Origin of the sequence: Aquimixticola soesokkakensis, assembly GCF_900172375.1 — a bacterium.
Taxonomy (GTDB): Bacteria; Pseudomonadota; Alphaproteobacteria; order Rhodobacterales; family Rhodobacteraceae; genus Aquimixticola; species Aquimixticola soesokkakensis.
In genome coordinates this window covers 1-56,865 of record NZ_FWFS01000008.1, presented here as the reverse complement: position 1 = coordinate 56,865, position 56,865 = coordinate 1, and the positions used below count along the sequence as shown (strand labels likewise).

General features: G+C 60.3%; 52 protein-coding genes and 1 pseudogene (1 of these 53 only partly in view). 10 read left to right on the top strand and 43 right to left on the bottom strand.

The features are described from left to right. The 28 genes from AQS8620_RS11020 to AQS8620_RS10885 form a co-directional block, all read right to left on the bottom strand. Positions 1-133, bottom strand: the 5' end (the start) of a protein-coding gene (locus tag AQS8620_RS11020) for an amino acid ABC transporter ATP-binding protein (protein ID WP_085836962.1). It extends 653 nt beyond the left edge of the window; the window shows 133 of its 786 coding nt (coding positions 1-133); it begins with the start codon at positions 131-133; the stop codon falls past the left edge of the window. 15 nt (positions 134-148) lie between these two features. Beyond that, complete coding sequence (locus AQS8620_RS11015) at positions 149-1,450, bottom strand: amino acid ABC transporter permease (RefSeq protein WP_085836961.1); 1,302 nt, start codon at positions 1,448-1,450, stop codon at positions 149-151. A 1-nt stretch (position 1,451) separates the two neighbouring features. Further along, positions 1,452-2,672: an amino acid ABC transporter permease gene (locus AQS8620_RS11010; RefSeq protein WP_085836960.1), complete on the bottom strand. Its 1,221-nt coding sequence runs from the start codon at positions 2,670-2,672 to the stop codon at positions 1,452-1,454. Between the two features lie 144 nt (positions 2,673-2,816). Beyond that, on the bottom strand, positions 2,817-3,833 hold the full coding sequence (locus AQS8620_RS11005; protein WP_085836959.1) for an amino acid ABC transporter substrate-binding protein: 1,017 nt from the start codon (positions 3,831-3,833) through the stop codon (positions 2,817-2,819). A gap of 235 nt (positions 3,834-4,068) precedes the next feature. Further along, positions 4,069-4,776 (bottom strand): ATP12 family chaperone protein, encoded by a 708-nt coding sequence (locus AQS8620_RS11000; RefSeq protein WP_085836958.1) that lies wholly within the window; start codon positions 4,774-4,776, stop codon positions 4,069-4,071. Further along, positions 4,773-5,450, bottom strand: a complete 678-nt coding sequence (locus tag AQS8620_RS10995; protein WP_085836957.1) for an HAD-IA family hydrolase — start codon at positions 5,448-5,450, stop codon at positions 4,773-4,775. The genes AQS8620_RS11000 and AQS8620_RS10995 overlap by 4 nt, the downstream gene beginning before the upstream one ends. Then, positions 5,447-6,487, bottom strand: a complete 1,041-nt coding sequence (locus AQS8620_RS10990) for an RluA family pseudouridine synthase (protein WP_085836956.1) — start codon at positions 6,485-6,487, stop codon at positions 5,447-5,449. Before AQS8620_RS10990 ends, AQS8620_RS10995 begins: the two co-directional genes overlap by 4 nt. Continuing rightward, complete coding sequence (gene crcB / locus AQS8620_RS10985) at positions 6,484-6,861, bottom strand: fluoride efflux transporter CrcB (protein WP_085837111.1); 378 nt, start codon at positions 6,859-6,861, stop codon at positions 6,484-6,486. The genes AQS8620_RS10990 and crcB overlap by 4 nt, the downstream gene beginning before the upstream one ends. Before the next feature lie 44 nt (positions 6,862-6,905). After that, entirely contained in the window at positions 6,906-8,222 is a 1,317-nt protein-coding gene (locus AQS8620_RS10980; RefSeq protein ID WP_085836955.1) for a replication-associated recombination protein A, read from the bottom strand. Positions 8,223-8,357: 135 nt separating this feature from the next. Beyond that, on the bottom strand, positions 8,358-8,945 hold the full coding sequence (locus AQS8620_RS10975) for an acyl-homoserine-lactone synthase (RefSeq protein ID WP_085836954.1): 588 nt from the start codon (positions 8,943-8,945) through the stop codon (positions 8,358-8,360). A gap of 51 nt (positions 8,946-8,996) precedes the next feature. Further along, the gene (locus AQS8620_RS10970) at positions 8,997-9,608 is read right to left on the bottom strand and encodes an autoinducer binding domain-containing protein (protein ID WP_085837110.1); all 612 of its coding nucleotides are present in this window, start codon (positions 9,606-9,608) and stop codon (positions 8,997-8,999) included. A 334-nt stretch (positions 9,609-9,942) separates the two neighbouring features. Further along, entirely contained in the window at positions 9,943-10,365 is a 423-nt protein-coding gene (gene rplQ / locus AQS8620_RS10965; RefSeq protein WP_085836953.1) for a 50S ribosomal protein L17, read from the bottom strand. A gap of 153 nt (positions 10,366-10,518) precedes the next feature. Further along, positions 10,519-11,535: a DNA-directed RNA polymerase subunit alpha gene (locus AQS8620_RS10960; protein WP_085836952.1), complete on the bottom strand. Its 1,017-nt coding sequence runs from the start codon at positions 11,533-11,535 to the stop codon at positions 10,519-10,521. Positions 11,536-11,652: 117 nt separating this feature from the next. Next, a complete protein-coding gene (gene rpsK, locus AQS8620_RS10955) occupies positions 11,653-12,045 on the bottom strand; it encodes a 30S ribosomal protein S11 (RefSeq protein WP_085836951.1) in 393 nt (130 codons plus the stop codon). A gap of 15 nt (positions 12,046-12,060) precedes the next feature. After that, on the bottom strand, positions 12,061-12,429 hold the full coding sequence (gene rpsM / locus AQS8620_RS10950) for a 30S ribosomal protein S13 (protein ID WP_085836950.1): 369 nt from the start codon (positions 12,427-12,429) through the stop codon (positions 12,061-12,063). Positions 12,430-12,706: 277 nt separating this feature from the next. Beyond that, positions 12,707-13,351, bottom strand: a complete 645-nt coding sequence (locus AQS8620_RS10945; RefSeq protein ID WP_085836949.1) for an adenylate kinase — start codon at positions 13,349-13,351, stop codon at positions 12,707-12,709. Next, a complete protein-coding gene (gene secY, locus AQS8620_RS10940) occupies positions 13,348-14,706 on the bottom strand; it encodes a preprotein translocase subunit SecY (protein ID WP_085836948.1) in 1,359 nt (452 codons plus the stop codon). The genes AQS8620_RS10945 and secY overlap by 4 nt, the downstream gene beginning before the upstream one ends. Positions 14,707-14,809: 103 nt before the next feature. Further along, entirely contained in the window at positions 14,810-15,286 is a 477-nt protein-coding gene (gene rplO / locus AQS8620_RS10935; RefSeq protein WP_085836947.1) for a 50S ribosomal protein L15, read from the bottom strand. A 149-nt stretch (positions 15,287-15,435) separates the two neighbouring features. Next, positions 15,436-16,371 carry a 3,5-dioxohexanoate:acetyl-CoA acetone transferase gene (gene kce, locus AQS8620_RS10930; protein WP_085836946.1) on the bottom strand — a complete coding sequence of 312 codons (936 nt, stop codon included), beginning with the start codon at positions 16,369-16,371 and terminating at the stop codon, positions 15,436-15,438. A 10-nt stretch (positions 16,372-16,381) separates the two neighbouring features. Next, the gene (locus AQS8620_RS10925; RefSeq protein ID WP_085837109.1) at positions 16,382-17,395 is read right to left on the bottom strand and encodes a branched-chain amino acid ABC transporter permease; all 1,014 of its coding nucleotides are present in this window, start codon (positions 17,393-17,395) and stop codon (positions 16,382-16,384) included. A gap of 13 nt (positions 17,396-17,408) precedes the next feature. Next, on the bottom strand, positions 17,409-18,269 hold the full coding sequence (locus AQS8620_RS10920) for a branched-chain amino acid ABC transporter permease (protein WP_085836945.1): 861 nt from the start codon (positions 18,267-18,269) through the stop codon (positions 17,409-17,411). 2 nt (positions 18,270-18,271) lie between these two features. Then, the gene (locus AQS8620_RS10915; protein ID WP_085836944.1) at positions 18,272-19,012 is read right to left on the bottom strand and encodes an ABC transporter ATP-binding protein; all 741 of its coding nucleotides are present in this window, start codon (positions 19,010-19,012) and stop codon (positions 18,272-18,274) included. Continuing rightward, complete coding sequence (locus AQS8620_RS10910) at positions 19,005-19,736, bottom strand: ABC transporter ATP-binding protein (protein WP_085836943.1); 732 nt, start codon at positions 19,734-19,736, stop codon at positions 19,005-19,007. Before AQS8620_RS10910 ends, AQS8620_RS10915 begins: the two co-directional genes overlap by 8 nt. A 54-nt stretch (positions 19,737-19,790) precedes the next feature. Further along, positions 19,791-21,068: an ABC transporter substrate-binding protein gene (locus AQS8620_RS10905; RefSeq protein ID WP_085836942.1), complete on the bottom strand. Its 1,278-nt coding sequence runs from the start codon at positions 21,066-21,068 to the stop codon at positions 19,791-19,793. Between the two features lie 85 nt (positions 21,069-21,153). Further along, a complete protein-coding gene (locus tag AQS8620_RS10900) occupies positions 21,154-22,080 on the bottom strand; it encodes a 3-hydroxyacyl-CoA dehydrogenase family protein (protein WP_085836941.1) in 927 nt (308 codons plus the stop codon). 3 nt (positions 22,081-22,083) lie between these two features. Further along, positions 22,084-22,878 (bottom strand): SDR family NAD(P)-dependent oxidoreductase, encoded by a 795-nt coding sequence (locus tag AQS8620_RS10895; protein WP_085836940.1) that lies wholly within the window; start codon positions 22,876-22,878, stop codon positions 22,084-22,086. Beyond that, positions 22,875-23,225, bottom strand: coding sequence for a cupin domain-containing protein (locus tag AQS8620_RS10890; protein ID WP_085836939.1), 351 nt, complete (start codon positions 23,223-23,225; stop codon positions 22,875-22,877). The genes AQS8620_RS10895 and AQS8620_RS10890 overlap by 4 nt, the downstream gene beginning before the upstream one ends. Positions 23,226-23,330: 105 nt before the next feature. Continuing rightward, positions 23,331-24,170, bottom strand: a complete 840-nt coding sequence (locus AQS8620_RS10885) for a cyclase family protein (protein WP_085837108.1) — start codon at positions 24,168-24,170, stop codon at positions 23,331-23,333. Positions 24,171-24,424: 254 nt separating this feature from the next. Here AQS8620_RS10885 and AQS8620_RS10880 point away from each other — a divergent pair, with 254 nt between their 5' ends. Next, positions 24,425-25,174, top strand: a complete 750-nt coding sequence (locus AQS8620_RS10880) for an IclR family transcriptional regulator (RefSeq protein ID WP_085836938.1) — start codon at positions 24,425-24,427, stop codon at positions 25,172-25,174. 118 nt (positions 25,175-25,292) lie between these two features. Here the strand turns inward: AQS8620_RS10880 and AQS8620_RS10875 are convergent, their stop codons facing one another. The 5 genes from AQS8620_RS10875 to AQS8620_RS10855 form a co-directional block, all read right to left on the bottom strand. Continuing rightward, complete coding sequence (locus AQS8620_RS10875; protein WP_085836937.1) at positions 25,293-26,225, bottom strand: alpha/beta hydrolase; 933 nt, start codon at positions 26,223-26,225, stop codon at positions 25,293-25,295. A 28-nt stretch (positions 26,226-26,253) separates the two neighbouring features. Then, a complete protein-coding gene (locus AQS8620_RS10870) occupies positions 26,254-27,213 on the bottom strand; it encodes an amidohydrolase family protein (protein ID WP_085836936.1) in 960 nt (319 codons plus the stop codon). A gap of 20 nt (positions 27,214-27,233) precedes the next feature. After that, positions 27,234-28,535 (bottom strand): TRAP transporter large permease, encoded by a 1,302-nt coding sequence (locus AQS8620_RS10865; RefSeq protein ID WP_085836935.1) that lies wholly within the window; start codon positions 28,533-28,535, stop codon positions 27,234-27,236. Next, positions 28,532-29,041, bottom strand: coding sequence for a TRAP transporter small permease (locus tag AQS8620_RS10860; RefSeq protein ID WP_159453233.1), 510 nt, complete (start codon positions 29,039-29,041; stop codon positions 28,532-28,534). Before AQS8620_RS10860 ends, AQS8620_RS10865 begins: the two co-directional genes overlap by 4 nt. 86 nt (positions 29,042-29,127) lie before the next feature. Next, positions 29,128-30,129, bottom strand: a complete 1,002-nt coding sequence (locus AQS8620_RS10855; RefSeq protein WP_085836933.1) for a TRAP transporter substrate-binding protein — start codon at positions 30,127-30,129, stop codon at positions 29,128-29,130. A 341-nt stretch (positions 30,130-30,470) separates the two neighbouring features. On the opposite strand from AQS8620_RS10855, the gene AQS8620_RS10850 reads away from it, so the two are divergent. The 5 genes from AQS8620_RS10850 to AQS8620_RS10830 all read left to right on the top strand — a co-directional run bounded on the left by AQS8620_RS10850 (position 30,471) and on the right by AQS8620_RS10830 (position 38,025). Further along, complete coding sequence (locus AQS8620_RS10850; RefSeq protein WP_085836932.1) at positions 30,471-32,054, top strand: alpha-glucosidase; 1,584 nt, start codon at positions 30,471-30,473, stop codon at positions 32,052-32,054. Between the two features lie 574 nt (positions 32,055-32,628). After that, positions 32,629-35,073, top strand: a complete 2,445-nt coding sequence (gene nirB, locus AQS8620_RS10845; RefSeq protein WP_085836931.1) for a nitrite reductase large subunit NirB — start codon at positions 32,629-32,631, stop codon at positions 35,071-35,073. Continuing rightward, the gene (gene nirD, locus AQS8620_RS10840; RefSeq protein WP_085836930.1) at positions 35,070-35,393 is read left to right on the top strand and encodes a nitrite reductase small subunit NirD; all 324 of its coding nucleotides are present in this window, start codon (positions 35,070-35,072) and stop codon (positions 35,391-35,393) included. Before nirB ends, nirD begins: the two co-directional genes overlap by 4 nt. Before the next feature lie 25 nt (positions 35,394-35,418). Further along, positions 35,419-36,261: a formate/nitrite transporter family protein gene (locus AQS8620_RS10835; protein ID WP_085836929.1), complete on the top strand. Its 843-nt coding sequence runs from the start codon at positions 35,419-35,421 to the stop codon at positions 36,259-36,261. Positions 36,262-36,327: 66 nt separating this feature from the next. Then, positions 36,328-38,025 carry a bifunctional protein-serine/threonine kinase/phosphatase gene (locus AQS8620_RS10830; RefSeq protein WP_085836928.1) on the top strand — a complete coding sequence of 566 codons (1,698 nt, stop codon included), beginning with the start codon at positions 36,328-36,330 and terminating at the stop codon, positions 38,023-38,025. A gap of 134 nt (positions 38,026-38,159) precedes the next feature. Here AQS8620_RS10830 and AQS8620_RS10825 read toward each other — a convergent pair whose 3' ends face one another. The 6 genes from AQS8620_RS10825 to AQS8620_RS10800 form a co-directional block, all read right to left on the bottom strand. Further along, the gene (locus AQS8620_RS10825) at positions 38,160-38,843 is read right to left on the bottom strand and encodes a sugar transferase (RefSeq protein WP_085836927.1); all 684 of its coding nucleotides are present in this window, start codon (positions 38,841-38,843) and stop codon (positions 38,160-38,162) included. A gap of 360 nt (positions 38,844-39,203) precedes the next feature. Continuing rightward, positions 39,204-40,214: an oligopeptide/dipeptide ABC transporter ATP-binding protein gene (locus AQS8620_RS10820; protein ID WP_085836926.1), complete on the bottom strand. Its 1,011-nt coding sequence runs from the start codon at positions 40,212-40,214 to the stop codon at positions 39,204-39,206. After that, positions 40,211-41,197: an oligopeptide/dipeptide ABC transporter ATP-binding protein gene (locus AQS8620_RS10815; protein ID WP_085836925.1), complete on the bottom strand. Its 987-nt coding sequence runs from the start codon at positions 41,195-41,197 to the stop codon at positions 40,211-40,213. Before AQS8620_RS10815 ends, AQS8620_RS10820 begins: the two co-directional genes overlap by 4 nt. A gap of 1 nt (position 41,198) precedes the next feature. After that, complete coding sequence (locus AQS8620_RS10810; RefSeq protein WP_085836924.1) at positions 41,199-42,125, bottom strand: ABC transporter permease subunit; 927 nt, start codon at positions 42,123-42,125, stop codon at positions 41,199-41,201. 1 nt (position 42,126) lies between these two features. Beyond that, positions 42,127-43,050 (bottom strand): oligopeptide ABC transporter permease OppB, encoded by a 924-nt coding sequence (gene oppB, locus AQS8620_RS10805; RefSeq protein WP_085836923.1) that lies wholly within the window; start codon positions 43,048-43,050, stop codon positions 42,127-42,129. A gap of 81 nt (positions 43,051-43,131) precedes the next feature. Continuing rightward, the gene (locus AQS8620_RS10800; RefSeq protein ID WP_085836922.1) at positions 43,132-44,757 is read right to left on the bottom strand and encodes a peptide ABC transporter substrate-binding protein; all 1,626 of its coding nucleotides are present in this window, start codon (positions 44,755-44,757) and stop codon (positions 43,132-43,134) included. A gap of 235 nt (positions 44,758-44,992) precedes the next feature. Between AQS8620_RS10800 and fdhD the strand changes: the two genes are divergently transcribed. Next, positions 44,993-45,793 (top strand): formate dehydrogenase accessory sulfurtransferase FdhD, encoded by an 801-nt coding sequence (gene fdhD, locus AQS8620_RS10795; protein WP_234990455.1) that lies wholly within the window; start codon positions 44,993-44,995, stop codon positions 45,791-45,793. Between the two features lie 78 nt (positions 45,794-45,871). On the opposite strand, the gene AQS8620_RS10790 is transcribed toward fdhD, so the two are convergent. Genes AQS8620_RS10790 through AQS8620_RS10780 form a run of 3 tightly spaced genes read right to left on the bottom strand, consistent with a single transcriptional unit; the run spans position 45,872 to position 49,400 of the window. Beyond that, complete coding sequence (locus AQS8620_RS10790) at positions 45,872-46,642, bottom strand: LamB/YcsF family protein (protein ID WP_085836920.1); 771 nt, start codon at positions 46,640-46,642, stop codon at positions 45,872-45,874. A 4-nt stretch (positions 46,643-46,646) separates the two neighbouring features. Further along, on the bottom strand, positions 46,647-47,081 hold the full coding sequence (gene aroQ / locus AQS8620_RS10785; protein WP_085836919.1) for a type II 3-dehydroquinate dehydratase: 435 nt from the start codon (positions 47,079-47,081) through the stop codon (positions 46,647-46,649). 12 nt (positions 47,082-47,093) lie between these two features. Beyond that, complete coding sequence (locus AQS8620_RS10780; protein ID WP_085836918.1) at positions 47,094-49,400, bottom strand: arginine/lysine/ornithine decarboxylase; 2,307 nt, start codon at positions 49,398-49,400, stop codon at positions 47,094-47,096. Between the two features lie 194 nt (positions 49,401-49,594). On the opposite strand from AQS8620_RS10780, the gene AQS8620_RS10775 reads away from it, so the two are divergent. Both AQS8620_RS10775 and AQS8620_RS10770 read left to right on the top strand, forming a co-directional pair. Beyond that, complete coding sequence (locus AQS8620_RS10775) at positions 49,595-50,491, top strand: LysR family transcriptional regulator (protein ID WP_085836917.1); 897 nt, start codon at positions 49,595-49,597, stop codon at positions 50,489-50,491. A gap of 175 nt (positions 50,492-50,666) precedes the next feature. Continuing rightward, positions 50,667-51,713: an NAD(P)-dependent alcohol dehydrogenase gene (locus tag AQS8620_RS10770; RefSeq protein WP_085836916.1), complete on the top strand. Its 1,047-nt coding sequence runs from the start codon at positions 50,667-50,669 to the stop codon at positions 51,711-51,713. A gap of 50 nt (positions 51,714-51,763) precedes the next feature. Here AQS8620_RS10770 and fucP read toward each other — a convergent pair whose 3' ends face one another. Beyond that, a complete protein-coding gene (gene fucP / locus AQS8620_RS10765; RefSeq protein WP_085836915.1) occupies positions 51,764-53,053 on the bottom strand; it encodes an L-fucose:H+ symporter permease in 1,290 nt (429 codons plus the stop codon). 363 nt (positions 53,054-53,416) lie between these two features. Between fucP and AQS8620_RS10760 the strand changes: the two are divergent. Then, positions 53,417-56,865, top strand: a pseudogene (locus AQS8620_RS10760) (hypothetical protein); the annotation flags it as partial.

The following is a 56,865-nucleotide window of genomic DNA, read 5'->3' as shown; positions in this document are numbered from 1 at the left end:
GACGCACGGTCAGGTCGATGTCGCGCAGCACGTGAAAGGTGCCGTACCACTTGTTCATGTTGATGATTTCCACCGCGATTTCGTCGGAGGCGGATTTGGCGGAGGTCGGTTTTGCTTCGGTGACGACGGTCATATGCGTGTCTCCTGATTAATGGTGGTCGGTGCGGAGCTTGCGCTCCAGCCATTGCGAATATTGAGACATGCCAAAACAGCAGACCCAGAACACGAGGCCGATAAAGATGTAAAGTTCCCAGTAGATACCGATCCAGGCGGTGTTGGCGCGGATCGCCTTCGCCAGACCCAACATGTCGAAAATACCGATGAACATGACGAGCGAGGTATCCATGAACAGACCGATGAAGCTGTTCACAATGCCCGGGATCGAGATCTTCAGCGCTTGTGGCATGATGATCAGCCGCTGCGCCTGCCAGTAGGACAGACCCAAAGCGTCCGCTGCCTCATATTGCCCCTTGGGCAATGCGGCCAGACCGCCACGGATCACCTCGGCCAGATAGGCAGAGGAGAACAGCGTGACCATCACGATCACCCGCAACACGAGGTCGAATGTGACCTTGGGCGGCAGGAAGTAGTTCAACAGCAAGGAGGCCACGAAGAGCAAGGTGATCAGCGGCACGCCGCGAATGAACTCGATAAAGCCCACACAGATCATTTTCACCAACGGCAGGTTCGAAATCCGCCCCAGCGCCAGAATGATGCCGATGGGCAGCGATAGCGCGATGCCCGAGACCCCGATGATCAGGCAGATCAAAAAGCCGCCCAGTTCGCGCGAGCCAACGGAGGGCAATCCAAAGGGCAGGATGCTTTGCAAACCGCCCGCCACAGGGCCGCGCAAGAAAAGCCACCAGACCACCGCAACGGCAAGGCCGACAAGAAGCGGGATCAGGCCCTCAAGTTTGCGATCTGCAAATTTGAACGCAACGTAGCCAAGGCCAAAGCCCGCAGCGACCGACAGAACGCCCCAGATCGAGCCGCCCCAGATCAGCCAGACCATCGCGAAAGGATAGATCGCCGTCGCGATCAGCAATTTGCGCGGCAGGTTGTCGAACATGATCGGCGCAGCCGCCACGGCCAGCCAGATGAACATCAGGATCGGACGCCAGTATTCGGTCTGCGGGTAGAAACCGAACAAAAGCTGTTTCCAGCGTTCGCTCAGCACCGCGAAACAGCCCCCCGTGCGGCCATCGAGAATCTCGCGGCACTCGCGCAGGCTGTCAGCGTTCCAGACGCCGTTCACGAACCACGGAATCATCGGCACGAAGAAATGCCAGATGAACCAGATCGCCAGCAGCGTCATGATCACGTTGAACCAACTGGAAAACAGGTTTTCGCGCATCCATTTTACGGCGCCCGTTTCACGGCCCGGAGGCGCGGAGGGCGGTATCATGGTTTCACGGACGAATTGGACGGTTTCTGCGTCAAGGTTGCTCATATCAGCGCTCCTTCAGCTTCACGGACGCGTTGTAGAGGTTCATCGCGCTGGAAATGATCAACGAAATGACGAGGTAAATCGCCATCATCAGGATCACGCATTCCAATTCGCGCCCCGTCACGTTCATCGTGGTGCCCCCGATGGTGCCGCGCAAATCGACATAGCCGATGGCCAGCGCCAGAGAGGAGTTCTTGGTCAGGTTGAGGAACTGCGAAATGATCGGGGGAATGATCACGCGCAGGGCCTGCGGCAGAATCACAAGGTTCATGGTCTTGGACGGGCGCATGCCAAGGGCAAAGGCCGCTTCGGTCTGTCCTTTTGAGACCGACAAAATCCCGCCACGCACAATTTCCGCAATGAAGGCACCGGTAAACAGCGACAGGGCGAACCAGAGCGCCAGGAAGGGGTTGTTGATCTGCAAACCGCCCTGAAAGTTGAATCCGGTCAGCGCGGGCAGGCTCCAGCTGACGGGCATGCCCATCACCAAAAACACCAGCGCCGTGACACCGAACACAATTGCCAGCGCGATCCAGAAGTTGGGCAGGGTCTTGCCCGTCTCAAGAAAACGTTTTTTCGACCAGCGCACAAAGAAAATCGCGCCGATGATCGAAAGCACAAAGGCAATTGCGACCAGCCCCATGCCGGGTTCGAAAATCGGACGCGGAATATAGGTGCCGCGGTTCGTAATCGCCACCGTGTCCCAAAGTTTCATCGTCGACGTCGGATCGTCGCCGCGAAAGGCCGAGGGCGCAGGGGTCGCTTCGGTCAGCAGCGCAAAGACTGCGATGATCCACAAAAGGATCGGGATGTTGCGAAAGGCTTCGACGTAGACCGTCATCAGTTTCGCGACGATCCAGTTATTGGACAGGCGCAAGACGCCTGCTGTGATCCCGATGATCAGCGCCAGAATACAACCCAGAAAGGCCACCAACAGCGTATTCAGCAGACCGACAAAGGTCGCGCGCAGGTTGGTATCTGTCGAGGAAAACGGGATGAGAGATTCGGTGATGTCGTAATTGGCCGGATTGAGTAGAAACCCGAAGCTTACGTCCTTGCCACGGGCGGCGAGGTTGCTCATCAGGTTGCCGATCAATTCCCAAGCCATCCATCCGACGGCCAGCACAGTGAGCACCTGAATGGTGATCGCCCGGTAGCGCGTGTCGTAAATGAGCTGGCTCAGCTTGAAACCGGAGCTGTCGTCCGGATCGGTTGCAGCAGTCATAAATGTCCCCTTAGTCGTTCCCCCGATACGATCCGACCGGTCACGGGGCACGTGCCACATGTTGTTCGGGGGTTCACGGTGTCGAAAAATTGGGTCGCAGAAAGCAAAAGGGCGCGACCGGGGCCGCGCCCTTCTTAACTGGACTTAGCGGAAGGGCGGTGCGTAGAGCAGGCCGCCATCTTTCCACTGTGCGTTCAGGCCGCGCGACAGGCCGATGGGTGTATCTTCACCCACGTTGCGCTCGAACGATTCGCCGTAGTTGCCGACTTGGGTCAGGATCTGCACAACCCAGTCATTGGGCAAGCCGATCATGTCACCCAGACCGCCTTCAACACCGAGCATGCGGTTGATCTCGGGGTTGTCGGTGCCAGCCGCCATTTCGCCGACGTTTGCGGAGGTGATGCCGAGTTCTTCAGCCGCGATCATCGCGTTGAGGGTCCAGCGGGCCACATCGCCCCAAGCACCGTCATCCTGGCGCACAAGCGGGCCAAGCGGCTCTTTGGAGATGATTTCGGGCAGAACGACATAGTCGGAGGGCGTTGCAAAAGCCGAACGGGCTGCCGCAAGCGCCGAAGCGTCGGTGGTGTAAACGTCACAGGCACCGGCGAGGAATTGCGACTGCGCTTCCTCGAAAGTGGCAACGGGAACCGCCTGATAGGACATCGAGTTCGCACGGAAATAATCCGCGAGGTTCAACTCGGTGGTGGTGCCGGTTTCGATACAGACAGTCGCACCGTCAAGCTCTTTGGCCGAGGACACGCCAAGCGCCTTGGGCACGATGAAACCTTGGCCATCGTAGTAGTTCACGCCGACGAACTCGTTCTTGAGGTCAACGTCGCGCACGAAAGTCCAGGTGGTGTTACGCGCGAGCAGGTCGATCTCGCCGGTCGACAGCGAGGTGAAGCGCTGCGAGCTGTCGAGCGGGACATATTCAACCTTGGTCGCATCGCCAAACACAGCAGCGGCAACAGCGCGGCAAATGTCGACGTCAAAACCTTGATAGACACCATTGGCATCGGGAGCTGCGAAACCGGGGGTCCCGGGGTTCACGCCACACTTGAGCACACCGGCAGCTTTCACGTCATCCAGCGTCGCCGCTGCAGCAGCACCCGCGGAAAGAGCAGCAACTGTCAGAGCGCCAAGGAATACGGATTTGTTCATGTTTACCTCTTCCTGATGGTCCGCCTCAGGCCCCTTAGGCATCCTGAGCGGATTTTTTTGCCGACCCGATTTTCAGGGCCGGAACGATCGTGTGCAAATTTCTCATTCACACCGTGAGGTAAGTTTGGGCGAATTCATTCCATATCGTCAAGAGGACGATCACGATTCTGCATACATCCTGAGCAAATGCCCACGCGCTGGACGTCGCCGCCCAAGATTTGAGCAAGTGGTCAAATCAGCTCGCCATGTGGTAGAATCGATGGGCTGCGACAAAGGCCGCGCGCTTGATTTCAACGAGTTCTGCCGCTTCTTCGTCGTGGCCCCACTGTTCGATCTGGTACTCTTCATCAAGCCGCGACAGGGCCCAAAGCACCTCGATCGGGCGCGCATCTTCCGTTGCGGCAAGTCCGAGGATCAGCGATCCCGAAAGCGCCACGAGGTCATGGAACCCCGCCATTTGAAACGGGGTAAGCGCGTGAACACGCGCGCTCAGACGCGCGAGCGCCTGCGAATCCTGTGCCTGGTGCATCACGCCAGTGCGCGGATGGAGGCGCGCCTGAAAGGTCTCATGCGCCCAATCCAGCAGCGGGTCCCATGCCTCGGCCTGACGCATGACCAGTTCTTGCGGTTGCGCTGCGCGATAACACAGCAGGTCGCTGTCGCCGTAAGCGGCAAGGTTCTGCGCCACCTCTGCGTGCTGAATCGCCACTTTATCAAGCGCTGCATTGGCCCCGCGCGTGACCGGCATCGTGTTGGGATCGACGGTCTCGCCCTGTGCGTCCCATTCCTGCGCGATCGCCTCGGCCAAAGCGCGCGTGGGGACGATCAACGCGGCCTTGGCGGGGGTTTTGACCGCCCGCCCGTCCAGAAAAACAGTAAAACCGTCCGCAGCGTCTTGCACAGTTGCGGCCTTCCAAAACCGCTTGGCAGCCCAATTGCTCATGCCGAATCTCCAAAAATATCGTCGATTGCGGGTATCAACTCCGCAAACTGGCTGATCACTTTGCTCGCCTGCGTTTCGCGCAGCGCCCCCGCACCATGATAGCCCCAGCTCACGCCGATAGAGGCGACATTCGCCGCGCGCGCCATTTCGATGTCAAAGGTCGTATCCCCCACCACCAGCGCATCTTTTGCCGCGATACCAGTGTCGAGAAGACATTCCAGAACCATCGCGGGATGCGGTTTGGAGGGGTGATCATCAGCGGTTTGCGTGCTGACAAAGGCGGCAGAAAATTCCCATGCCTCCAGTAAAGCCGACAATCCCCGCCGGCTTTTGCCCGTGGCAATCGCGAGCACGATATCCTCACGCGCCATCAAGGCGTGGATTGCCGCTTGTGCGCCATCGTAAAGAGGCGAGGCCGCCGCGCCTTCCAACATCCGCACACGATAGAATTCTGCCTTATAGGCCTCGATCATGCGTGACAACGTGGCCGCATCCGCCTCTGGCGCGAGCTGCGCCATCGCGATGGGCAAGGACAGGCCGACAATCGACAACAATGTGTCGCGCGGCGGCACCGACAGCCCTGCCGCGTCGAAAGCTGCGCCAAGCGAGGTGACGATATGCGCCTGGCTGTCGATCAGCGTGCCATCGACGTCGAAAATGACAAGTTTGGTCATTTCAGCTCCGCAAAAGGATCCTCAGCCGCGAGGTCTTCGGACCAGTCGAACGTGTCCCAGCTGTGTTTCATATGTTCGGGCAAAGGGGCCGTCACTGTCAGGATTTTTTTGGTCACGGGATGTTCAAAGGTGATTGAGCGCGCATGAAGATGCAGTTTTTTGGAAATGATTCCACCAAGTTGCGCGCCCCAACCATCCCCGAGGTTTTCCTGACCCGAGCCGCCATATTTCCCGTCGCCAATAATCGGATGCCCGATCTCCGCCATATGCGCGCGCAACTGGTGCGTGCGCCCCGTGACCGGTTCCATCGCCACCCAAGAGGCCCGCGATCCAACGCGGTAGAGCGTTGCATAAAGCGTATGCGCGCGTTTCGCGCCCTCGGTGGCGTCAATGTCGCGCGGGTGAACGGCGATCATTTTTTCGCCCTCACCGCCCTTGCCACGACCGGCGGCCTTGACCAGCCCGTATTTGATTTCGCCCAGATAGGGGACGGGCACACCGGCCACCAAGGCCCAGTAGATCTTGCGGGTGTCGCGGTGACGGAAAGCGGCCGTCAATTTGGTCGCCATCGCGCCGGTGCGCGCCAGAACCAGCACGCCGGAGGTATCCTTGTCGAGGCGGTGGACAAGGCGCGGCTTGTCCTCACGATCATACATCAGCGCCGCCGCCAGCCCGTCAACGTGGCGAATCTGCCCCGATCCCCCCTGCGTCGGCAGGCCTGCGGGCTTATTGATGACGATAATATGGTCGTCTTTGAACAGCACCGTGTCCTGCATCATCCGCGTGTCGGCCTGCGAAATGCGGGTCATCACGGGCTTGGGCTTGTCGCTATCGGGCAACGGCGGCACGCGCACTGTGGCACCGGGGGCAATGCGCGAATTGGCTTTCACCCGCCCGCCATCGACGCGAATTTCGCCCTTGCGGCAGAATTTTTCGATCTGGATCTGACTGACCTGCGGAAAGCGTTTTTTGAACCAGCGGTCGAGGCGCTGCTCGGCCTCGTCTTGGCCGACGGTAACGGTCTGAACGGCGCTCATGCGAATACTCCCCGCGTGACGAAAAGCCCAAGCGCGATGCCGCCCAGAGCCAGAAAAAGAGTGCCCGCCACGTAGAGCGCGGCAAGGCCGGTGTGCCCGCGTTCAAACAACGTGATCGCATCGAGCGAGAAGGATGAATAGGTCGTAAAACCGCCCAACATGCCAGTCATCAGCAAGGGCGCAAAGCGGTTGCCGCCCTTTTCGGCCAGAACAACCACCAGCACGCCCATCAGGAACGAGCCCAGGAAGTTGACGGCGACAGTGCCCAAGGGAAAGCCCTTGCCAAAAAGGCGGGTCACGCCGAGCACGGTCACGTAGCGAAAACTTGCGCCGACTGCGCCGCCGAGGGCCACTTGGATCAAAGGTGATATCATGGGCGTTTCCTGTGGTCGCGCGCGCAGCTTGTCAACACCATCGCTCACTCCTCCTGCCGCTTGGCGCGCAGTTTGGCAAAATACTCGACCCTTTTGCCCAGATCGCGCTCGAAGCCACGCGCAACGGGCTGGTAAAACTGCGGACGTTTCATTGTATCGGGGAAATAATCCTGTCCCGAAAACCCGTCCTCGGCGTCGTGGTCATAGGCATAGCCCGCCCCAAATCCCTGTTCGGACATCAGTTTGGTGGGCGCATTCAGGATGTGCATTGGCGGCGGCTCCGAGCCGGATTTGCGCGCCGTTTCGCGGGCCGCTTTGTAGGCCACATAGCCTGCGTTGGATTTGGGCGCGAGGGCGAGGTAAATAACCGCCTGCGCCAGCGCAAGCTCCCCCTCGGGCGAACCGAGCCGCTCGAAGGTTTCCCATGCATGCAGGCAAATCGTCTGGGCCTGCGGGTCAGCGAGCGCGATATCCTCGACCGCCATGCGCAGCAAGCGACGCGCGAGATAGCGCGGGTCCTCGCCGCCCTCCAGCATCCGGCTGTACCAGTACAAGGCGGCGTCAGGGTCAGAGCCGCGCACCGATTTATGCAGCGCGGAGATGAGGTTATAATGTTCTTCACCCGACTTGTCGTATTTTGCCGCCCGCCGCATCAGGCGCTTGGTCAGCGCCTCTGTGTCGAGATCACCGCTGACCTTCCAGGCGGTAATCTGTTCGATGAGGTTGAGCAGCGTGCGCCCGTCGCCATCGGCCATTTCGAACAGGCTGGCGCGGGCCTGCACCGTCAAGGGCAAGCGACGTTCCAATTCGGCCTCGGCACGCGCCGCAAGCTTTTCAAGGTCCCCAACGTCCAGCCGCGTCAGCACCAGCACCTGCGCGCGCGACAGCACAGCGGCGTTCAATTCGAAGGAGGGGTTTTCGGTGGTCGCCCCCACCAGCAGAATTGTGCCATCCTCCATATGCGGCAGGAAACTGTCCTGCTGCGCCTTGTTGAAGCGGTGGATTTCGTCAACGAACAGCAGTGTCCCCTGCCCGTTCGTCGCCCGCAACCGCGCCGCCTCGAACACTTTGCGCAACTCCGGCACACCGGAAAAAATGGCCGAAATCTGGACGAAATGCAGGTCGGTTTCATTGGCCAGCAATCGGGCGATCGTGGTCTTGCCCACGCCCGGAGGCCCCCAGAACACCAGCGATGACAAAGACCCCGAGGCCAGCATCACCCCCAAGGGTGCGTCCTCGCCCAAAACCTGTTGCTGACCAATGACTTGCCCAAGCGTCTGGGGCCGCAAACGGTCCGCAAGCGGGCGATGCGCGGTCGTGGCAGCAGCGGGTTTGGTGTCGTCGGAAAACAGATCAGCCATGGGTCTCAACTTAGGTGAAACAGGGCTGATTTGAAAGGGATATGCGCGAGCCACGCTCCAGCGCGCCCCCTGAAAAAGGGGAGGGTTCGGGGCCAAAATGGCGCGTCTTGGCCCCGATCAGATCAACATGCTGGACTAGTGCAGTTTGTTCGACAGATTGATCCGAATGCAGGCATTTTTCGAACCGCCAATATCCATCACAGGACCAACAACGTCGATATCAAGCCCGACACGACGCCCCCAACGCGGGCCGTTTTCGGGGATCAGCCCCAGCACAGCCGTCGCCCCGAGTTCACGGGCGGAAATCGTCATCTCGTTGATCAGGTTCATCTGTACCCGCATCCGCAGGTTCGACGGCACGCGGTGGCTGACAAAAATCCGGCTCGATTCCCAGATGTGCTCGGCCACCGGAGCTTCTTCGAACAACAGGTTGGACGGAATCGAGTCGAGAAGCCCGCGCTGGGCATCGCGAATCATATAGGTGTAAATGCCGCATTTGGTCGTGGTCGGCGTCAGGCGAATGCCCGCAAGCACCTCGCCAAACTCGTGCACGGCAATCCAGCGCGAGGCGGGCGTGTCGTATTGATCGTATTCCATGCCATCAGCCTGAGGGAGATCCCATTTCGCCTGCTGGATGAAAGTTTCGTGCCTTGCGCGAAGCATGTTGGCAAAAAGATCGCCATGGTTGTGCAAGTTGGTAAAAGAAAGTGTTGTCGTTTGCATGATCGTCTCCGGAGTTTACGGGGGATTAGTCCGCACTACCGACGGCGATCGTCACAACAGCCGGATCTCCTTGGCTTTTTGAATGGCCTCTGAGGTCGTCCGCGCCATCAATCGCTCGCGGGCGGACACGAGACGCGCCTTGAGCGCGCTCTCCGAAATCCCGAGCTTGGCCGCGGCGGCTGCATGACGATCACCGCCTGCAATGCACCGGAGGGCCTGAATCTGTGCCGTCGTCAGTTCCGTTTTCGGTTCAGCGATCTCATGCAGCGTGCGCACAATTTGCAACAACCGCTCGATCTCGGCATCACTGAACTCTCGATCGACGCGCGCAGCGCCGACGATCGTTCGCGATTGAACCGGTCCACAGGAAAGGGCAACACCGTACTTCAGGCCGAATTCGGCGGCCTGCCTCAGAATATTAAATGGATCGGGGAGTTCTAATTCGCTCCACCTTATTGACCCCTCGCAGCTCAACCCCCAGGCGATCAGCGGATCGCGCAGAGCGTAAGCATTGGCCGTATAGTGGCCAAGCCATTGCGGTGAATATGTCGATTCCGACACCAGAGGCGCGGCAAAACGGATGTGCAGACCAGCGGAATATCCGCCGGGTGACTGCGTCCGCAGCGCAGAGAACAATCTGGTGAGTTCGGTTGTGTTCGACATGTCCATAACAACAGGTTTGCAAGGGAGCACAACAACCTTAGGGTGTGTGCTAGATAAAGTGGTAAACCATCGGTTTCAAATTGAAAACCTTAGATCGTCATCTCCTCGAAAAACTCGGTGCGCTTGCGCCTAAAAAACGTGCCCAACTCTTTGACTTTCTGGGAGCGGCCACACTTAGCGACGCGCAGGCGCGCGACATTACCGAGAGTTTAGTCGCATCACTCGCCTTAAAGGAACATTTTTCCCGTAAGAAGGGCGACTAATTCCTTAAGAATGTAACAAAAAATCCCCGCCATTGCTGACGGGGATTTTTATCTGATCAAGAGACTGTCTCTTATTCTTCCGAGAAGTCGGCTTCGGCAGCAACACGGGCTTTGTCGCCAGCGCCTTTGGCGTTCACATCGCGCTCGACGAACTCGATGATTGCCATGGGGGCCATGTCGCCGTAGCGGAAGCCGGCCTTCATGATGCGCACGTAGCCACCCTGACGGTCCTTGTAGCGCGGGCCGAGGATTTCAAACAGTTTCGCAACATATTTGTCTTGTTTGAGCTGCGCACCAGCCTGACGGCGGGCATGCAGGTCACCACGTTTGCCCAAGGTGATCAGCTTTTCGATGATCGGGCGAAGTTCTTTCGCTTTGGGAACGGTGGTTTTGATTTGTTCGTGTTCAATCAACGAACCCGCCATGTTTGCAAACAGGGCTTTACGGTGTTCATGGGTCCGGTTGAGACGGCGGTAACCGCGAGCGTGACGCATTGTGATTCTCCTAAATAGCGTTTTTGCTTTGTCTGGCAGCCGATGCGTGTCAGCCACTCTCCTTGGGGCATGTGCCCGAATAAACCCCGCTCTTGCGGGAATTGAGGGGCCATCTATCCGACAGCCCCCTAACCTGTCAATCGGCGAACCGGCTTAGAACTGGTCTTCGAATTTCTTGGCCAGATCTTCGATGTTCTCGGGCGGCCATTCTTCGACGTCCATCCCGAGGTGCAAGCCCATGCCCGAAAGCACTTCCTTGATCTCGTTGAGGGATTTGCGGCCAAAGTTCGGCGTGCGCAGCATCTCTGCTTCGGTTTTCTGGATAAGATCCCCGATGTAGACGATGTTGTCGTTCTTGAGGCAGTTGGCCGAACGCACCGAAAGCTCCAGCTCGTCGACTTTCTTGAGCAACAGCGGGTTGAATTCGAGACCGTCGTCTTCGGCTTCGCGCGATGCCGATTCGGGCTCGTCGAAATTCACGAAGATACCGAGTTGATCCTGAAGAATGCGCGCCGCAAAGGCCACAGCATCGTCGGGACGCACGGAGCCGTCGGTTTCGATTTTCAGCGTCAGCTTGTCATAGTCGAGCACCTGACCTTCGCGGGTCGGCTGCACGTCGTAGGACACTTTTTTGACGGGCGAGTAGATGGCGTCGATCGGAATCAAACCGATGGGCGCATCTTCGGGCTTGTTCTTGTCGGCAGCGACGTAGCCTTTGCCTGTGTTGACGACCAGTTCGACAAACAGATCGGCACCGTCATCGAGGTGGCAGATCACATGCTCTTTGTTGAGCACTTCGATGCCGCTCGACTCGGAAATATCACCGGCGGTGACGACTTTCGGGCCTTTGGCGGAAATCGACAGGCGCTTGGGGCCTTCGACATCCATGCGCAGGGAGACGCCTTTGAGGTTCAGGATGATGTCGGTGACATCCTCGCGAACACCGGCGACGGAGGAAAACTCGTGAAGAACGTTGTCGATCTGCACAGAGGTGATGGCAGCGCCTTGCAGCGACGACATCAGAACGCGCCGCAGCGCGTTGCCGAGCGTGAGGCCAAAGCCGCGCTCCAGCGGTTCTGCAACCACAGTTGCCTGGCGCTGGGGGTCATTGCCCGGCTTCACGTCCAGTTGCTGCGGCTTAATGAGCTCAGCCCAATTCTTGTGGATCATGCTTGTGCCTCCATACCTGTTCCCTACCCATGTCCGTGGCGGGGAACGCCCGAGGTTTCAGATAAACGCAGAAACGGGCCGCGTGAATCCACGCAGCCCGAAAATCAGTAAAAAAGCTTAGACGCGACGGCGCTTGGGCGGACGGCAGCCGTTGTGTGCCATCGGAGTCACGTCGCGGATCGACGTGATGTTGAAGCCGGCAGCAGCAAGTGCGCGCAGGGCGGACTCACGACCCGAACCGGGGCCTTGCACTTCGACTTCGAGGGTTTTAACGCCATGGTCTTGCGCTTTTTTGCCAGCATCCTCAGCAGCCATCTGGGCCGCATAGGGTGTGGATTTGCGCGAGCCCTTGAACCCCATGGTGCCAGCAGACGACCAGGAGATCGCGTTGCCCTGCACGTCGGAGATCAGGATTTTGGTGTTGTTGAAGGTCGAGTTCACATGAGCAACGCCAGCGGCGATGTTCTTGGAGACCTTTTTCTTAGCGGTACGACGAGTATCACGTGCCATAGTTTAGAGCCTCCCTTACTTCTTCTTGCCAGCGATTGCTTTTGCCGGACCTTTGCGCGTACGCGCGTTCGTGTGGGTCCGCTGACCACGCACGGGGAGGTTACGGCGGTGACGCAGACCACGGTAGCAACCGAGATCCATCAGACGCTTGATGTTCATCTGGGTCTCACGACGCAGGTCACCTTCAACGGTGTAGTTGGCGTCGATGTGCTCACGCAGGGTCAGAACTTCGGCGTCCGACAGCTCGTTGACGCGACGGGTAAGGTCGATGCCAACGGCTTCGCAGATTGCTTTAGCAGAGGTGTTGCCAATGCCAGTGATATAGGTGAGGGCGATCACGACTCGTTTTGCGGTCGGGATGTTAACGCCGGCGATACGTGCCAAGTGTTTAGTCCTTTCGTTGCGATTCCGTAGTTCCGGAACCTTTTTTCACAACGCAGGCCCGAGGAGTCCGCATGGACGTCCGACGGGCCGTAGCTGAATTCGAATGTGGGTGCGTCACGGGGGCGACCCGTTTGCGACTCCTTTACCCCTTCCGGGATGGGTTGCCATACGGGAGATTCGCAACTCCGTCAAGATGTCGTGAAAGCAATGACCCACGCACAGCCGAAACTGCCCGTGGGTCATGTTGTCACACGGCCACAATCCGCGCCCTGACCTGTTAAAGCGCGAGCGCTTTCACGATCTGGTCGGCAACGTTATCTGGCGACGCCAGACCATCCACCGGCCGCAAATCGCCTTTGGCGTAGTAGTAGCCAATCAGCGGCGAGGTCTTTTTGTAATATTCCATCAGACGGGTCTTGAGGCTGTCCTCATTGTCGTCTGCGCGGCGCTTGAGGTCGCTCGACCCGCATTCGTCGCATTTTCCGGCCACTTTGGTCGGCTTGGTCTCGTCGTGGTAGACTTCGCCACAGTTTCCGCAGGTAAAGCGGCCCGTGATACGCTTCACGAGGGCGGTGTCATCCACCTGCATCTCGATCACCGCCTCAAGCTGCGCACCGTTGCGCGACAGCAATTCGGCCAAGGCATCCGCCTGTTTCAGCGTGCGCGGGAACCCGTCAAAGATAAAACCTGCGGGGTTGCCGCTGCGGATTTTCTCTTCGATCAGCCCGATCACGATCTCATCGGTGACAAGTTGCCCCGCATCCATGATCGCCGCGACTTTCGTGCCCATTTCGGTGCCCGAGGTCCGTGCGTCACGCAGCATATCGCCCGTGGACAGTTGCACCATGCCACGCTCCTCCACGAGCCGGCGTGCTTGTGTCCCTTTGCCCGCTCCCGGCGGTCCAAGCAGTATAATATTCATCGTCTCGCAGTCCCTCTTTTGCTCCGCTTCCTCCCGCGAAGCTGCGATTTTTCAATCAGACCCTCATACTGGTGCGCCAGCAGGTGGGACTGGATTTGCTGGATCGTGTCCATCGTCACGGAGACGACGATCAGAACCGACGTGCCCCCAAAATAGAAAGGAACAGCAAATTGGCTACGGATAATCTCCGGAAGGAGACAAACTGCCGCAAGGTAGGCCGAGCCGAGCACAAGCAAACGCGCCACGACATAGTCCAGATATTCTTCGGTTTTCTTGCCCGGACGGATGCCCGGCACAAAGCCCCCCTGATTCTTCAGGTTCTGCGCCACGTCTTCGGATTTGAACGCCACGTTTGCGGTGTAGAAATACGCAAAGAACACGATCATCGCCGTAAAGAACAACAGGTAAAGCGGCTGCCCCGGACCCATATACGCCAGAAGCGTTGCCATGACAGGCCCGACATTGGTCCCACCCGAGAAGGTCGCGATGGTCGTCGGCAACAGCAGCAGCGACGAGGCGAAAATCGCGGGGATCACACCGGCGGGGTTCACCTTGATCGGCAGGTGCGAGCTGGAGGCATCATAGACCTTCATGCCCTGCTGACGACGGGGATACTGGATGTGGATCTTGCGCAGAGCGCGCTCCATGAACACCACAAAGGCAATCACCGCGACGACCATCACGATCACACCGATAATCACCGCAGGATGGATGGCGCCAGAGCGACCGGATGCAAAGAACTGCGCCAGCGCGCTAGGGATTTCGGCAACAATGCCCACGAAGATAATCAGCGAGATACCGTTGCCGATGCCGCGTTGGGTGATTTGCTCACCGATCCACATCAGGAACATCGTACCGCCCACGAGCGTGATCATCACGCCTGCGCGGAAATACCAACCCGGATCATGGGCCAGATCGCCAGCCTCCAGCGACGCGGCCAGACCGTAGGCCTGGAAAAAGGCCAAAAGCACCGTTGCGTAGCGGGTGTACTGGTTGATCTTCTTGCGGCCCTGCTCGCCCTCTTTCTTGATGCTCTCAAGCGAGGGCACCAGCGAGGTCAAAAGCTGGATGATAATCGAGGCGGAAATATAGGGCATGATGCCAAGGGCAAAAATCCCCATCCGGCCCAGCGCGCCACCTGTAAACATCGACAGGATGCCACCGATACCGGAAGACGCCTGTTCCATGAAGTTGCGCAAAGCGTCGCCGTCGATACCGGGAACGGGGATATAGGTCCCGAGGCGGTAGACGATCAGGAGGCCGAGGGTAAAGAAAATGCGCTGACGAAGCTCGGTGGCTTTCCCGAAGGTGCCCCAAGACAGGTTCGCCGCCATTTGTTCTGCTGCGGATGCCATGAACGGTCTCTCTTAATGCGTGAGCGCCGCCGAACCGGTTCTCCGGTCGGCGGCGCTGGAAAACATGAGTTGTCTAAGGGGCGCGCGCCCCTCTCACAAGCTCTTATTCGGCGGGTTTCAGCGCCTCGGCCACCTTGAGCGAGCCACCGGCCTTCTCGACAGCTTCGATCGCGGGCTTGGAGGCACCGGTCACGACGATGTTGAGAGCGGATTTGGCTTCGCCTTTGGCGAGAACGCGGATGCCGTCAAGCTTGCGGCGCACGAGGCCGGACGAAATCAGAACGTCTTCGTTGATCTCTGCTTTGGCGTCGATTTTGCCAGCTTCGATGAATTTCTCGATCATGCCGAGGTTCACGACTGCAAAATGCTTCTGGTTGGGCTTGTTGAAGCCACGCTTGGGCAGACGTTGGTAGAGGGGCATCTGGCCGCCTTCGTAGGCGTTGATCGCCACACCCGACCGCGAGCTTTGACCTTTGATACCACGGCCACCCATTTTACCTTTGCCCGAACCCGGGCCACGGCCAACGCGCATGCGTTTTTTGGTTGCGCCCGGATTGTCGCGAAGTTCGTTCAGTTTCATGTCGCTTCTCCTTGCCGGAACTGCCCTCCAGCGACGGAGTGGGCAAACACGGCGTATGATGATTGATTCTGATGGCCCAATCGGACCACCGGCCGCGTATAGACGGGATGCCCCCACGGATCAAGCCCGCAAGATCCCGCCTTTTGCCCCTAAAAGCTGACCCGATCCCCGCCCTTGAGCCCCAGCATCTCGCGCGCCTCGTCAGGACTTGCGACCGCGCAGCCCAGATCCTCGACGATGCGGCGGATTTTTTGCACCTGCTGGGCATTGCTTTGGGCAAGTTCACCGCGCGAAATGAACAGGCTATCCTCAAGGCCCACGCGCACGTTGCCGCCCATCTGGCTGGCGGTGGTCGCGAGTTGCATCTGGCTTCCCCCCGCTCCGAGCACCGACCAGCGATAATCCTCCCCGAACAGCCGGTCCGCCGTGCGTTTCATAAAGACCAGGTTGTCCACCTCGGGTCCGATCCCGCCCAGGATGCCAAAGATGAACTGGATAAAGATCGGCGCTTTGAACAGCCCGATATCCATGCAGAACTTCAGGTTATAGAGGTGGCCGACATCATAGCACTCATGTTCGAACTTGATGTCGTGGGGCGCCAGTTGGGTGGCGGCGTTTTTGATATCCGCAAAGGTGTTGCGGAAAATATAGGTGTCGGAGTTTTCGACATAGTCCTTTTCCCAATCGTGCTTCCAGTCCGTGTAACGCCCTGCCAGCGGGTGAAAGGAAAAGTTCATCGACCCCATGTTCATCGAACACATTTCGGGGCTGAAAGCGAGCGCAGGCGCGATGCGTTCTTCGATCGTGTTGTTGAGCGACCCGCCCGTGGAAATGTTGATCACCGCATCCGTGGCCTGTTTGACCCGCGGCAGAAAGGCGCGAAACGTGTCGGGGTCGATCGACACACCGCCGTCGCTGGGGCGGCGCGCATGCAGATGCAGGATCGAGGCCCCCGCTTGTGCCGCATCAATCGCCTGCCCGGCAATATCCTCGGCCGTATAGGGCAGCGCATCCGACATGGTGGGCGTGTGGATCGCGCCGGTGATGGCGCAGGTGATGATCGTCTTTTTGGAGTTACGAGCCATGGGAAACCTTTCAGTCGTCAAGACCGCGCACGCGGCGCGAGAGGGGAAAAAGCTCGGCACCGCTGCGCGCACGCACCAGCCCCCAGAGCCCTTTGGGGGCTTTGAGCATGATGAGAATAGCGAGGACGCCAAGCGCGATCAGATAGGCACTGCCCAGATCGGCCAGCGTTTCGCGCAGGGCAAAATAGACCAGCGTGCCAAGGATCGGCCCTTCCAGCGTGCCGATGCCGCCGATCACCACGATAAAGATGACAAAGGCGGTCCAGTCATTCACCGAAAACGCCGCATCGGGGGAAATCCGCAGCTTTTGCAGGAAAATCAGCGCCCCCACGAGCGCGGTCAGCCCGCCCGTCACCACATAAACGGTAAATTTCGCGCGCCAGATGTCGATGCCCAGCGACTTGGCGGCCAGTTCGTTGTCGCGGATCGCCGTCAACGCCACGCCGCGGCTGGAGCGCAGATAGGCATAGACCAGCCCCACGACCGCCACCACCACGCCCAGCGCCAGCCAATAGGCCGCCGCTTCACGGGCCGCGCGCCCGTCGGCCAGCGATTTCACGATGTCCACCGGCAAGGACGTGCCCGACCCGCCGCCAAGGGCGCTGAATTGCGCGAAACTCAACCGGAAGACCTCGGCCATCACCCAGGTGCCAATGGCGAAATAGGCCCCGCGCAGGCGAAAGATCAGCACCGCCACGGGCGCTGCGATCAGCGCGCCCAAGAGGCCCGCCAGCGGAATTGCCGCCAAAGGATGCACGCCCCACAGGATGGCCAGCGCAAAGAACATGTAGCCGCCAAACCCGACATAGGCCTGTTGGCCGACCGACACGAGGCCCGCATAGCCCGCGAGCAGGTTCCACAAGGACGCAAGCGCCATGTAGAGGAAAATCTCGCCAAAGAGACGCAGTTCGGCGCGCCCCGCCCAATAGGGGGCCAGTGCCATGACGATCACGATCACCGCAAGCAGCCCCATGGCGATGCCCGACATCCGCGTCGCGCGCGCAACAGAGAGGGATTTGGTCATTTTCGTCTCCATCTCAATCCATCCTCGGGAACAAACCGCGCGGGCGCACCGCAAGGATCACCAGAAACACGATGTGCCCGGCGAGGACCTGAAATCCGGGGTTGATTTTGGCCCCGAGCGTCTGTGCGACCCCCAAAATGACGCCCCCCGCCAGCGTGCCCCACAGGTTTCCAAGCCCGCCGATGATCACCGCTTCAAAGCCAAAGATCAGACGCGCGCCGCCGGCAGCCGGATCGAAGGACGTGCGAATGCCCAAAAACACCCCCGCCAAAGCGGTGACCGCCAGCGATAGCGCCATGGCCAGGCCGAAAATATGGGCGCGGTGCAGCCCCATGAGCTGCGCGATGTCCTGACGGTCCGACGTGGCGCGAAAGGCACGGCCCAAAGCGGTGCGATAAAACATCCACTGCAGGGCAGCGATGGTGAGCACAGCGACGACGAAGACGATCAGCGGCAGCACGCCGACACTTAGCCCGCCCACAGGCAGCGACGCGGTTTCCAACGCCCCCGCTTGCAGCTTTTGCGGATCGGCAGAATACCCCGTGAGCAGAAGGTTCTGGAGGATCACCGACAGGCCGAAGGTGACCAGCAACGGCGGCAGGATGTCCTCGCCCATCGTGCGGTTCAGCACCAGACGTTGCAGCAGATACCCAAGGCCCGCCATCAGCGGCACGACAATCAGCAACGCCATCACCGGGGAGGCACCCAGCATCACCGTGGTTGTCAGCGCCAGATAGGCCGCAAGCACGATAAGGTCGCCATGGGCGATGTTGACCAGTCGCATAACGCCGAAAATCAGCGACAATCCGGCGGCAAAAAGCGCATACAGGCCGCCCAGCAGCGTGCCCTGAAGCGTGGTATTGATCCAATCCATCTCTACACTCCGAAATAGGCGCGGCTGATCGCGTCGCGGGGCACCTCGCTTGAGGCTCCTTCCAGCGACACGCGCCCCTCTTGCAAACAATAGACACGCGAGGAGACTGCCAGCGCCTTGGCGATGTCCTGCTCGACGATCACAGCGGCAAGACCTTCGCCGGTGATCGACGGCAGCGCCTCGTAGATCGATTTGATGATGACCGGCGCAAGACCAAGGCTGATCTCGTCCATCAGCAGCAACTCGGGGTTGGACATCAGCGCGCGGCCGATCGCGACCATCTGTTGCTGACCGCCCGACAAAGCTGTGGCAGGCACGTTGCGCCGCTCTTGCAGGATCGGAAACAACCTGTAGAGCCGTTGCAGGGTCCACGGCCCCTTGCGCTTCATCTGCCCTCCGATGATCAGGTTTTCCTCGACCGACAGGGACGCAAACAGCAACCGGCCCTCGGGCACCAGCGCGATGCCCAGCGCCGCGATCTGATCCGCGCGCAGCGCGCCAATCTCGCGCCCCTTCCAGACCACCTGTTCGGCCTGGTTGCGCATCAGCCCGCTGACCGAGCGCATCAGCGTGGTCTTGCCCGCACCATTCGCGCCGATGACCGACACCACCTCGCCCGCCTGCACGCGCAACGACAGACCATAGAGCGCTTGGAAATCGCCGTAATGCGCGTCCAGATTGCGGATGTCGAGAAGGGTGTTTTGCCCCGCGTTAGAGCCTGTTTTAAGGGGGAAATCACGCATCGGCTTCGATCCCCAGATAAATCTCGCGCACCTCTTTGCTTGCCATGATCGCGCGCGGTTCGCCTTCGGCAATCTTGCGGCCGAAATCGATCACGATCAGACGGTCCACCACGGCCAGAAGCGCGTGAACGACATGCTCGATCCAGACGATGGAAATTCCCGTGGCGCGCAGGTCCTGAATGGTGCCGATCAGCGACTTGCATTCGTTTTCGGTCAGCCCGCCCGCGATTTCATCCAGCAACAACACCTTGGGGCGCGCGCACATCGCCCGCGACAGTTCCAGCCGCTTGCGCTCCAGCAAGGTCAACCCGCCCGCTAGGACATTGGCCTTCTTCAGCAGGCCGGTCCGCGCGAGCACGTCAAGGCAGGTCTCCTCGGCCTCGGCCCCGCTCAGCCCTGCCCCTTGGGTCGCCGCAACATAGGCGTTTTCGTAAATCGTCATGCCCGAAAACGGCTGGGGCACCTGAAAACTGCGCGCAAGGCCCGCGCGACAGCGCTTGGCGGCGGGCCAGCCCGTGATGTCCTGCCCCTCAAGCCGGATCCTGCCCGCGTCCGGCGCCAGCGTGCCCGTTACAAGGTTGAACATCGAGGTCTTGCCCGCGCCGTTCGGCCCGATCACCCCCAGCGCCTCCCCGGCGCCCAGAGACCAGCTTTGATCCTGCGCCGCGGTGACCGCGCCAAAGGATTTGCCCAGACCCGAAAGTTCCAAAATTGGCGTCGTCATGTCGTGTCCCCCCGTCAGATCGGGCCTGCCCCAGCGGCGCAGGCCCTGTTGCGGTTACCCCAAAAGCTGCAACTCACCCGTGGTCGCGATCTCGGGTGCGGTGGCATTGGCGACGATTTTCAGGTCGATGCCATCACCGTCTTTTTGCCATTGCCCTGCGACCAGCGGCGTCTTGGTCACGTTCTTGACCGGCCCTTTTGACCAATCGACGGGGCCGACAATGGTTTGCAGATTGGTCCCGGCAATCGCGCTGGTGATGGCTTGCGGATCGTCCAGATCGTCGGCACGCGCGATGACATCCGCCACGACTTCGAAAAGCGCATGTTTAAACCCGATCGGCTGGGTCCACGGGCGCCCGGAGGCCGCGGTGTAACCATGGGCCAGATCGGCCGATGAGGCCCCCGTCAGCGACGATGAAAACGGGTGATGGGGCGACCACCAGACTTCCGACGACAGGCCAAACCCGCGCGTGCCCAACCCTTCGATCACCGACGGAAAGAGCAGCGCCTTGCCGATGGTGACGATCTTGGGCGCAAAGCCCTGCTGCGCGGCCTGCGACCAGAAGGTGCCAAAATCCGGCGGAATCATATTGCCGGTGACAATGTCACATCCGGCCTCTTTGAAAGCAGCGATCTGATTGGAAAAATCGTCCGACATCGGCTGATACCGCCCCGGATCCGTCAGCGTATAGCCCGCCGCAGCCAGCGGTTTGGGCAGGCCCAGCTCCGCATCCCCCCAGGCGTTGCCATCAGCGTCATTGGGAAACAAGCCGCCGACGGATTTGGACACGCCTGCACCATCCCACATGGCCAGAAACGCACCAATGACATCCTCGAGACCCCAGAAAAAATGGTAGGTGCTCTCGAAGCCGCTATCGGGGTTGCCGCCACGGCCAAAGAAATACGGCTGCCACGGGCAATCCGTGGTCACGCAGGGCACCTCGTTCACCTCGGCCTGATCGGACACGGGATTCACCGTGTCGGGCGTCGAGGCGGCGACGATGATGTCGACCTCATCGGACAGGATCAACTCGGAGGCCACCTCGGCGGCGCGATTGGGGTTCGACTGGCTGTCTTTGGAAATGATTTCGACGGACCACATCTTGCCGTTGTTTTCGATCCCGCCCGACAGGCGTTCGCTCACCGCTTGCAAAATATAGTCGTCGGCTTCGGCGAAGCCGGCCAGCGGGCCGGTGCGCGGGCTGACATGGCCCACACGGATCGTGGGCGTCGCGCCATAGGCGCGGGTGCTGCGCAAAATCGCGGGTGCGGCCAGCAAGGCGGCGCTGCCCGACAAAAAGCGGCGGCGGGTGGTGGTGGTCTTGATCGTCATCTCGTCCTCCCAGATCGAGTTTCAGCAAAAGTACCGTCTTGGCCAAAAGGCGTTGCGCACGCCTCATGCGCGCAGCCTTGGAAATCTAATCGCCAAGGATGCCCTCGAGTTTTTGCAAATGTTTTGCCACGCGCGCGCGGGTCGCCTGCGCCTGTTCGGGGGTCCATCTGCGAAACCCCTCGCCCGATTTCATGCCCAGCTTGCCCGCTGCGACAAGCGTTTCGAGATAGGGGGACGGGCCTTGGCGCGCTTCCAGATCGGCCAGCACCGTAGTGTGGATGTCGAGCGTCAAATCCGTGCCCACCAGATCGGCATTCTCGAGCGGGCCGAGCACCGCAAGGCGGCGACCGAAACAACTTTTGACCACGGTATCGACCGACTCCGCATCGCAAATCCCCCGCTCGACAAGGCTCACCGCCTCGCGCCACAAGGCATGTTGCAAGCGGTTTCCGATGAACCCGGGCACGTCCCTTTCGACCCGCACGGGCGTTTTGCCCGCATCGGCCAGCAGCGCGACCATGGCCTCCATCGAAGCGTCCTGCGTCCATTCGGTGCGCACGACCTCGACCAGCGGAATAAGATGCGCAGGGTTCCACCAATGGGTGCCAAGCGCACGATCGGGGTGCTTGAGTCCGGCCATGATCTGCGTGATCGGCATGACGGAAGTGTTGGACGCCAGAATGCATGCACGCGGCGCCGCCGCTTCGATCCGGGCGAAAATCTCGCGCTTGAGGTCAAGCTTTTCCGGCGCGGCCTCGAAAACCGCAAATGCCTCTGCCACAGCGCCCTGCACGGTCTCGCAAATCTCGATCCGTTTGAGGATCTTGGCCACCGCCGCAGGAGGCTCCCCCAACAGCCCGAGGCTTTCACCGATCCGCGCGGCAACGGAGGCGCGCGCGGCTTCCATCGGGTCGGTGATGGTGACGTAATGCCCCGCCCGCGCCATGGTCAGCGCGACGCCATGCCCCATAAGCCCCGCGCCAACGACCGCAATCTGAAGGTTCTTTTTCATACCCTAGCCCGCCGTATAGCCGCCATCGGCGTAAAGGATGTGCCCCGTGTAGAAATCCGAGGCTTTCGAGGCGAGGAACAGCAGCGGTCCCGCCAGATCTTCCGGCTCGCCCAGACGCCCTTTGGGCACCCGCGCCAGAAAGCCGTCACGCACGGCTTTGGCCGCATCGGTATCCTCGAACATCCACGCGGTCAGCGGCGATCGGAACACCGTGGGCGCGATCGCGTTCACGGTGATGCCCGTTGGCCCCAATTCACAGCCCAGCGCCTTGACGATGCCATCGGTCGCCGCTTTGGACGCACAATAGGCAGTATAGCCGTTGGGATGGCCCAGCAGCCCGCGCGCCGAAGACACCAGAACGATCTTGCCACCCGTGCCTTGCGCTTTCATCTGTTTGGTCGCGGCCCGCGCCAGCAGCCAGCTTTGGGTGACATTGGCGTCCATCACCGCGGCAAAGGTTTCTGGCGCCATTTCGTCGATCCTGGCGACCTTGTTCATCCCCGAAGCCACGACCAGAATGTCGAGCGCGCCATAGGCCGCGAGGGCCTGTTGCATCAGGCTCTCGCAGATCTCTTCGGTTTCAGGACGCGCATTCACCAGCGTGACCTCGCCCCCTCCGGCGCGGCATTCCTGCGCGATGTCGGACAGGGCGCTTGCATTGCCCGCGACCAGCACCAGCCTGCAGCCCGCGCCCGCAAGCACCCGCGCGGCCACCATGCCAAATGCCCCCGACGCCCCGGTGATCAGCGCCACCTTGCCACGCACGTCGAACATGTCGAGCGGATTGGTCAGGGTCATGTCGCGGCCTCCGGCGGATAGGGAATGACGACCAGCATCGTGCAGGCGTGATTGGATTTATTCTCGATCCGGCGCACTTCGCCCGCCGCAATCGTGCAGCTGTCGAATTTGCGCAAAACAGTCTCTGTTCCTGCAATTTCGACGGTCATTTCCCCCTCGAGGACGACATAGACCTTCTCGAACGGGGTGCTGTCGGGACCGGCGCCGCCATTGGGCAGGAACTGGCTGAAACCGACCCACTGGTTGGTCGGGCCACCGTCTTCAAAGCCCTGAAGCCGCAATCCGTGGCAGCCGAAATGGTTCGCCGCCTCGTAGGGCGTGGCCTCTTCAAAACGTTTGAGTAACATCGCGCGCCTCCCTTCGCTTGATGTAGAATGTCGGGGCGTGATCGCAGGGACACCGATCACGCCAGAGGGTCAAAACCCCGCGTTAGACCCGAAACGGGCCTGTCATCAAAAGCTCTCGCCCGCTTCGATGCGGTAATTTTGGCCTTTGTCGATCATCGCCACGAGACGGATGATACAGCCGTCGCCGCGGTCCCAATTCCACGGGAAAAACGCAAAGGTACAACGCTTGCCCGTCACCGCATCCAGATCGCCACCGACGTTTTCGATGCCCAGAATGCCGTTCTTGAACAGGATGTTGTGGACCGGCTCCCAATCGGGGAAATCGTCTTTCCAGTCGTTGCCTCCGGACCATTCCTTGTACTCTTGCTCAAGGTGGGGCAGCAGCGGGCCATTGCGCTGGGGGCCGATTGCCGTGGCCAGCGGGTGATCGTTCGCCTGCGTGTCGTGCCCGACAACCTTTACGCCTTTTTCAACCATCCATTCGCCCGCCGAGGCCACAAAACCGGGGCAATAGGCAAAGTAATCACCATCTTCGTAGTCGTGGTGCCATCCGGTATTGATGATCAGGACATCGCCCTTGCGGATGACATGACCGCAGGCCTTTTCAAGGTCTTCACCCGTGATCGGCTCCCATTTCTTCTTGGGCAGGGACACGACGATGCCCGTCCCGAAGAAATGGGGCAGCGGTACTTCGTCGATGAAGGGCGTACCCTGGACCACATGCGCGGGCGCGTCGATATGCGTCGTTGCATGCATCGACGTGGTGATGCGCTGGGACAGCACACCTGATTTGGCCATGTAATGGATACGCTCGATCTTGGTATCTTCGAAATAGGGCCAATTGGGGTTTTGAAACCCGAAGCGGTGGCTGAGGTTGTAGAACTCCAGGCCCATCGCGTTGTCGAGGTTATCCTCGAACTCGATTCCACGAATCTTAATCGTCATTTTGATCTCCTCCCACCGCGCCATCGGCGTGGTTCCTTTTTGGGTGTCCATCCCTGCACCCAACCACATTACGGTATTGCCGTACCGCAATGCAGTCAATAACAATATCCACCATACGGCATGATTGTCCTGCATGGTGCGTTTCTTTGGGAGGGACCGCAGCATCCAAGGCTGTTGAACAGGCTCTAATATGGGATAAGAAGGCGAACGCCGCGAAAATGCCGCGACCCGCAGAAGCTTCAGGGAGGAGCGACATGGCAGACGACAACAGCCGCAACGGCATTCAGGTGATCGCGCGCGCCGCGGCGATTCTGCGCGCCCTGCGGGGTGCCCCTTCGGGGATGAGTTTCGGGCAAATCGCAGAGGCGGTGGACCTGCCCCGCTCGACCGTGCAGCGGATCATTTCCGCGCTTCAGGACGAGCGCATGGTCATCGCCTCACTTCAGGGTGGCGGCTTGCGCATCGGGCCGGAAATGCAAAGCTTTGCCGATGCTGCGCAGTACAACATCGTCGAAAGCTGCCGTTTGTTTTTGTCGGAACTGTCCCAAGCCACGGGCGAGACGGCGGATCTGTCGGTGCTGCGCGGCGCGGGCATGATCTTTCTTGACCAAGTGCCCGGAACGCACCGCCTGCGCACGGTCTCCTCCGTCGGCGAGGTATTTCCCCTGACCTCAACCGCGAATGGCAAGGCGTGTCTGGCGCTGATGGAGCCGCAAAAGGCGCAGCGTCTGGCGCGCGCAGAATGGGAACGCCGCGCGATGAATGTCGATGAGGCTATCTTTTTGCGCGATCTGGACAGCATCCGCGCCGGCTCGCTGGCCTATGATCTGGACGAGCACACTGACGGCATTTCCGGCGTGGGCTTTGGCTTTCGCGATTGGGGGGGCGACCTGCACGCGATTTCGGTGCCCGTGCCCACGACGCGCTTTGCACAAAAGCGGCCCCTTGTGGAGGCCGCTCTGGAAAAAGCCCGCGAGCATGTCGTGCGGATGATGGCACGCTAATCAAGACCGTGCGGATGAGGGCACGCTAATCAAGGCTTTGCGGACGAGGGCGCACCCCGATGAAAATAGGCTCTAACACAGGACAAAACGGCCTGCGTTAGCGCCTGTTCCCCCCGGTTTAGGGTCGATCCGCGCGCAAGACCTGCAATCGGATAAAGGCCAGAATATCCTCCCCGAACACACGATCCTCGGTCCCGAGATGTTCGACAATCGAGATATGGTTGTGCCCATAGGCGGTCGCGAGCATTGGCAAACGGGCCTTTGCCGCAACTTCAGCCGCCAAAAGCGTGGCCGTTTGCGCCTGCACCAGCGGGATATCATATTGCGCAAGAGCGACCATCAACGGCACCTCGGACGCGACAAGCCCCGCAAGCGGCGATTGCGCTCCAAGGTCATCGCCGGTGAAATAAGTCGCATCGCGCGCCGGATCGAGGGGGTGGTCGGTAAGCTCCAGCGCGGGCGGCGATATCAGCACCGCAGCGATGACACCCTCTGGCCTGCCCTGCCCCAAATAGCCCGCGACATGGGCGGTGCCCGCTGAATTGCCCATCACGATGATGCGGTCGGGATTGCCCTTGTGCAGATCGGGATGGGTGCGAATCCAGTCAACCACCGCGGCCTGATCCTCGATCCCCGAGGGCCAAACGGCCTCGGGCGCGAGCCGGTAGTTGAAGGTGACCCCCACCATGCCGTTTTGCGCAAGCCATGCGCCGATATGGGCCACGTCGTCCTTGCTGCCGCGCACAAAACCGCCCCCGTGGGCAAAGACCACGATCGGGGCGCTGCCATCGGCCTCTGCAGGGCGATACACGTCCAGCATATTGCGCCCGTCGCTGCCGTAGGATTGATCCGTCAGAACGCTGACGCTGGCGTCGGGACTGGCGTGCAGAGGTTTGTAGATCCCGAAGGTGGCGCCAATGGTCTCAGGGTTGAACGCCTGCCCCATCGCATCAAGTTGCGACGCAATTTCCGGATTTTGTGCAACCTGTGCAACCCCCGCCTGCGCGCTCAATGCCACAACGCAGATCACTGCGGCTCTCTTCATCATCATTCTTTTCTCCCCTGTTCAAAGTCAGACATCACAGCCCCAAAAGCCTCGCCGCATTGTCGTGGCACACCATGTTGCGTTCGGCCTGCGACAGCGGCGCGGCTTCGATCCATTCCGCAGCTTCCGTGGGGTTTTCAAACGGGTAGTCCATCGAGAACATCACCCGATCCGCGCCAATCGCGTCAATCGCGCAGCGCAGAGGTTCGTTCGAACAGACCCCCGCCGACGTGACCCAGATATTACGTTTGAAATATTCCGAAGGCTTTTGATCCAACTGCATGTCGCCGCGATTGGAAATCGCCCAGCGGCTATCAAAGCGCCACAGTTGATAGGGCAGGGTTTCGCCCATATGCCCAAGGATCAGCTTGGCCTTGGGAAACCGGTCAAAGACCCCGCCAAAGACCAGCCGCAGCGCGTGGTTGCCCGTCTCCACGGTCCAGGACCACACGGGACCAAACAGCTCGGGGTGGCCGTGGTACATATAGGGCACATCGGCGGAATTGTTGGGGTGGATATAGATCGGCGCGCCCAGATCGGCGGCGCGTTCCCACAGCGGCGAACAGCGGTCATCGTCCAGATACATGCCGTTCGTCGAGCCGTTGATCATTGCGCCCTGCATGCCCAGATCGCGCACGCAGCGCTCCAGCTCGTCGGCTGCGGCCTGCGGATCCTGGACCGCCAGATGGGCAAACCCGCCATAGCGGCCTTTTGCGTCTGCGATTTTTTGGGCCAGAAAGTCGTTGCATTCCTTGGCCTTGCGCACGGCAACGCGCAGGTTTGGCTCGGCTTGCACGCCCGGTCCAGACAGCGACAGGACGCTGGTGCGCACCCCGGCGGCATCCATGCCCGACAGGCGGCGTTCGCCAAAATCGGCAAGCGCGTCGGCCGCCTTGCCAAAAAGAGCGGGGGAAATATTGATGGCGGTCTTGGCAAAATACTCCTCGAAACCGGGGGCCATGAAGTGTTCTTCGAGGGCGATTTTCTGGGTCATTTGGGTTCCTTTCGGACAGGTCAGTACAGCGCTTGTGGCAACCACAGCGCGATTTGGGGAAAGAAGAAAAGCGTCAGGATCAGCACCAAAGGCGCGAGCAGGAACGGCAGGATGCCTGCGTAGATGTCGCCAATTCTGAGATCGCGAAACTGCGCCTGGATGATGAAAATATTCATGCCGACCGGCGGCGAGATCAGGCCGATTTCAACGACGATCACCACGAGAACGCCAAACCACACCGGATCGAAGCCAAAGCCGACGATCACCGGCAAGAACACGGGCACCGTGATCAGCACCATGCCGATGCCTTCCAAAAACATGCCCAAAAGCAGGTAAAGCGCGATGATCAGCAGCATGACCATGTAGCGACCCAACCCAAGGCCTTGGGCGGTGGCGATCAGCACTTCCGGCAATTTGGTCTGCACGACAAAATTGGCCAGCATCGTCGCCCCGATGATGATCAGGAACAACATCGCCGAGGTGAGCGCCGTGGTTTTCAACGCCGCGCGCAAGCCAATGAGCGTCAATCGACGGGTGGCAAAGCCAAGCACGATGGCGCCGAACGACCCGATCGCGGCGGCCTCGTTCGGGCTGAAGATGCCGGAATAAATGCCGCCGATGGTCACGCCGAACAGCAGGATGAACTGCCACGGGGCCAGCAGCGCCTTGAACCGTGCGCCCAGCGTTGCCGCCGGGTCGGCCGGGATGCGCCCGCCGGAAAACCGCGCAACGATCAGGGCCACGGCGATGTAGAGCAGCGCCAACGCCATGCCAGGCAAAAAGGCCGCCGCAAAGAGTTTGCGCAGGGATTGCTCGGCAATGGCCGCGTAGATCACAAGGACGATGGAGGGCGGAATGAGAATGCCAAGCGTGCCCCCCGCCGCAACAGATGCCGCCGAGTAGCCGTCGCCGTAGCCCGCGCGGCGCATTTCCGGCAAAGCGATCCGCGTCATGGTTGCAGCCGTCGCCACAGAGGACCCGCACACGGTGCCAAACGCCCCCGATGCCCCGATGGTGGCAATCGCAAGCCCACCGCGCAGGCCGGAAAAGAACACGCGCGCCGCCTGGAACAATTCGCTCGACAGGCGCGACGAGGTGGCGACCTCGCCCATCAGGATGAACAGCGGCACGACCGAGAGGTTGTAATTTGTGACCTGATCGAAGGGCACCGATCCGGCGATCATTTTCGACACGCCCATGCCGCTCATCAGGAAATTGCCGCCCAAGCCGCAGAGCGCCAGCGCCAGCCACACGGGCATGCGGATCAGCAACAGGACAAACATCACGCCCATAACGATCAGGCCAAGAGTGGAATTGGTCATTCGCCGCTGGCCTCGCCTTGCACGGGAGCGCTGCCTGTCGCGGGGGACAATGCAATCGCCACCGCCGCCAGCACCGCGCCCGCCATGCCGCCCAGCGCCACGATCCAGACCAGCCAAAGCGGCAGACGCAGCTCGAGGCTGGTGTCGCCGTAGCGCTTGGCCTCCAGCATCGGCTGCAGCATCGACCAGAAGAGAAAGCAAAGCGCCGCCACCGCCACGATGGCCCAAATCCGCTGCAATAGGGTCGAAACGCGCGGCGGCACGAAGCCGTCGATCAGGTCGATCACGATGTCGCGGCGTTCCAAAATCACCGCAGCAACGGCGTAAAGCGCGCTGATCGCCAACAAGATACCAACCGTATCATAGGTGCCGCGAATGGGGCTGTTGAACAGCGCGCGCATCGCGACATCCGCCGTGATCGCCAGCACCATCCCCAACAGCGCAAGCTGGCTGATGGCCAGTTGCGCGGCGGCAAAAAGTGAAATTCCCCGATAGACCCGTTGCATCATCCCCTCCCAAAGATGGCCGCATGGCGGCACTGCGCCTGACACACGCCTGCGCGCCGGTTTGCGCGCAGGGCCGATCTGCAGGTTTATTGTGTGTAGGCGTCGTAAAAGGCCTGCGCGTCCGGGTTGTCTTTACCCACGGCCGCGATTTGTGCGTCGATGATCGGGGCGACCATGCCTTGCAACTTGTCCTGCTCTGCCTCGGACAGGGTCACAATGGTCACGTCGTTTTCCCCAAGGTAGGCACGGCCGGCGTTTTCGCCCTTGTCCCACTCTGCGCCAAACGCCGCGCCACGCGCGGGGCCCGACATCGCGTCGATGACGGCTCGGGTTTCGGGCGACAACCCGTCGTAGGTCTTTTCGCTCATCACGAAGGCAAAGGTGGCAGAGGCCACGCCCGGCTCCAGGCTGTAGTCCAGCTCCGGCCCCAGATCGAACGCCATATCGGCCTCGAAGGGGAACATCGCGCCATCGACGATCCCCTTGGCCAGACCTTCGGCCACTTCGGCGGGCGGTACAGGCAGGGGCGAGGCACCGAGCGTTTCGAGCACGGATTGGAACACCTGCCCGGCCGAGCGGATGCGCAACCCCTTGAGTGCCTCAAGACTGTCGGGGTTGACCTTGGCAAGGTTGATTTTCAACGGCGGCGTGACTGCCATCCAGATGATTTTCGTCCCTGCATGTTCGTCCGCCAGATAATCGGGCGCGAGCGCGGTCAGCCGCTCGGAGCTGATCGTGCTCAGATCCCCCGCCGCAGGGTGGCTCAGCGGCAGCCCTGCCAGTTCCGACATCGCAAAGCGCCCCGGCGTGGCCGAATGCAGCACGATGGCCGCATCTGCCGCCCCTGCGGTCACCAGATCGAACTGACGGTTCACAGGGCCAAGCTGACCGGCGGGAAAGACTTCGACTGTGATGTCGCCATTGGTCTTTTGCGACAGCTCCTGTCCCCAGGCCTCGACCGCAAGGGTAAAGGCGTGTTTCGGGGGCAGGTAGCTGGAAATTTTAAGCGTTTCCGCCGCCACGGGCGCAGCAAGTGTCGCGCAGGTCGCAAGGGTAAGCGCCACGGCGGCGCAGGTAAGATGTTTCATGATGTCCTCCCAAATCGGGCTCCTCCCCGATACCGTTATACAATGCAATTGTACCACAATGCAGTCAACGATTTTAGCAAGTATAATCGTTTATCTGCCAAAATCAGATCGTCGCGCGATGTCCTCCCCCCGCTCGCACAGTAAATCAGCACCCGCGCGCCGCGAAATTGACACTATGATTGGAAGCCCATTCACCAAATGGATGCAAAGGGCGCGCATTTGGCGCTCAATCGCGCGATTGCGATGACCGACGCGCCAATCAGGCAATCAAAGCGCTTGCAAAGACCCCGCTTTCCCGCGCGAATGAAAGGACAAAATAGGATCGAACGCGGGAGACGCAGATGACGGATGACAATTGGTGGCGCGGCTCGGTGACGTATCAGGTGTACCCCCGTTCGTTTATGGATAGCGATGGCGACGGGGTCGGTGACATCAAGGGCATCACCCAGAAACTGGACCATATTGCCAGCCTTGGCGTCGATGCGGTCTGGTTGTCGCCGGTGTTTACCTCCCCCATGCTCGACATGGGTTATGACGTGTCCGATTACACCGACATCGACCCCGTCTACGGCACCCTGTCCGATTTCGACGACATGGTGGCGCGCGCCCATGAATTGGGCCTGAAAGTCATCGTCGATCAGGTGATTTCCCACGCATCCGACCAACATCCGTTTTTCCAGAACAGCCGGATGTCGCGCGACAGCGACAAGTCCGACTGGTTCATCTGGGCCGATCCCAAAAGTGACGGCACGCCACCCACCAACTGGATGTCACTGTTTGGCGGGGTCGCTTGGGAATGGGAGCCGCGCCGCCGCCAGTATTATTTCCACAACTTTGCCAAGGGCCAACCCGACTGGAATTTCTGGAACCCCGAGGTGCAGGATTACATGCTGGGGGTGATGAAATTCTGGCTGGATCGCGGCGTGGACGGCTTCCGGCTGGATACGGTAAACTACTATTTCCACGACAAAAAACTGCGCGACAACCCCGCCGATTACGTCAATCACGAACACCCGCCGCACAAGCCCTACGACTATCAGTACCAACTGTTTTCCAAAAGCCAGCCCGAAAACGTCGCCTGGTTGGAACGCATCCGCGCCCTGCTTGATCAATATGACGCGCGCACCACGGTGGGCGAAGTTGGCGACAACCACAAAGCCATTGAATTGATGGGCGAATATACCACAGGCAAGCGCCTGCACATGGCCTATTCCTTTGATATGCTCGGGCCGGATTTCTCGCCCAAGCATTTTCGCGGCACGATCAACCGCTTCTTTCATGGTGCCCCTGACGGCTGGCCCTGTTGGGCGTTTTCCAACCACGATGTGCCCCGCCACACCACGCGATTTCTCGACCACGGCCCCGACAGCGAGGCAGTCTCGATTGTTTCGGCGGCGCTGCTGTTGTCCTTTCGCGGGTCGGTCTGTCTCTATCAGGGCGAGGAACTCGGGCAGATCGAAACCGAAATGCTCTATGAGGAGCTGACGGATGTGCAGGGGCTGGCCTATTGGCCGGATGAAAAGGGCCGCGACGGGTGCCGCACGCCGATGGTTTGGGAACAGGGCGCGCCCTTTGGCGGATTTTCGACCGTGAAACCGTGGTTGCCCGTCAAAGAGCCGCAACTTGCGCGCGCGGTAGACACCGAAACCGCCCAGCGCGTGATGCAATTCTACCGTGAAATGATCAAGGTACGCGCGACAACACCCGCGCTCAAAACCGGCACGATGACCTTTTTGGACATGCCCGATCCTGTGCTCACCTTTACCCGCGACGACGATGTGATCTGCGCCTTCAACCTGTCGAAAGGGACGGTGGCGATTGATCTGCCCTGCCCCTGTGACACGTTGATTTCGCGCAGCGCCAGCGTGGATAAAACCCATGTTACACTGGGGCCTAGCGGCTTTTTGGTTGCCCAAAAAATCTGACAGGGGGGGAATGCCCCCCCTTTTTCTCTTCCTTCGTGCCGACTGGCTTGATCTCGCGTGATCACATGGCGCGAGATAGCGCCCTACCTCTTAGATCATGGGATCGCACCACCTTCAAGCGCCACAGAGTTGCACGACCGGCGCGCCCGTTTGCACACCTTGGACGTCAAGAAAAACGCAGGATGTGACAGGCTGTGACCGCGGCGACTTTTCGCGAAGCGCACAAAAATTGAACACACACCCCGACGTCTGCATATCTCTCACGCGCATTGCGGCCAGATGCGTCAAAAGGCGACAGGCGTTCCACAGGCACCCTTGCTGGAATCACATCGAACGATCAAAGAAAGATTAACGCCACTGAAACATTCGGGCCTCCATGGGTCCACCTGTCTCTCTCGCAAGATGCAATGGCGCATCAAGCTGGCGACTTAACGACATACAGCAACGGCGCTGTGTTTTTCGCGGCCTTCCCTATCGGGCGGGCTCAGGAACACGGGCCAACGCATCCCCGGGTTCCTTTCAGGAAAACCGGCGGCGGGTTTGTACACTCCGCGCGCTTCTTAGGGGACTAGTCATGTCGAAACAGAACCTTGTTATCGTTGGAAACGGAATGGCTCCGGGCCGTTTGCTTGAACATTTGTTCGAGGCCACCGACAGCTACAATGTCACGATTTTCAACGCCGAACCGCGCGTGAACTACGACCGCATCATGCTGTCGCCGGTTCTGTCGGGCGAAAAGTCCTTTGAGGACATCGTGATCCACTCAGAGGAGTGGTACGCGGGCCATGGCATCACGCTGCACAAGGGCGCGAAAGTGTCCAAAATCGATCGCGCCGCCAAAACCGTCACCTCGGAAAACGGCATCACCGCCCCCTACGACAAGCTCGTGATCGCCACCGGCTCCTCGCCCTTTATCATCCCCGTGCCGGGCAAGGATCTGGACGGCGTTCTGGCCTATCGCGACCTCGAAGACACCTATGGCATGATGAAGGCCGCAAAAGCGGGCGGGCGCGCTGTGGTCATCGGCGGTGGTTTGCTGGGCCTCGAAGCGGCGGCGGGCCTGCGTATGCAGGGCATGGAAGTCACCGTCATCCACCTGATGGCTTCCCTCATGGAGCGCCAGCTGGATCCTGCTGCGGGCTTTTTGTTGCAGCGCGAACTGGAAGGGCGCGGCATCGAAGTTCTGTGCGAGGCCAACACCAAGCAAATCCTCGGCACCGACAAGGTCGAGGGCGTTGAACTGGCCGACGGCCGCATCATCGACGCCTCCCTCGTGGTCATGGCCGTGGGCATCCGCCCCTCCGTGCAACTTGCCAAGGATGCAGGGCTTGAGGTCAATCGCGGCATTGTCACCGGCTTTGATCTGAAAACCTCCGACCCCGACATCTACTCGGTGGGCGAATGCGTCGAAGTCGGCGGCATGGTCTATGGCCTCGTTGCGCCCCTGTATCAAATGGCAAAAGTGGCCGCAGCGCATCTGAGTGGCCCCTCGGATGCCGCCTTCCAACACGTTGAAACACCGACGAAATTGAAGGTCACCGGCGTGAACCTCTATTCGGTGGGCGATTTCGCCGAAGGGCCGGACCGCGAAGATATCGTGCTGCGCAACGCCTCTGCGGGGACCTACAAACGCGTAATCCTGCGCGACAACAAGGTGATCGGCGCCGTGATGTACGGCGATGTGGCCGATGGTGGCTGGTACAACGAGATGCTGAAATCCGGTGAGGATGTCAGCGACAAGCACGAGACCCTGATCTACGGCCAGATGTTTCAGGGCGGCGGGGCAGTTGACCCGCTGGCCATCGTTGCCGGTCTGTCGGATGACGCGGAAATCTGCGGCTGTAACGGGATCTGCAAGGGCCAGATCACCAGCGCCATCACCGAAAAGGGCCTTACGTCGCTTGCCGAAGTACGCGCCCACACCAAAGCCTCGGCCTCTTGCGGGACCTGTACGGGCTTGGTTCAGGATCTGATGACGATCACGCTGGGCGAAGACGCGGCGGCGGTGCCCGAAGGCATGTGCGGCTGCACCCATCTGGGCCACGGCGATGTGCGTCGCCTGATCGTTGCCAAGGAATTGAAATCCATCCCCGCCGTCATGCAGGAACTGGAATGGACGACGCCCGAGGGCTGCGCCAAATGCCGCCCCGCGCTGAACTATTACCTGATCAGCGACTGGCCCGGTGAATATGCCGACGACATGCAGTCGCGCTTTATCAACGAACGCGTCCACGCCAACATCCAAAAAGATGGCACCTATTCCGTTGTGCCGCGCATGTGGGGCGGGATCACCACCCCCGACGAGCTGCGCGCGATTGCCGATGTGGCCGATAAATTCGACATTCCCACCGTCAAGGTCACGGGCGGTCAGCGCATCGACCTTTTGGGCGTGAAAAAAGAGGACCTTCTGCCGGTTTGGAAAGACCTCAATGATGCGGGCATGATTTCCGGCGCGGCCTATGCGAAGGGTCTGCGCACGGTCAAAACCTGCGTCGGCAAGGACTGGTGCCGCTTTGGAACCCAGGACAGCACCGGACTTGGCGTGAAGCTCGAGCAATTTCTCTGGGGATCCTGGGCGCCTGCCAAACTGAAGCTGGCCGTCTCGGGCTGCCCGCGCAACTGCGCCGAAAGCACCTGCAAGGACATCGGCATCGTCTGTGTCGATAGCGGCTATGAAGTGCTCTATGGCGGGGCGGCGGGTCTGCACATCCAAGGCACCACCAAGCTTGGCAATGTGGCGACCGAACAGGACGTGATCGAAGTGGTCGGGGCGCTCACGCAATTCTACCGCGAAACGGGCTACTACCTTGAGCGGATTTACAAATGGGCGGATCGCATCGGCTACGACCACGTCAAAGCGATGGTGTTTGACGATCTGGAGCAACGCCATGCCTATTACGAACGCTTCGTCTATTCCCAAAAATTCGCACAGATCGACCCTTGGGCCGAACGCGTTGCTGGCGCCGAGGCGCATGAATTCTCGCCCATGGCAGAGATCAAACTGGAGGCCGCAGAATGAACGTTGCAACCAAACAATGGGTGGCCGTCGGTCAATTGAACGACATCCCCCGCCAAGGCGCGCGTTGCGTGAAAAACGGCGAGATGACCATTGCGGTGTTTCGCACCTCCGATGATCGCATCTACGCGCTCGAAGACAAATGCCCGCATAAAAACGGGCCGCTCAGCCAAGGAATCGTGCACGACGGTTGCGTGACATGCCCGTTGCACAACTGGGTGATTTCGCTTGAAACCGGCACCGCACAGGGGGCCGACGAAGGCGCAACCCTCAGCTTTCCGACAAAACTCGAAGAGGACGGCAGCGTCCTTATCGGCCTCTAAAGCACTCACATCAGGGATTAGTCCAATGGCTTACGTCCAACCTGCCGAATTTGCGGCCAAGATGATCGATGCAGGCGAATCAAAAGTATTCATGTCCACCAAGGACACATTGATCCGTTCCTATATGGCCGGAGCAATCCTTGCCCTTGCCGCAGCTTTCGCGATTACCATCACGGTCAACACCGGCCAGCCACTTGTCGGCGCGCTGCTGTTTCCCGTGGGTTTTTGCATGCTTTACCTGCTGGGCTTTGACCTGCTCACCGGCGTGTTCACGCTTGTGCCGCTGGCCCTTTTGGCCAAGCGCCCCGGCGTTACCTTTGGCGGCATGATGCGTAACTGGGGGCTGGTGTTTGTCGGCAACTTTGCCGGCGCCATGACCACCGCTATTTTCATGGCGATCGTGTTCACCATGGGCTTTACCACCGAACCCAACGCCATCGGCGTCAAAATCGGCCAGATCGGCGAAGCGCGCACCGTGGGCTATGCTGCGGCGGGCGCTGGCGGCATGTTGACTGTGTTTATCCGCGCCGTGATGTGCAACTGGATGGTCTCGACCGGCGTTGTCGCTGCGATGATGTCGACCTCGGTATCGGGCAAGATCATGGCAATGTGGATGCCGATCCTCGTGTTCTTCTACATGGGGTTCGAGCACTCGATCGTGAACATGTTCCTCTTCCCCTCGGGCATCATGCTGGGCGGTGAGTTCACCTGGAGCCAGTACCTGCTCTACAACGAATTCCCTGTCATCATTGGCAACGTTGTCGGTGGCCTGACCTTTGTGGGCGGCATGATCTACTCCACCCACTACAAAACCTCGCCCAAGCGCGGCCCCATGGCAGCGGCTCCGCTGTCCTCCCCCGCTGAATAACACAGAGACATCTTTCTCATGGCCCTGCCGGCGACGGCGGGGCCATTCGCATGACAAGGGTGTCGTATGAGCAACCTCGCGCTTTCCATCGGCCAGGCCTCTGACAAGGGCGTAAAACCGCTGAACCAAGATTTTTACGGCGCGACAGTCCCCCAGGGGCGCAGCTTGGCGCTCAAAGGGGCGGTCATCGCGCTTGCCGACGGGATTTCCAGCTCACAAGTGTCGCATCTGGCCGCCGAGGTGACCATCAAAGCGCTTATGGGGGACTATTTCGCCACATCCGATACATGGAGCGTGCGCACCTCGGCCTTGCGGGTTCTGGCGGCGACCAATGCATGGCTCTTTGCGCAAACCGCGCGCGCGCGGACCAGCGACATGGACCGCGGCTATGTCTGTACGGTGGCCGCTGTGATCGTCAAAGGCCGCCATGCCCATCTGTTTCACGCAGGCGACAGCCGCATTTTCCGTGTGTCAGGCCAGACGCTTGAACCCCTGACCCGCGATCACACCACAGTGCTGTCGGCAAGCGAGCAATACCTCGCCCGCGCCATGGGGCTGGCGAACGGGATCGAGATCGACTACCGCGAAGAAGCGTTGGATACGGGGGATATTTTCGCCCTCACCAGTGACGGTGTTCACGAGTATCTGTCGCCTGAAACCATCGCAGGCATCATCGCCAAAACGCCGGATCTGGAGGCGGCCGCACAGACCATCGTGACGCAGGCTCTGGCGCAGGGCTCGCCCGATAATTGCACCGTCCAGCTTTTGCGCATCGACGCGTTGCCCGATGCCACCGCCCCCGAGGTGATCGATACCGCAGCCACGTTGGCCCCCGCCCCGCTGCTCTCGCCCCCGTGCATCTTTGACGGCTGGCGGATCGAGCGCACCCTGCACGCCAATGACCGCAGCCAGATCTACCTTGCCAGCGATATCGACACCGGCCAGCGGGTCGCGTTGAAAGTGCCCTCGGCCGAGCTGCGCGACAGCCCCGATGTGCTGCGCCGTTTCATGATGGAAGACTGGATCGCGCGCCGTATCAGTTCGCCCCATGTGCTAGCCGCCGGACCGGATCGCGACCGCAGCCACCTCTATGTGACATCAGAGTTTATCGAGGGCCAAACCCTGCGTGACTGGATGCATGACACGCCCCGCCCCAGCCTTGCGCAGGTGCGCGACATCGTCGACCAGATCGCCACCGGCCTGCGGGCGTTTCACCGGCGCGAAATGGTTCATCAGGACCTGCGCCCCGAGAACGTGATGATCGACGCAGGCGGCACCGTCAAACTGATCGATTTCGGCGCGACCCGTGTGGCCGGTGTGGTCGAAGCCGCACCGGTTTTTGACGACACCGACATCTTGGGCACCATGCAATACGCCGCGCCCGAGTATTTCGCAGGGTATCAAGGCGATGACCGCTCCGACCTCTATTCGCTCGGTGTGATCGCCTATGAAATGTTGACCGGCCGCCTGCCGTTCGGGGCCAATGTCGCACGGGCCACCACCCTGCGCGCCCAGCGCCGCCTGCGCTATGCGCCTGCCAGCGATGTGCCGCTTTGGGTTGATGCTGCGCTCAAGCAGGCGACCGCGCCCGACCCGCGTCAGCGCACCCAGGCGCTGAGCGAATTCACCGCCAACCTCAAACGCCCGATGGCAGGGTTCGACCCCAAGGCCTTTGCCCCCCTTGCCTCACGCGATCCGCTGGTGTTCTGGCAGTCCTTATGCGCGGGGCTGATCCTGGTCATCGTCGCGCTGCTAGCGCGCTAGGGACATCCCGCTTCTCGCGGTTTAACCGCGCAGCTCGGGATAGACGCAGTGCCCTTGCACGAAAAAGGGCGCCCCAAAGCGCCCCCTCGTCATCACTTGGTTCTTCTGAACCTCGCGCCAGTTCGTGGCCCGACTTAGTGGCCTGTCCGCTTTGCCACGATTTTAACAGTCGCGAGCATGTATTTCGTATCCGTGAGGAACGACAGCTTGTCATAGTAGCTTTCGTCGTAGCCAACGCGGTCAGCGAAAGTGCTGACGCCACGCCCGTCGATCTGCCATGCGCCGGTGATGCCAGGGCGCATGCGGAAATAGGCCCGCCCACCTGCAGCGACGTAAAGCATCTGCTGGGACACCATGAAGGGGCGCGGGCCCACAAAGCTCATGTCGCCGCGCAGCACGTTGAAAAACTGTGGCAGCTCGTCAAGGCTTGTGGCGCGCAGGAATTTGCCGACGCGCGTGATGCGGGGATCGTTGCGCAGCTTCTGGTCACGTTCCCATTCAGCGGCGACTTCGGGGTCGGAGGCACAGAGGTCTTCCAGCACTTTTTCAGCGTTCAGAACCATGGTCCGCAGCTTCAAGCAATTGAAAACCTTCCCGTCTTTGCCAACCCGCTTTTGGCTATAAAAACCCGCGCCACCGTCAAGGCGCACCATTGCCCAGAGCAGGACGATGACGGGCAACAGGATCGGCATCAGTGCGATTGCAAACATCACATCCAAAACACGTTTCGCACCATCGGCGTAAAGACTGAATTTTTGGGTCGTTGTCGGGACGGGTTCAAAGGCGGTTTTCGTCTCGATTTGTAAATATGACATCATTAAAAGCCCTTTGAGGGGTAGTGGCCGAAAGAAAACCGACCGAATTCCAAATGTAAAAAAAGTTTTTTGACTGCTTTAATCTTAACCCAACACTTGAGACTTTCTAACATAGGCTTAACGATGGGTAAACAACGCGATGTGCGCAATGCCGCCTATCATGGCCTGAGGGCCACAAGGGTCGAAAATGTCGCGAGAATTATTCACCCCTGCCGCATTCTACAGCACGGATGAATCCGCCTCACGCTGCGATGCAGCAAATCCAAAGAACATACAGGCGCGCGTTCGGCGCCTGAAACCTGATGATTCGCGCCGCCCTAATCGACGCGCCCCGTCTATGCGACCTTAGGGCAAAGGCCAGGCCTAAACAGGCGCTGCGATTTCCTCCTGCGTCACCGCTCCGGGAAAATGGCACGCATAGCTGTGGGGACCTGCGGTCGGTTCTGGCACGGTCTCGGCGCACAGCGCCTGCGCGCGCGGACAGCGGGTGCGAAACACACAGCCCGAGGGCGGGTTCATCGGCGATGGCAGTTCGCCGTCAAGCGGGATCACCACTTTGCCCCGCTCGATCTGCGGATCGGGCACTGGCACCGCGGATAACAGCGCCTGTGTGTAGGGATGCTGGGGATGAGCAAACAGCTCATCCGACGGCGCGCGTTCCATCATTTTGCCGAGGTAAAGCACCATGACCTCGTCCGAAATATGTTTCACCACGCTCAGGTCATGGGCAATGAAGACAATCGTCAATCCCAGATCGCGGCGCAGATCGTCCAGCAGGTTGATCACCTGCGCCTGGATCGACACATCAAGCGCCGACACAGGTTCGTCGCAGATAAGGAGTTTCGGTTCGACAATCAGGGCGCGCGCAATGCCGATGCGCTGGCACTGCCCACCGGAAAACTCATGCGGATAGCGGTTTACCTGATTGGACAGCAGGCCCACGCGCTCCATCGCGGCCTTGACGCGGGCGCGGCGTTCCTTGCCGCCCATCGTGGGGCGATGGGTGCGCAGCGGTTCGGCGATGATGTCGCCCACGGTCATGCGCGGATTGAGCGAGGCCAGTGGATCTTGGAAAATCATCTGGATATCGGCGCGATATTTCAGCATCTGACGCGCGGTGAGTTGCAGCAGGTCGGTTTCCCCCTGCCAGTTCACCTGCCCCGTTGCAGGCAACATGCGGATCAGCGCGCGCGCGAGCGTCGATTTCCCGCAGCCGCTTTCGCCCACGATGCCCAGCGTTTTTCCCGCCAACAGGCTGAAATCGACCCCGTTGACGGCACGCAATTTGCGCGGCGCGGCCCAAGGCAGGTCACCGTCGCGGTGAATTTCAAAGGTCACCCGCAGGTCTTTGACGTCAAGAAGCGGTGTGGTCATGCGGGCACCTCCAAAGGCGCGATCAGGTCGATGGGGCGGTGGCAGGCGCGGTCGCGCTCGGTCGCGAAGCGCTCCAACGGCGGCATGTCGCGACGGCAATCGTCGCCCGCAAAATCGCACCGCGGTGCAAAGGGGCAGCCAACAGGCGCGCCCGTCATGTTTGGCGGATTGCCCGGAATGGCGTGCAGCGCCTCATGGCCCTGATCCACCCGCGGGATCGCAGCGATGAGGCCGCGGGTGTAGGGATGGGTCGGCTGCGCGAACAGCGGCTCGACCGGACTGCGTTCCATGATCCGCCCCCCGTACATCACCATCGCACGTTCGCAAAAACCCGCCACGACGCCCAGATCATGGGTGATCAGGATCGTGGCCATGCCGAACTCCTTCTGCAACTCGGCCAGAAGCGTCATGATCTGCGCCTGCACGGTCACATCAAGCGCGGTGGTCGGCTCGTCGGCGATCAAAAGCTGTGGCTTGCACAAAAGCGACATGGCAATCATCACGCGCTGTCGCATCCCGCCGGAAAATTCATGCGGATAGAGACGCACGCGGTTCTGCGCATCAGGGATTTTCACCGCATCAAGCATCTGCGCCGAACGCGCAATCGCGTCGGATTTCGTGAGGCCTTCGTGGTGCATCAGCACCTCGGCCATCTGGTCGGAAATCCGCATATAGGGGTTGAGCGAGGTCATCGGGTCCTGAAACACCATCGCGATTTTGCGCGCGCGGTAGGTGTTCAGAACCTTCTCGGGCGCGTTCAGGATTTCGCGCCCCTCAAAGGTCACCGACCCCGTCGCGGTCCCGTTTTTCGCCAGCAACCCCAAAAGGGCAAAGGACAGCTGGCTTTTGCCGGACCCGCTTTCCCCCACGATCCCCAGGGTGTCGCCCGCTTCGAGAGACAAGGACACGCCGTTGACCGCATGGATGTCACCGTCCTGCGTGGCAAAGCGCACAGAAAGGTCATTTACGTCGAGCAAAGCCATGTCAGCGATCCTTCGGGTCAAGTGCGTCGCGCAAACCATCCCCGACGAAGAAGAAGCCAAAGAGGGTCACAACGAAGAAAAACAGAGGAAACGCGATCTGCCAGAGGGTGCCGTAGGACATCGTCCCCGCCCCTTCGGAAATCAACGCGCCAAGCGAGGTGAGCGGTTCCTGCACCCCCAGACCGAGAAAGGAAATAAAGCTTTCCGTCAGGATCATCAGCGGCACCAAAAGCGTGGCATAGACCGCAACGACCCCCAGCAGGTTGGGCAGGATATGACGGCGGATGATGGTATAGGCGGGCACGCCGATGGCTTTCGCCGCTTCGATATATTCGCGCCCCTTCAACGTCAGGGTCTGGCCGCGCACGATCCGGCTCATATCGAGCCATGAAATCAGCCCCACGCCGATGAACAGCATCGAAATCGACCGGCCATACATCACGAGCAGCAGGATCAGCACGAACATATAGGGGATGGCGATCAGGATATCGACGGTGCGCATCATGTAGTTGTCGATCCGCCCGCCGAAATAGCCCGCCGTTGCGCCCCAAAGCGTGCCCACGATCACCGCGATCGCCGCGCCGACAAGGCCCACAGCCAGCGAAATTTGCGTGCCCTGCACCGTGCGCGCAAACAGATCGCGCCCCAGATCGTCGGTGCCGAAATAATGGCCGTTGGACAGCGATGGCCCGCCAATTTGTGCCACCTGCCCCATGACGGAGAAATCGAGTTCCTCATTTGACCACTGGGCGAAAAATCCGCCAAACAGCGCGAAACAGGCGACGAACAGCAACAAAAACACGCCAAAGACGGCCGCTTTGTTGCGCGCAAAGCGGCGGCGTGCATCCGCCCAAAGCGAGCGTCCGGCCATCTCCGGTTGCGAGGTCGCCGCCGCAAGCGAGGTCATTTTGGTTTTATCAATCACCATGTCAGTACCGGATTTTCGGGTCGATCCATGCGTAAAGCACATCGACGACAAGGTTAAAAAGGATGGTGAGCGTGCCCATCAAAATGGTCACCCCCATCATCACGGCGTAATCGCGGTTGAGCGCGCTATCGACAAAGGCCTTGCCGATCCCACCCGTGGAAAAATAGATATCCACGATCACCGAACCGGTAATCATCGTCACAAAGGCCGGTCCAAGATAGGAAATCACCGGCAGCATCGCCGGCTTCAACGCATGGCGCGCAATCACGCGGCGCATCGGCAGGCCCTTGGCCTTGGCGGTGCGGATGTGGTTGGATGTCAGCACTTCCAGCATCGACGAGCGCGTGATCCGCGCAATGGAGGCCATGAAGGAAGTCGACAGCGCGATCACCGGCATGATCAGATACTGCCATTGCCCGCCTTGCCAGCCGCCCCCCGGCAACCAACCGAGCCAGAGGGTGAAGACCAGCACAAGGATCGGCGCCATCACGAAGTTCGGCAGGACTTGCGCGCCGATGGAAATCCCCACAGCGATATAGTCGAGCCATGTGTTCTGTTTCACCGCCGCCGTGACGCCCAGCGCCACGCCAACGACAACCGCCACAAGGAAGGAAATCGAGCCATAGGTGATCGTCACCGGGAAGCCCTGCGCGATGATCTGGTTCACGGTCCGGTCCTTGTAAATAAAGGACGGTCCGAAATCGAAATGCGCGATGATCCCCCAGAGGTAGCTGACAATCTGTCGCCACAGCGGCTGGTCGAGACCATATTTCGCATTGAGGTTGGCAAGCACCTGCGGGGGCAGCTCGCGCTCGGCAGTAAAGGGACCACCGGGGGCTGCATGCATCAGCAGGAAGGATGCAATGATGAGAATGAGCAACGTCGGAACGGCAATCGCCAGACGCTTGAGAATATAGACGAGCACGGGAAACTCCTGAACGCCATGGCGCGGGGGATGATCCCCGCGCCATGAGTTTGATCTGGAAAACGATCTAGCGCGCCGCGCTTATTCGGCCACGCGGTACAGGTCTTTTCCGTACCAGGTCTGCATCACGTTATCCGTGGGCAGGCCTTTGATGTCGGAGGCAATCATGTCGACCTTGGCGTAGTGGTAGATCGGCAGCACCGGCATTTCATCCGCCAGAATCTGCTCTGCTGCGGTGTACATCGGCTGCGGGTCCTCGGCGGTTTTGCTGTCCTTCATCAACTTGTCGTAGTCGTCGTTGAAGAACTCGCCGTTATTATGGCCCGAATAGGAGGTGAACAGATCGAGGTAGGTCGAGGCCTCGTTATAGTCGCCACACCACGCATAGCGCGCCATTTCGAAATCCTGGCTTTGCATGCGGTCGGTGTGGACCTTCCACTCCATATTGTTGAGCGTCAGGTTCACGCCCAGCGGCTTGAGGAACTGCGACGCGGCGATGGCGATCTTTTTGTGATCTTCGGACGTGTTGTAGTTCAACTCCAGCTCAAGCGGGGTTTCGGGCGTGTAGCCTGCCGCTTCGAGCAGCTCCTTGGCCTTGGCGGTGCGTTCCTCCTGGGTCCAGCCGGCGTAGTCGATGTCGGGCATGGTAAAGCCCGCCGTCGCCCAATGGGTCCAGTTGTAGGCCGCGTGCTGGCCGCCTTGCAGGATATTGTCGACGATGATGTCGCGGTTGATCGCATAGGACAGCGCCTTGCGCACATTCACGTCCTTGAGGGCCTCGGGGCCTTTTTCACCGACATTGAGCATGTAGATGTAGGAACAGGAATAGGGCAGCGAGGTCGCCTCGTCGGGGTATTCCTCGGCCAGACGCGGGTACTGGCCTGCGGGGATGTTCACGCGGTCCAGTTCACCGGCAAGATAGCGAGTCAGCCCTTGGTTCACATCGTTGATGGTCAGCGCGGTAAGATGGGTGATGACGGTTTTATCCGCATCCCAGTAGGTGTCGGATTTATCCATCTCGACCCGCTCGCCCAGCAGGTGCTCGGTTAGCGTATAGGCACCATTGCCGATCAGGTTTTCGGGCTGGGTCCAGTTGTCACCGAATTCCTCGATCACGTCCTGGCGCACGGGAAAGGTCGAGCCATGCACAAGCATCTGCGGGAAATAGGGCAGCGGCGTGGTGATTTTGACTTCCAGCGTGTGATCGTCGAGCGCTTTCACCCCCAGATCGTCCACAGGCGCCTCACCCGCAATAATCGCCGGGGCGTTTTCGATCTGCATCAGTTCCATGTACCACGCGTATTCCGATGCGGTGGCCGGATCAGCGAGACGTTTCCACGCATAGACAAAGTCGTTCGCGGTAACCGGTTTGCCATCGGACCATTTCGCGTCATCGCGCAGGTTGAATGTATAGGTTAGCCCGTCTTCGGACAGCGTGTGATCCAGCGCAACACCGGGCACCAGCGCGCCCGTGGCGTCCTCGTTGTAGAGCCCTTCAAAGAGGTTGCGCAGGATGTCGGAGCCTTCGACATCGGTGTTGATCTGCGGGTCCATCGATTTGATCGCATCGAGCAGCCAGAAGGTATAGGTCTGGTTTTCGGACAGGCTGACGCCCTCGGGCACATCCGCGGCATAGGCGGCAGGAACGCTTGCCACCACACCGGCAGCAACAAGAGCAAGAGCGGAAACCGCGCGCTGAATCTTCATTTTTGACCTCCTGATCTAATTATTATCATGAGAAAACATCATCTTACACAAATGTAACGGTTTTCTTCTGCGCAAATGAAGTCAGAAGATGCCCCGCGATACAAGCGTGTCGCGAGGGAAATTTGACGACATGCCTATTTTACGGGCAGATATGGGCGCATCTGCGAGGTTGCGCCAAAGCCGCGCCTCTTGCCTTTTGACGAAGAGATCGCAACTCTGCGCACAGGAGGACCCCATGACAGTCACGCATCACCAGCCAAGCGGCATGACCGCAAGCGTTCTCGTGCCGCTTAGCGGTGCGACCCAAGGCACCCGCACCCTTGCTGAAGAATGCGCCGTGGCGCTGGTGTTCAACGGCTCGACGGAAGCGGTGATGATGGCCAGTCCCACCGATCTCGAGGACTTCGGGCGCGGGTTTGCGCTGAGCGAGGGGATCGTGGAAAACCGCGCGCAGATCGAAGCGCTCGAGGTGCTGCGCCAGCCGCGCGGAATCGAGGTGCGGCTGCGTATTCCCGACGCGCGGGCGCAGGCGTTGATCCAGCGCCGCCGCAACGCCTTTGGACCTGTCGGCTGCGGTCTGTGCGGTATCGACAGTCTCGATCAGGCCATGCGCCCGCTCGCGCCACTGCCCGTCGCGCAGCCACTGTTTTCCAGCGCCGCTCTCGTGCAGACCTTTGATCGGTTGCGCGCGCATCAACCGCTGCACGACGCCACCCGCGCCACCCATGCCGCCGCCTGTCTGGCCGCCGATGGCACGCTGCGCGCCACCCGCGAGGACGTGGGCCGTCACAACGCCCTCGACAAGCTGATCGGGGCGCAAGAGGTCGCGGGACACGCCGCGCTGATCACCTCGCGCGTTTCCGTCGATCTGGTCCAGAAATGCGTCACATCGGGGCTGGTTGTGCTGGTTTCGGCCTCGGCTCCTACCGCAGAAGCCCTGCGCACAGCCAGCCGCAACGGGCTGACGCTTGCGCAGGTCCGCGGCGAGGGGCTTGAGGTTTTTTGCCACCCCGAACGGCTGATCGGCGAGGTCTAATCCGCGCAAAGCGCACGCCTTCGCTGGCAGGTCTAATCCGCGCAAAGCGGCGCAAAGCGCACGCCTTCGCTGGCAGGTCTAATCCGCGCGAAGCGGCGCAAAGCGCACGCCTTCGCTGGCCAGGGCAGCGCGCAGGGTACGCGCGATTTCAACGGCTTGCGGATTGTCGCCATGCACGCATAGCGTCGCCGCCTCGACCGGCAAGCGGGTGCCTTGGGTTGTGGGGATCATGCCGCCCACGACCATCTCAAGCACCTGATCGCGCGACTGCGCCGGATCGTGGATCACGGCCCCGCTGTGGCTGCGCGGTGTCAATTGACCACGTGCGCCGTAGCTGCGGTCGGCGTAGATTTCGCAAGCGACCCGCAGCCCCGCTTTCTGAGCCACATCGAAGGCCACCGAATAGGGCAAGGTGACAAAGATCAGCGTCGGGTCAATCGCGCGGATCGCCGCCACACAGGCCTGCGCGATGGCCTTGTCTTCGCAGGCCATGTTCATCAGCGCGCCATGGGGTTTTACGTGGGTCATGTCATGCCCGAAGGCCCGCGCCATGCCCTGCATCGCAGCGATCTGATAGATCAGCTGCGCAGTCAGATCCTCAGGGCTGTCGCCGCTGATCCGGCGCCGCCCGAAGCCCGCGAGATCGTTGAAACCGGGATGCGCGCCGATGGCAACGCCGCGCGTTTTGGCCGCTTTGATCGTGTCGCGCATCACCATCGGGTCACCGGCATGAAACCCGCAGGCGATGTTCGCTGAAGTGACGATATCAAGCATCGCCGCATCTTCGCCCATCCCCCACGCGCCAAAGCTTTCGCCCATGTCGCAGTTCAGATCAAGGCGCCGCGCCATCAGATCAGGACGCCAGCTTGCAGACGCGTTTCACCGCCGCCGGATAGCCGTCAATGCCAAGCCCTGCGATGACCCCGTCCGCGCGTGCAGACACATAGGAATGGTGGCGGAAGGCCTCGCGTTTGTGGACATTGGAGATATGCACTTCGATCACCGGACCGTCAAAGGCGCTGAGCGCGTCGAGCACGGCCACCGACGTATGCGTCAGCGCCGCGGGGTTGATCACAATCCCCGCCCCGTCGTCGCGCGCCTCGTGAATCCAGTCGATGATCTGGCCTTCCCAATTGGACTGCAACAGGCGGATGGTGAACCCCTCCGCGCAGGCCGCAACGCAAAGGCGCTCGACATCCTCTAGCGTGTCATGGCCGTAAATCTCCGGCTGGCGTTTGCCAAGCAGGTTCAGGTTGGGGCCGTTCAGCACATAGATTGTCTTGGACATGGAAAACTCTCCTTATTCTGCCGCATCCGCAGCGACGCAATCGGCGAAATACTGCATCGTGCCATCGCTGCCTTTTTCGGCCACCAACCCGTGGATATCGGTTTCAAACCCCGGGCATTCGCGGGCAAATTCGCGGTTGAACTTGAGGTATTCGACAACCTTCTTGTTGAACACCTCTCCGGGGATCAGCAGCGGAATGCCCGGCGGATAGGGGGTCACAAGGCTGGTGGTGATCCGCCCCTCCAGATCATCAATCGGCACGCGCTGGGTGGTGCGCTGCGCGATATGGGCAAAGGCATCCGAGGGTTTCATCGCGGGCAGATGGTCGGAGGTGTAAATCTCTGTTGAAAGGATCGCGACGTCATATTTTGCATACAGCGCGTGGACGTGCTGGCACAGATCGCGCAGGCCCATTTTCTCGTAGCGCGGCTGTTTTGCACAGAATTCCGGCATGGTGCGCCAGAGCGGCTGGTTCTTGTCGTAGTCGTCCTTGAACTGCTGCAAAGCCGCGACCAGCGTATTCCAGCGGCCCTTGGTGATGCCGATCGTGAACATGATGAAAAAGCTGTAAAGGCCCGTTTTCTCGACCACCACGCCATGTTCGGCCAGATATTTCGACACGATAGAGGCCGGGATGCCGGTGTCCTCGAACCGCCCGTCCAGATTGAGACCCGGCGTGACAACGGTGGCTTTGATCGGGTCAAGCATGTTGAAACCGGGGGCCATATCGCCAAAGCCGTGCCAGCTGTCTTCCCCGCCCGATTGCACGCCCTCGGCATCGGTTTTCTTCAACACCCAATCGGCAGTCTCGCCCATGCCGTCTTCGGTGTGGTCGAAATCGGCAGGGCCCCAGACCTTGAACCACCAATCGCTGTCGCCGTATTCCGCGTCCACCTTGCCCATGGCGCGGCGGAATTCCAGCGCTTCGACGATGCTTTCCTCGACCAAAGCCGTGCCGCCCGGAGGCTCCATCATCGCCGCGGCGACATCGCAAGACGCGATGATCGAATACTGCGGCGAGGTCGAGGTGTGCATCAGATAGGATTCATTGAACAGATGCCGGTCCAGCTTGGTTTCCGTCGAATCCTGCACCAACACATGGCTGGCCTGCGAAATCCCGGCGAGCAATTTGTGAATGGACTGGGTCGCGTAGGTCACCGAATGCTGCGTGCGCCCGCGCTTGCGGCCCATCGCGTGATAGGTGCTGTAAAACGGGTGAAAGGCGGCATGGGGCAACCAGGCCTCGTCGAAATGCAGGTTCTCGACATAGCCATCCAGCAGGTCCTTGATGGTCTCGGTGTTATAGAGCACGCCGTCATAGGTCGATTGCGTCAGGGTCATGATGCGCGGCTGCACCTTGTCCGCATCATAGCCGTCAAGCAGCGGGTTGGCGCGGATTTTGGCCTTGATGCTGTCGATCTCGAACTCGCTCTGCGGGATCGGGCCGATAATGCCGTAATGGTTGCGCGTGGGTTTGAGGAACACCGGAATGGCGCCGGTCATGATGATCGAATGCAGGATCGATTTGTGGCAGTTGCGGTCCACCACGACCACATCGCCGGGGGCAACCGTGTGGTGCCAGACCATTTTGTTGGACGTCGAGGTGCCGTTGGTCACAAAAAAGCAGTGATCGGCGTTGAAAATCCGTGCGGCATTGCGCTCGGAGGCACCGATCGCGCCGTTGTGGTCCAGAAGCTGGCCCAGTTCCTCGACCGCGTTACACACATCGGCCCGCAGCATGTTTTCGCCATAGAACTGGTGATACATCTGGCCGATGGGCGATTTCAGAAAGGCCACCCCGCCCGAATGCCCCGGACAGTGCCAAGAATAGGACCCGTCCTCGGCATAATCCAGCAACGCTTTGAAAAACGGCGGCTGGATGCCTTCGAGATATTGTTTGGCCTCGCGGATGATGTGGCGCGCGACGAATTCCGGCGTATCCTCGAACATATGGATGAAGCCGTGCAACTCGCGCAGGATGTCGTTGGGCAGGTGGCGCGATGTTTTCGTCTCGCCGTAGACATAGATCGGCACATCGGCGTTTTTCCAGCGCACTTCCTCGATAAAGGCGCGCAGCTGCACCACCGCCGGATCAAGATCAGGACCGGGGCTGAATTCCTCGTCGTCGATCGACAGAACAAAGGCCGAGGCGCGCGATTGCTGCTGGGCAAATTGCGACAGGTCGCCGTAGCTGGTGACGCCCAAAACCTCGAATCCCTCGCGTTCGATCGCCTCGGCCATAGCACGAATGCCCAGACCGGAGGAGTTTTCGGAGCGGAAATCTTCGTCGATGATGACGATGGGGAAGCGGAACTTCATGGAGTCTCCTGACGGAATTTGTCGCGCGAAAGGCTGTGTGCGTTTGTTCCCCCTGAGGGGAAAACAGTCAAGGGACAGTCACGTGCAAAGGCATCAAATGCTTAGCGCCCGGGCGCAAGACCTGCGCGCGCGCCGACTTGTTATTTCGCATGCATCCGCTAAATCAACGACGCAATTATACGGATAGGCGATAAATGAAACGGGATGAACTGGGCGATCTGATGGCCTTTCTGGTGGTCGCCGAGGAACGCAGCTTTACGCGCGCAGCCGCCAAACTCGGAACGTCGCAATCCTCCGTCAGCCACGTGTTGCGCCGCCTTGAGGAGCGGTTGGGGGTGCGGTTGCTGACCCGCACCACCCGCACCGTTGCCCCCACGCAGGCGGGCTTGCGCCTTGCCGAGGCCTTGCGCCCTGCCTTTGACGGGATCGAGGACCAGCTGGCAAGGCTGGATGCGCTGCGCGAGACGCCCTCGGGGTTGATCCGCATCACCGCGTCGCGCCATGCCGCCCAGCACTATCTGATGCCCGCCGTGAGCCGATTGATGGCCGATTATCCCAACGTGCAGGTTGAAATTGCACAGGAATCGCGGCTGGTGGACATCGTCAAAGACGGGTTTGACGCCGGCGTGCGGCTGGGCGAACAGGTCGACAAGGATATGATTGCCGTGCGCATCGCGCCGGATGCCCGCATGGTGGTTGGCGGAGCGCCGGGCTATTTTGACACCCATCCCGCGCCGCACACGCCCCATGACCTTACCAGCCACATCTGCGTCAATCTGCGCCTGCAAACGCTGGGCGGGCTTTATGCCTGGGAATTCGAACGCAACGGTCGCCCGCTGAATGTGCGCGTTGCCGGTCAGTTCACCAGCAACGAGCCGGATCTGTTGGTCGAGGCCGCGGTGCAGGGGCGCGGCCTTGTGTGCTTGCCCGATCATATTCTCGCGCCGCATTTTGCCAGCGGGGCTTTGGTGCAGGTGCTTGACGATTGGTGCCCGCCCTTTCCGGGCTATCACCTTTACTACCCCAGCCGCAGACAGACGCCGCCTGCGTTCAAACTGTTGGTCGAAGCACTGCGCTATCGCGGGTCGTGAGGCTATGTTCGTTTCGCACGGGCCGATTGATCGTTTTTGCAGATAGGCCCATGCGCGATTGATCCCCTAGCAACCGCGCCCAATCGCCTTAGCTTTGTAGGATCGTCGCGGCGCGCCAAGGGCGCCTGTCCCGCGCGTCACACACAATCGCTCGACCAAACCGCAAGGACTTCACATGACCGTTCACGCCTATGCCGCGCAATCTGCGGATGCGCCGCTTGCTCCCTTGGACATCACCCGCCGCACGTTGCGCCCCGATGATGTCGCCATCGATATTACCTATTGCGGCGTCTGCCACTCGGACCTGCACACTGCGCGCAACGATTGGGGCAATGCCACCTACCCTGTTGTTCCGGGCCATGAGATCATCGGTCGCGTGACCGACGTCGGCGCGGATGTCACCGGCTTCAAAGTCGGGGATCTGGTGGGCGTCGGCTGTATGGTCGACAGCTGCCAGCACTGCGCCGCCTGTGACAATCACGAAGAACAATATTGCTTTAACGGCTTCACCGGCACCTATGGTGGCACCGATAAGGTCGACGGATCGATCACCCACGGCGGCTATGCACAATCCGTTGTTGTCAAAGATAAATTTGTCCTGAACGTACCAGAAAACATCGATGCTGCCGGTGCTGCGCCGCTACTCTGTGCAGGCATTACGACCTGGTCGCCTCTCCAGCACTGGAAAGTCGGGAAAGGGTCGAAAGTGGCGGTTGTCGGCTTGGGTGGCCTTGGTCACATGGCCTTGAAACTGGCCCATGCTTTGGGCGCGGAGGTGACGCTTTTCTCGCGCTCTCCCGACAAGATCGAGGATGCCAAACGTCTGGGCGCGGATCACGTCGTTATTTCCACCGACGACAGCCAGATGGCCGAAGTCGCCAACGCCTTTGATCTGATCATCGACACCGTGCCCTATGTCCATGACCTCAACCCCTATATGCCGACGCTGAACTACAACGGCACGCTGGTGCTGGTGGGCTACCTCGGGCCGATTGATCCCTTCCTGAATTCCGCGCAAATGGTGATGCGCCGCCGCGCGGTCGCAGGGTCTCTGATCGGCGGGGTCAAGGAAACGCAGGAATTGCTGGATTTCTGCGGTGAGCACGGCATCACGTCGGATGTGGAAGTCATCCGCATGGACCAGATCAACGAAGCCTATGAGCGGATGCTGAAATCCGACGTCAAATACCGCTTTGTGATCGACAACGCGACACTGGCGTAATCCGCAACCCCAAACCGCCCTTGGCCCCGAACGGGGCCGAGGGCTTTGGCTTAACGCAGGGCCGCGGATTTGCGCCCCGACAGCAGGTCAAAGACGCCATAAAGCGCAACCACCGCGAAGCAGACCATCGGCACGACAAAGGATACCGCGGCGCCGTAGCCATCCAGAACGGCACCCTGAATCATCGGCATCACCGCACCGCCGGCAATCGCCATGACCAGCCCTGCCGCCCCGAATTTCGTGTCTTCGCCCAGACCTTGGAGCGCCACACCGTAGATCGTCGGAAACATCAAGGACAGGCAGGCCGACAGCGCGACCACGGCCCAAACCCCGGCCATTGACGGCACGAAAGCGGCAAATAGCGTCAATGTCACCGCCAGCGCCGCCATCAGCGTCAGCAACAGCGACGGCCGGATAACGCCCATGATGCCAACCATGGCAAAGCGTGAGATCAGGAACACGATCAGGCTGATTTGCAGATACTGGCCCGCCGAGGCCTCTGTCCCGCCCATCGCGCCGATCACATATTGGATCGTGAAGGTCCAGGTACAGGTCTGCGCGGCCACGTTGAAAAACTGCGCCCCGACGCCGAATGCGTAGTGCCGGTTTTTCAGCAAACGCGCCAGAGTCGCGCGAAACTGCACATTGCCGCGGGCAACCGGCCTGGCTTCGTCGCGTGCGGGCATCGGTTTGAGGGCGATCAGCACCCAAATCACCAGCAGGACAAAGGCGAAGCCCACGTAGGGGCCCATCACCGCCGACAATTCCGCGCGCCGGATTTGCTCGAGGGCCTCGGGTGCCATGGCGGCCCGCTGGGCATCCGTTGCGGGGTTGAGGTTGGGCAGAATGAAACTGGCCGACAACAACACGCCGATATTGGTGCCCACAGGGTTGAAGGCCTGCGCAAAGTTGAGACGGCGCGTGGCGTTGCCTTCGGGCCCCATCGAAATGACAAAAGGATTGGCAGAGGTTTCGAGGATCGACAGCCCCCCCGCGAGGCAAAACAGCGCGATCAGGAAGAACCCGTAGGTCATGGCGATGCTGGCGGGATAGAACAAAAGCGCCCCGAATGTCGCCAGCCCCAGCCCCGCCAACACGCCGGTTTTGTAGCTAAAACGGCGGTTGATAAAGGCCGCGGGCAGCGCAAGCAGGAAATAGGCACCGTAATAGGCAAATTGCACCAGCGAGGCCTGAACAGTGCTCATCGAAAAGATCCGCGAGAACACCTGCACCATCGGATCGGTCATGTTTGCAGCGATTCCCCAAGCGGCAAAACACACCACCAAAAGGACGAACGGCATCCACATGCCCTGATAAACCAATCGGGTTTTCCCACTCATGATACGTTCCTCTCCCATCGAATCTTTCGTGACTTAGAACAAACTGTTGCGGTTCTCCATGCTCTGGGCCTGTATTTGTAAAATAAAGTTACTAATTCCGGCACTGCAGTCGAAAGGAGTGACGGGCGGCGGGTTTGCCAGCGGGCTCAGTGTTTTGCCACGACTTCAAACACCGAGCGACTTTGGGACTGGACCAGCGGTGTCACCGCGCGACGTGTTGCGCCCCGTCACCTTCCACAAACCATTCAAAACAAATGTGAAACCGTTAACCAAATATTCACTATCAATGGGACAGAGGGCGAAAATTAAGAAAATGTTCATTCCAATCATCGAACCTGAAGGGGGTAGTGAAGGAGTGGAACGATGCAAGACGAGTCCAATTTTGATGCACTGAATGCCAAGCGTTTCAGCGCAGACGATCTCGACGTTGCCGAGGCGACATCCGCCGGCTTGACGCAGAACGAAAACATTCAGATCTCCGCTTCCGACGTTCTCGAGGCCGGTAGCGACCAATTCGGCCTGCAAGACCTGCCACAAGGTCTTGTGCGCGACGTTGCCATCAACGGATCGGGCAGTGTGCCCTTCGATACCAGCGCAGCGGCCACACCCTTGTTCGAGGCCAGCACAACGCTGCTTGGCAGCCAGCAGGCAGTCTACCCCAGCTCCTTCTTTGATCCCAATGTGTCGGGGGCAACCCAGCCTCAGGACCTTGCGCCCGCCGCGCCCCAAGCGACCGCATCCCCCGCGAGTGTTCTGGACAACCCTCTCGCGACTCCTGCGGCCACGGGTCCGGCGGATGTAACGCAAGATATCCCTGAAACAGAGGGGACAATCGCCCCGGACACCGCCCCCCAGACACCCGCTCCCGTGACCGACGGCACGCCGGTGACACCAGAGGCCCCGCTGGCCCCCGTGGCCCCAGTGGCACCGGAGAACGAGGAGACCGCCGAAGGCTTTGCGCCATCCACCCCGACGCCCGTCGTCGACACGCCCGACAGCACGCCCGAAACGCCAGCCACGACACCGCCCCCGCTTCCGCTTGACCCCACCGATCCCGTGATCGACACACCGCCCCTTGCGGAGGACGACACCGAGGATGGCACCGAAGAAACGACAGGCGGCGATACCGGCGGTACCCCAGACGGTGGTACTGACGGTGACACAGACAGCGACACTGACGGTGACACTGACACTGACACTGACACTGGCACAGATGGCGACACAGATCCCACGGATACCGTCACGCCCGATCCTGAGATCCCACCAACGGACACGGTAGACCCTGATCCGACCGGAGACAGTGACACCGATATTCCCTCCCCTGACGACAGCGATATCTCCGTCGACCTCGGACCTGTGGAGGCCGAAATCCCGCTCGACCCGGTCGAGGAAATCCTGGGCGATATCGACGTCTCGCTGGGCGGTGAAACCCCCGATGTGGGCGAGGATAGCGACATCTCTGTCGATCTCGGACCCGTGGAAGCCGAAATCCCGCTCGATCCGGTCGAGGAAATCCTCGGCGATATCGATGTCTCTTTGGGCGGTGAAACGCCCGATGTGGGCGAGGAGAGCGACATTTCCGTCGATCTCGGACCCGTGGAAGCCGAACTCCCGCTCGACCCGGTCGAGGAAATCCTCGGCGATATCGATGTCTCTTTGGGCGGTGAAACGCCCGAGGTGGGCGAGGACAGCGACATTTCCGTCGATCTTGGGCCCGTGGAAGCCGAACTCCCGCTCGACCCGGTGGAGGAAATCCTGGGCGATATCGACGTCTCGCTGGGCGGTGAAACGCCCGACGTTGGCGAGGATAGCGACATCTCTGTCGACCTCGGACCTGTGGAAGCCGAACTCCCGCTCGACCCGGTCGAGGAAATTCTCGGCGATATCGACGTCTCTTTGGGCGGCGAAACGCCCGACGTTGGCGAGGATAGCGACATCTCTGTCGATCTCGGACCCGTGGAGGCCGAAATCCCGCTCGACCTAGTCGAAGCCATCCTCGGCGACATAGACGTCTCGCTGGGTGGCGAAACCCCCGATGGGAGCGAGGAGAGCGACATTTCCGTCGACCTTGGGCTTGTGGAAGGGGAGATTCCGCTCGATCCGGTGGAGGAAATCCTCGGCGATATCGATGTCTCGCTGGGTGGCGAAACCCCCGACGTTGGCGAGGATAGCGACATCTCCGTCGACCTTGGCCCCGTGGAGGCCGAACTCCCGCTCGATCCGGTCGAGGAAATCCTCGGCGATATCGACGTCTCTTTGGGCGGTGAAACGCCCGATGTTGGCGAGGATAGCGACATCTCTGTCGACCTTGGACCTGTGGAAGCCGAAATCCCGCTCGATCCGGTCGAGGAAATCCTCGGCGATATCGACGTCTCTTTGGGGGGCGAAACGCCCGATGTTGGCGAGGATAGCGACATTTCCGTCGACCTCGGACCCGTGGAGGCCGAACTCCCGCTCGATCCGGTCGAGGAAATCCTCGGCGATATCGACGTCTCTTTGGGCGGTGAAACGCCCGATGTTGGCGAGGATAGCGACATCTCTGTCGACCTCGGACCTGTGGAAGCCGAAATCCCGCTCGACCCGGTCGAAGCCATCCTCGGCGATATCGATGTCTCGCTGGGTGGCGAAACCCCCGACGTTGGCGAGGATAGCGACATTTCCGTCGACCTCGGACCCGTGGAGGCCGAAATCCCGCTCGATCCGGTGGAGGAAATCTTGGGCGATATCGACGTCTCTTTGGGGGGCGAACCCCCCGATGTGGGCGAGGATAGCGACATCTCTGTCGATCTCGGACCCGTGGAAGCCGAACTCCCGCTCGACCCGGTCGAGGAAATCCTCGGCGATATCGATGTCTCTTTGGGCGGTGAAACCCCCGACGTTGGCGAGGATAGCGACATCTCTGTCGATCTCGGACCCGTGGAAGCCGAACTCCCGCTCGACCCGGTGGAGGAAATCCTGGGTGATGTCGATGTCTCGCTGGGCGGTGAAACGCCCGAGGTGGGCGAGGACAGCGACATTTCCGTCGATCTTGGGCCCGTGGAAGCCGAACTCCCGCTCGACCCGGTGGAGGAAATCCTGGGCGATATCGACGTCTCGCTGGGCGGTGAAACGCCCGACGTTGGCGAGGATAGCGACATCTCTGTCGACCTCGGACCTGTGGAAGCCGAACTCCCGCTCGACCCGGTCGAGGAAATTCTCGGCGATATCGACGTCTCTTTGGGCGGCGAAACGCCCGACGTTGGCGAGGATAGCGACATCTCTGTCGACCTCGGACCTGTGGAAGCCGAACTCCCGCTCGACCTGGTCGAAGCCATCCTCGGCGACATAGACGTCTCGCTGGGTGGCGAAACCCCCGATGGGAGCGAGGAGAGCGACATTTCCGTCGACCTTGGGCTTGTGGAAGGGGAGATTCCGCTCGATCCGGTGGAGGAAATCCTGGGCGATATCGATGTCTCGCTGGGCGGCGAAACGCCCGACGTTGGCGAGGATAGCGACATCTCTGTCGACCTCGGACCTGTGGAAGCCGAACTCCCGCTCGACCTGGTCGAAGCCATCCTCGGCGACATAGACGTCTCGCTGGGTGGCGAAACCCCCGACGTTGGCGAGGAGAGCGACATTTCCGTCGACCTTGGGCCCGTGGAAGCCGAACTCCCGCTCGACCCGGTCGAAGCCATCCTCGGCGATATCGATGTCTCGCTGGGTGGCGAAACCCCCGACGTTGGCGAGGATAGCGACATCTCCGTCGACCTTGGCCCCGTGGAGGCCGAACTCCCGCTCGATCCGGTCGAGGAAATCCTCGGCGATATCGACGT

What these genes read in the sequence shown, in the direction of transcription:
- AQS8620_RS10925 (WP_085837109.1), bottom strand. Translation starts at nt 17,395, where the DNA reads ATGACCAAATCCCTCTCTGTTGCGCGCGCGACGCGGATGTCGGGCATC.
- AQS8620_RS11005 (WP_085836959.1), bottom strand. Translation starts at nt 3,833, where the DNA reads ATGAACAAATCCGTATTCCTTGGCGCTCTGACAGTTGCTGCTCTTTCC.
- AQS8620_RS10790 (WP_085836920.1), bottom strand. Translation starts at nt 46,642, where the DNA reads ATGGCGCGGCGCCTTGATCTGAACTGCGACATGGGCGAAAGCTTTGGC.
- AQS8620_RS10820 (WP_085836926.1), bottom strand. Translation starts at nt 40,214, where the DNA reads ATGACCACACCGCTTCTTGACGTCAAAGACCTGCGGGTGACCTTTGAA.
- AQS8620_RS10910 (WP_085836943.1), bottom strand. Translation starts at nt 19,736, where the DNA reads ATGACGACGCCAATTTTGGAACTTTCGGGTCTGGGCAAATCCTTTGGC.
- AQS8620_RS10915 (WP_085836944.1), bottom strand. Translation starts at nt 19,012, where the DNA reads ATGCGTGATTTCCCCCTTAAAACAGGCTCTAACGCGGGGCAAAACACC.
- kce (WP_085836946.1), bottom strand. Translation starts at nt 16,371, where the DNA reads ATGGCTCGTAACTCCAAAAAGACGATCATCACCTGCGCCATCACCGGC.
- AQS8620_RS10815 (WP_085836925.1), bottom strand. Translation starts at nt 41,197, where the DNA reads ATGGCTTTGCTCGACGTAAATGACCTTTCTGTGCGCTTTGCCACGCAG.
- AQS8620_RS10880 (WP_085836938.1), top strand. Translation starts at nt 24,425, where the DNA reads ATGGCAGACGACAACAGCCGCAACGGCATTCAGGTGATCGCGCGCGCC.
- AQS8620_RS10800 (WP_085836922.1), bottom strand. Translation starts at nt 44,757, where the DNA reads ATGAAGATTCAGCGCGCGGTTTCCGCTCTTGCTCTTGTTGCTGCCGGT.
- AQS8620_RS11015 (WP_085836961.1), bottom strand. Translation starts at nt 1,450, where the DNA reads ATGAGCAACCTTGACGCAGAAACCGTCCAATTCGTCCGTGAAACCATG.
- rpsK (WP_085836951.1), bottom strand. Translation starts at nt 12,045, where the DNA reads ATGGCACGTGATACTCGTCGTACCGCTAAGAAAAAGGTCTCCAAGAAC.
- aroQ (WP_085836919.1), bottom strand. Translation starts at nt 47,081, where the DNA reads ATGTCCAAGACAATCTATGTGCTGAACGGCCCCAACCTGAACCTGCTT.
- AQS8620_RS10995 (WP_085836957.1), bottom strand. Translation starts at nt 5,450, where the DNA reads ATGACCAAACTTGTCATTTTCGACGTCGATGGCACGCTGATCGACAGC.
- rplO (WP_085836947.1), bottom strand. Translation starts at nt 15,286, where the DNA reads ATGAAACTGAACGAACTTCGCGACAATCCGGGCGCAACCAAAAAACGC.
- AQS8620_RS10875 (WP_085836937.1), bottom strand. Translation starts at nt 26,225, where the DNA reads ATGATGATGAAGAGAGCCGCAGTGATCTGCGTTGTGGCATTGAGCGCG.
- AQS8620_RS10945 (WP_085836949.1), bottom strand. Translation starts at nt 13,351, where the DNA reads ATGAATATTATACTGCTTGGACCGCCGGGAGCGGGCAAAGGGACACAA.
- AQS8620_RS10850 (WP_085836932.1), top strand. Translation starts at nt 30,471, where the DNA reads ATGACGGATGACAATTGGTGGCGCGGCTCGGTGACGTATCAGGTGTAC.
- fucP (WP_085836915.1), bottom strand. Translation starts at nt 53,053, where the DNA reads ATGAGTGGGAAAACCCGATTGGTTTATCAGGGCATGTGGATGCCGTTC.
- nirD (WP_085836930.1), top strand. Translation starts at nt 35,070, where the DNA reads ATGAACGTTGCAACCAAACAATGGGTGGCCGTCGGTCAATTGAACGAC.
- AQS8620_RS10865 (WP_085836935.1), bottom strand. Translation starts at nt 28,535, where the DNA reads ATGACCAATTCCACTCTTGGCCTGATCGTTATGGGCGTGATGTTTGTC.
- fdhD (WP_234990455.1), top strand. Translation starts at nt 44,993, where the DNA reads ATGACAGTCACGCATCACCAGCCAAGCGGCATGACCGCAAGCGTTCTC.
- AQS8620_RS10990 (WP_085836956.1), bottom strand. Translation starts at nt 6,487, where the DNA reads ATGAGCGCCGTTCAGACCGTTACCGTCGGCCAAGACGAGGCCGAGCAG.
- AQS8620_RS10830 (WP_085836928.1), top strand. Translation starts at nt 36,328, where the DNA reads ATGAGCAACCTCGCGCTTTCCATCGGCCAGGCCTCTGACAAGGGCGTA.
- AQS8620_RS10970 (WP_085837110.1), bottom strand. Translation starts at nt 9,608, where the DNA reads ATGTCGAACACAACCGAACTCACCAGATTGTTCTCTGCGCTGCGGACG.
- crcB (WP_085837111.1), bottom strand. Translation starts at nt 6,861, where the DNA reads ATGATATCACCTTTGATCCAAGTGGCCCTCGGCGGCGCAGTCGGCGCA.
- AQS8620_RS11010 (WP_085836960.1), bottom strand. Translation starts at nt 2,672, where the DNA reads ATGACTGCTGCAACCGATCCGGACGACAGCTCCGGTTTCAAGCTGAGC.
- AQS8620_RS10775 (WP_085836917.1), top strand. Translation starts at nt 49,595, where the DNA reads ATGAAACGGGATGAACTGGGCGATCTGATGGCCTTTCTGGTGGTCGCC.
- AQS8620_RS10810 (WP_085836924.1), bottom strand. Translation starts at nt 42,125, where the DNA reads ATGGTGATTGATAAAACCAAAATGACCTCGCTTGCGGCGGCGACCTCG.
- AQS8620_RS10960 (WP_085836952.1), bottom strand. Translation starts at nt 11,535, where the DNA reads ATGATCCACAAGAATTGGGCTGAGCTCATTAAGCCGCAGCAACTGGAC.
- AQS8620_RS10920 (WP_085836945.1), bottom strand. Translation starts at nt 18,269, where the DNA reads ATGGATTGGATCAATACCACGCTTCAGGGCACGCTGCTGGGCGGCCTG.
- secY (WP_085836948.1), bottom strand. Translation starts at nt 14,706, where the DNA reads ATGGCATCCGCAGCAGAACAAATGGCGGCGAACCTGTCTTGGGGCACC.
- AQS8620_RS10980 (WP_085836955.1), bottom strand. Translation starts at nt 8,222, where the DNA reads ATGGCTGATCTGTTTTCCGACGACACCAAACCCGCTGCTGCCACGACC.
- AQS8620_RS10780 (WP_085836918.1), bottom strand. Translation starts at nt 49,400, where the DNA reads ATGAAGTTCCGCTTCCCCATCGTCATCATCGACGAAGATTTCCGCTCC.
- AQS8620_RS10885 (WP_085837108.1), bottom strand. Translation starts at nt 24,170, where the DNA reads ATGACGATTAAGATTCGTGGAATCGAGTTCGAGGATAACCTCGACAAC.
- AQS8620_RS10825 (WP_085836927.1), bottom strand. Translation starts at nt 38,843, where the DNA reads ATGATGTCATATTTACAAATCGAGACGAAAACCGCCTTTGAACCCGTC.
- AQS8620_RS10905 (WP_085836942.1), bottom strand. Translation starts at nt 21,068, where the DNA reads ATGACGATCAAGACCACCACCACCCGCCGCCGCTTTTTGTCGGGCAGC.
- AQS8620_RS10975 (WP_085836954.1), bottom strand. Translation starts at nt 8,945, where the DNA reads ATGCAAACGACAACACTTTCTTTTACCAACTTGCACAACCATGGCGAT.
- nirB (WP_085836931.1), top strand. Translation starts at nt 32,629, where the DNA reads ATGTCGAAACAGAACCTTGTTATCGTTGGAAACGGAATGGCTCCGGGC.
- AQS8620_RS10835 (WP_085836929.1), top strand. Translation starts at nt 35,419, where the DNA reads ATGGCTTACGTCCAACCTGCCGAATTTGCGGCCAAGATGATCGATGCA.
- AQS8620_RS11000 (WP_085836958.1), bottom strand. Translation starts at nt 4,776, where the DNA reads ATGAGCAATTGGGCTGCCAAGCGGTTTTGGAAGGCCGCAACTGTGCAA.
- AQS8620_RS10900 (WP_085836941.1), bottom strand. Translation starts at nt 22,080, where the DNA reads ATGAAAAAGAACCTTCAGATTGCGGTCGTTGGCGCGGGGCTTATGGGG.
- AQS8620_RS10890 (WP_085836939.1), bottom strand. Translation starts at nt 23,225, where the DNA reads ATGTTACTCAAACGTTTTGAAGAGGCCACGCCCTACGAGGCGGCGAAC.
- AQS8620_RS10855 (WP_085836933.1), bottom strand. Translation starts at nt 30,129, where the DNA reads ATGAAACATCTTACCTGCGCCGCCGTGGCGCTTACCCTTGCGACCTGC.
- AQS8620_RS10870 (WP_085836936.1), bottom strand. Translation starts at nt 27,213, where the DNA reads ATGACCCAGAAAATCGCCCTCGAAGAACACTTCATGGCCCCCGGTTTC.
- rplQ (WP_085836953.1), bottom strand. Translation starts at nt 10,365, where the DNA reads ATGCGTCACGCTCGCGGTTACCGCCGTCTCAACCGGACCCATGAACAC.
- AQS8620_RS10860 (WP_159453233.1), bottom strand. Translation starts at nt 29,041, where the DNA reads ATGCAACGGGTCTATCGGGGAATTTCACTTTTTGCCGCCGCGCAACTG.
- AQS8620_RS10770 (WP_085836916.1), top strand. Translation starts at nt 50,667, where the DNA reads ATGACCGTTCACGCCTATGCCGCGCAATCTGCGGATGCGCCGCTTGCT.
- AQS8620_RS10895 (WP_085836940.1), bottom strand. Translation starts at nt 22,878, where the DNA reads ATGACCCTGACCAATCCGCTCGACATGTTCGACGTGCGTGGCAAGGTG.